58 protein-coding genes, 6 tRNA genes and 1 pseudogene (1 of these 65 running past the window's edge) are annotated in these 57,671 nt (G+C 38.1%); 33 read left to right on the forward strand and 32 right to left on the reverse strand.

What is annotated here, in order from left to right; genetic code table 11:
* The first annotated feature begins 110 nt into the window (after positions 1–110).
* Both HN459_06995 and HN459_07000 read left to right on the forward strand, forming a co-directional pair.
* Positions 111–800, forward strand: a complete 690-nt coding sequence (locus HN459_06995) for a hypothetical protein (GenBank protein MBT3479197.1) — start codon at positions 111–113, stop codon at positions 798–800.
* 37 nt (positions 801–837) lie between these two features.
* Positions 838–2,520, forward strand: coding sequence for a M28 family peptidase (locus HN459_07000; GenBank protein MBT3479198.1), 1,683 nt, complete (start codon positions 838–840; stop codon positions 2,518–2,520).
* 49 nt (positions 2,521–2,569) lie between these two features.
* On the opposite strand, the gene HN459_07005 is transcribed toward HN459_07000, so the two are convergent.
* Together HN459_07005 and HN459_07010 are read right to left on the reverse strand one after the other, a co-directional pair.
* Positions 2,570–3,409: an isopenicillin N synthase family oxygenase gene (locus HN459_07005; protein MBT3479199.1), complete on the reverse strand. Its 840-nt coding sequence runs from the start codon at positions 3,407–3,409 to the stop codon at positions 2,570–2,572.
* On the reverse strand, positions 3,399–3,677 hold the full coding sequence (locus HN459_07010; GenBank protein ID MBT3479200.1) for a BolA family transcriptional regulator: 279 nt from the start codon (positions 3,675–3,677) through the stop codon (positions 3,399–3,401). The genes HN459_07005 and HN459_07010 overlap by 11 nt, the downstream gene beginning before the upstream one ends.
* Before the next feature lie 39 nt (positions 3,678–3,716).
* On the opposite strand from HN459_07010, the gene HN459_07015 reads away from it, so the two are divergent.
* Positions 3,717–4,103: a hypothetical protein gene (locus tag HN459_07015; protein ID MBT3479201.1), complete on the forward strand. Its 387-nt coding sequence runs from the start codon at positions 3,717–3,719 to the stop codon at positions 4,101–4,103.
* A 5-nt stretch (positions 4,104–4,108) separates the two neighbouring features.
* Here HN459_07015 and HN459_07020 read toward each other — a convergent pair whose 3' ends face one another.
* Entirely contained in the window at positions 4,109–4,306 is a 198-nt protein-coding gene (locus HN459_07020; protein MBT3479202.1) for a hypothetical protein, read from the reverse strand.
* Positions 4,307–4,354: 48 nt separating this feature from the next.
* Entirely contained in the window at positions 4,355–4,735 is a 381-nt protein-coding gene (locus tag HN459_07025) for a hypothetical protein (GenBank protein ID MBT3479203.1), read from the reverse strand.
* 97 nt (positions 4,736–4,832) lie between these two features.
* Between HN459_07025 and HN459_07030 the strand changes: the two genes are divergently transcribed.
* The 26 genes from HN459_07030 to kynU all read left to right on the forward strand — a co-directional run bounded on the left by HN459_07030 (position 4,833) and on the right by kynU (position 31,206).
* Positions 4,833–6,566: a tetratricopeptide repeat protein gene (locus HN459_07030; protein ID MBT3479204.1), complete on the forward strand. Its 1,734-nt coding sequence runs from the start codon at positions 4,833–4,835 to the stop codon at positions 6,564–6,566.
* A complete protein-coding gene (locus HN459_07035; protein MBT3479205.1) occupies positions 6,556–7,347 on the forward strand; it encodes a dihydroorotate dehydrogenase electron transfer subunit in 792 nt (263 codons plus the stop codon). Before HN459_07030 ends, HN459_07035 begins: the two co-directional genes overlap by 11 nt.
* Positions 7,319–8,260 carry a dihydroorotate dehydrogenase gene (locus HN459_07040; protein MBT3479206.1) on the forward strand — a complete coding sequence of 314 codons (942 nt, stop codon included), beginning with the start codon at positions 7,319–7,321 and terminating at the stop codon, positions 8,258–8,260. The genes HN459_07035 and HN459_07040 overlap by 29 nt, the downstream gene beginning before the upstream one ends.
* A 3-nt stretch (positions 8,261–8,263) precedes the next feature.
* The gene (locus HN459_07045) at positions 8,264–8,740 is read left to right on the forward strand and encodes a septal ring lytic transglycosylase RlpA family protein (protein ID MBT3479207.1); all 477 of its coding nucleotides are present in this window, start codon (positions 8,264–8,266) and stop codon (positions 8,738–8,740) included.
* A 1-nt stretch (position 8,741) separates the two neighbouring features.
* Positions 8,742–9,629: a diacylglycerol kinase family lipid kinase gene (locus tag HN459_07050; protein ID MBT3479208.1), complete on the forward strand. Its 888-nt coding sequence runs from the start codon at positions 8,742–8,744 to the stop codon at positions 9,627–9,629.
* Between the two features lie 2 nt (positions 9,630–9,631).
* The gene (locus HN459_07055) at positions 9,632–10,447 is read left to right on the forward strand and encodes a phosphatidate cytidylyltransferase (protein ID MBT3479209.1); all 816 of its coding nucleotides are present in this window, start codon (positions 9,632–9,634) and stop codon (positions 10,445–10,447) included.
* 97 nt (positions 10,448–10,544) lie between these two features.
* Positions 10,545–11,876, forward strand: a complete 1,332-nt coding sequence (locus HN459_07060; GenBank protein MBT3479210.1) for an aminotransferase class III-fold pyridoxal phosphate-dependent enzyme — start codon at positions 10,545–10,547, stop codon at positions 11,874–11,876.
* A 12-nt stretch (positions 11,877–11,888) separates the two neighbouring features.
* Complete coding sequence (locus HN459_07065) at positions 11,889–13,415, forward strand: aldehyde dehydrogenase family protein (protein MBT3479211.1); 1,527 nt, start codon at positions 11,889–11,891, stop codon at positions 13,413–13,415.
* Between the two features lie 37 nt (positions 13,416–13,452).
* Complete coding sequence (locus tag HN459_07070; GenBank protein MBT3479212.1) at positions 13,453–14,772, forward strand: L-lysine 6-transaminase; 1,320 nt, start codon at positions 13,453–13,455, stop codon at positions 14,770–14,772.
* A 655-nt stretch (positions 14,773–15,427) separates the two neighbouring features.
* Complete coding sequence (locus HN459_07075) at positions 15,428–16,165, forward strand: YbhB/YbcL family Raf kinase inhibitor-like protein (GenBank protein ID MBT3479213.1); 738 nt, start codon at positions 15,428–15,430, stop codon at positions 16,163–16,165.
* 8 nt (positions 16,166–16,173) lie between these two features.
* A complete protein-coding gene (locus HN459_07080) occupies positions 16,174–16,953 on the forward strand; it encodes a prepilin peptidase (GenBank protein MBT3479214.1) in 780 nt (259 codons plus the stop codon).
* An 86-nt stretch (positions 16,954–17,039) separates the two neighbouring features.
* Positions 17,040–17,756, forward strand: coding sequence for a 16S rRNA (cytidine(1402)-2'-O)-methyltransferase (gene rsmI, locus HN459_07085; protein MBT3479215.1), 717 nt, complete (start codon positions 17,040–17,042; stop codon positions 17,754–17,756).
* Positions 17,743–18,375: a dTMP kinase gene (tmk, locus tag HN459_07090; protein ID MBT3479216.1), complete on the forward strand. Its 633-nt coding sequence runs from the start codon at positions 17,743–17,745 to the stop codon at positions 18,373–18,375. The genes rsmI and tmk overlap by 14 nt, the downstream gene beginning before the upstream one ends.
* Positions 18,372–20,024 (forward strand): S41 family peptidase, encoded by a 1,653-nt coding sequence (locus HN459_07095; protein ID MBT3479217.1) that lies wholly within the window; start codon positions 18,372–18,374, stop codon positions 20,022–20,024. Before tmk ends, HN459_07095 begins: the two co-directional genes overlap by 4 nt.
* A 60-nt stretch (positions 20,025–20,084) precedes the next feature.
* Positions 20,085–20,158 (forward strand) — tRNA-Val (locus HN459_07100).
* Positions 20,159–20,373: 215 nt separating this feature from the next.
* Positions 20,374–22,326 carry a threonine--tRNA ligase gene (gene thrS / locus HN459_07105; GenBank protein MBT3479218.1) on the forward strand — a complete coding sequence of 651 codons (1,953 nt, stop codon included), beginning with the start codon at positions 20,374–20,376 and terminating at the stop codon, positions 22,324–22,326.
* Complete coding sequence (locus HN459_07110) at positions 22,313–22,825, forward strand: translation initiation factor IF-3 (protein MBT3479219.1); 513 nt, start codon at positions 22,313–22,315, stop codon at positions 22,823–22,825. Before thrS ends, HN459_07110 begins: the two co-directional genes overlap by 14 nt.
* Positions 22,826–22,835: 10 nt before the next feature.
* Positions 22,836–23,030 carry a 50S ribosomal protein L35 gene (gene rpmI, locus HN459_07115; GenBank protein MBT3479220.1) on the forward strand — a complete coding sequence of 65 codons (195 nt, stop codon included), beginning with the start codon at positions 22,836–22,838 and terminating at the stop codon, positions 23,028–23,030.
* Between the two features lie 9 nt (positions 23,031–23,039).
* Complete coding sequence (gene rplT, locus HN459_07120; protein ID MBT3479221.1) at positions 23,040–23,387, forward strand: 50S ribosomal protein L20; 348 nt, start codon at positions 23,040–23,042, stop codon at positions 23,385–23,387.
* Entirely contained in the window at positions 23,387–24,376 is a 990-nt protein-coding gene (gene pheS, locus HN459_07125) for a phenylalanine--tRNA ligase subunit alpha (protein ID MBT3479222.1), read from the forward strand. Before rplT ends, pheS begins: the two co-directional genes overlap by 1 nt.
* The gene (locus tag HN459_07130) at positions 24,376–26,763 is read left to right on the forward strand and encodes a phenylalanine--tRNA ligase subunit beta (GenBank protein ID MBT3479223.1); all 2,388 of its coding nucleotides are present in this window, start codon (positions 24,376–24,378) and stop codon (positions 26,761–26,763) included. Before pheS ends, HN459_07130 begins: the two co-directional genes overlap by 1 nt.
* Before the next feature lie 6 nt (positions 26,764–26,769).
* Positions 26,770–27,078 carry a cell division protein ZapA gene (locus HN459_07135; protein ID MBT3479224.1) on the forward strand — a complete coding sequence of 103 codons (309 nt, stop codon included), beginning with the start codon at positions 26,770–26,772 and terminating at the stop codon, positions 27,076–27,078.
* An 18-nt stretch (positions 27,079–27,096) separates the two neighbouring features.
* Entirely contained in the window at positions 27,097–27,975 is an 879-nt protein-coding gene (locus HN459_07140) for a bifunctional 5,10-methylenetetrahydrofolate dehydrogenase/5,10-methenyltetrahydrofolate cyclohydrolase (protein MBT3479225.1), read from the forward strand.
* Between the two features lie 101 nt (positions 27,976–28,076).
* Entirely contained in the window at positions 28,077–29,183 is a 1,107-nt protein-coding gene (locus tag HN459_07145; GenBank protein MBT3479226.1) for a tryptophan 2,3-dioxygenase, read from the forward strand.
* Positions 29,183–29,962, forward strand: coding sequence for an SDR family oxidoreductase (locus tag HN459_07150; protein ID MBT3479227.1), 780 nt, complete (start codon positions 29,183–29,185; stop codon positions 29,960–29,962). Before HN459_07145 ends, HN459_07150 begins: the two co-directional genes overlap by 1 nt.
* Positions 29,962–31,206, forward strand: a complete 1,245-nt coding sequence (gene kynU / locus HN459_07155; GenBank protein MBT3479228.1) for a kynureninase — start codon at positions 29,962–29,964, stop codon at positions 31,204–31,206. The genes HN459_07150 and kynU overlap by 1 nt, the downstream gene beginning before the upstream one ends.
* An 11-nt stretch (positions 31,207–31,217) precedes the next feature.
* On the opposite strand, the gene HN459_07160 is transcribed toward kynU, so the two are convergent.
* Positions 31,218–31,291, reverse strand: a tRNA-Arg gene (locus HN459_07160).
* 95 nt (positions 31,292–31,386) lie between these two features.
* Here HN459_07160 and HN459_07165 point away from each other — a divergent pair.
* Together HN459_07165 and HN459_07170 are read left to right on the forward strand one after the other, a co-directional pair.
* Complete coding sequence (locus HN459_07165; protein ID MBT3479229.1) at positions 31,387–31,716, forward strand: divalent-cation tolerance protein CutA; 330 nt, start codon at positions 31,387–31,389, stop codon at positions 31,714–31,716.
* Positions 31,709–32,713 carry a potassium channel protein gene (locus HN459_07170; GenBank protein ID MBT3479230.1) on the forward strand — a complete coding sequence of 335 codons (1,005 nt, stop codon included), beginning with the start codon at positions 31,709–31,711 and terminating at the stop codon, positions 32,711–32,713. The genes HN459_07165 and HN459_07170 overlap by 8 nt, the downstream gene beginning before the upstream one ends.
* Positions 32,714–32,753: 40 nt before the next feature.
* On the opposite strand, the gene HN459_07175 is transcribed toward HN459_07170, so the two are convergent.
* The 4 genes from HN459_07175 to HN459_07190 form a co-directional block, all read right to left on the reverse strand.
* Positions 32,754–35,171: a leucine--tRNA ligase gene (locus tag HN459_07175; GenBank protein ID MBT3479231.1), complete on the reverse strand. Its 2,418-nt coding sequence runs from the start codon at positions 35,169–35,171 to the stop codon at positions 32,754–32,756.
* A 54-nt stretch (positions 35,172–35,225) separates the two neighbouring features.
* Positions 35,226–35,300: transfer RNA gene (locus HN459_07180), tRNA-Pro, on the reverse strand.
* Between the two features lie 66 nt (positions 35,301–35,366).
* A complete protein-coding gene (locus tag HN459_07185) occupies positions 35,367–35,981 on the reverse strand; it encodes a DedA family protein (GenBank protein ID MBT3479232.1) in 615 nt (204 codons plus the stop codon).
* Positions 35,982–35,986: 5 nt separating this feature from the next.
* Positions 35,987–36,694 carry a DUF2914 domain-containing protein gene (locus HN459_07190; protein MBT3479233.1) on the reverse strand — a complete coding sequence of 236 codons (708 nt, stop codon included), beginning with the start codon at positions 36,692–36,694 and terminating at the stop codon, positions 35,987–35,989.
* A 168-nt stretch (positions 36,695–36,862) separates the two neighbouring features.
* Between HN459_07190 and HN459_07195 the strand changes: the two genes are divergently transcribed.
* Positions 36,863–37,573 (forward strand): FKBP-type peptidyl-prolyl cis-trans isomerase, encoded by a 711-nt coding sequence (locus HN459_07195; GenBank protein MBT3479234.1) that lies wholly within the window; start codon positions 36,863–36,865, stop codon positions 37,571–37,573.
* An 86-nt stretch (positions 37,574–37,659) separates the two neighbouring features.
* Here HN459_07195 and HN459_07200 read toward each other — a convergent pair.
* From HN459_07200 to HN459_07270, 15 genes are all read right to left on the reverse strand, one after another.
* Positions 37,660–37,733 (reverse strand) — tRNA-Pro (locus HN459_07200).
* 2 nt (positions 37,734–37,735) lie between these two features.
* Complete coding sequence (locus tag HN459_07205) at positions 37,736–38,098, reverse strand: MerR family transcriptional regulator (GenBank protein MBT3479235.1); 363 nt, start codon at positions 38,096–38,098, stop codon at positions 37,736–37,738.
* A gap of 81 nt (positions 38,099–38,179) precedes the next feature.
* Complete coding sequence (gene ald / locus HN459_07210; protein ID MBT3479236.1) at positions 38,180–39,295, reverse strand: alanine dehydrogenase; 1,116 nt, start codon at positions 39,293–39,295, stop codon at positions 38,180–38,182.
* 24 nt (positions 39,296–39,319) lie between these two features.
* Complete coding sequence (pnp, locus tag HN459_07215; GenBank protein ID MBT3479237.1) at positions 39,320–41,476, reverse strand: polyribonucleotide nucleotidyltransferase; 2,157 nt, start codon at positions 41,474–41,476, stop codon at positions 39,320–39,322.
* Between the two features lie 21 nt (positions 41,477–41,497).
* Positions 41,498–41,770: a 30S ribosomal protein S15 gene (rpsO, locus tag HN459_07220; protein ID MBT3479238.1), complete on the reverse strand. Its 273-nt coding sequence runs from the start codon at positions 41,768–41,770 to the stop codon at positions 41,498–41,500.
* Positions 41,771–41,778: 8 nt separating this feature from the next.
* Positions 41,779–42,714 carry a bifunctional riboflavin kinase/FAD synthetase gene (locus HN459_07225; protein MBT3479239.1) on the reverse strand — a complete coding sequence of 312 codons (936 nt, stop codon included), beginning with the start codon at positions 42,712–42,714 and terminating at the stop codon, positions 41,779–41,781.
* Positions 42,693–43,346 carry a tRNA pseudouridine(55) synthase TruB gene (truB, locus tag HN459_07230; protein ID MBT3479240.1) on the reverse strand — a complete coding sequence of 218 codons (654 nt, stop codon included), beginning with the start codon at positions 43,344–43,346 and terminating at the stop codon, positions 42,693–42,695. The genes HN459_07225 and truB overlap by 22 nt, the downstream gene beginning before the upstream one ends.
* 5 nt (positions 43,347–43,351) lie before the next feature.
* Positions 43,352–43,711 (reverse strand): 30S ribosome-binding factor RbfA, encoded by a 360-nt coding sequence (gene rbfA, locus HN459_07235; GenBank protein ID MBT3479241.1) that lies wholly within the window; start codon positions 43,709–43,711, stop codon positions 43,352–43,354.
* Positions 43,708–46,179 carry a translation initiation factor IF-2 gene (infB, locus tag HN459_07240; GenBank protein MBT3479242.1) on the reverse strand — a complete coding sequence of 824 codons (2,472 nt, stop codon included), beginning with the start codon at positions 46,177–46,179 and terminating at the stop codon, positions 43,708–43,710. Before infB ends, rbfA begins: the two co-directional genes overlap by 4 nt.
* Before the next feature lie 3 nt (positions 46,180–46,182).
* Positions 46,183–47,607, reverse strand: coding sequence for a transcription termination factor NusA (gene nusA, locus HN459_07245; GenBank protein ID MBT3479243.1), 1,425 nt, complete (start codon positions 47,605–47,607; stop codon positions 46,183–46,185).
* Positions 47,591–48,010, reverse strand: coding sequence for a hypothetical protein (locus HN459_07250; protein MBT3479244.1), 420 nt, complete (start codon positions 48,008–48,010; stop codon positions 47,591–47,593). Before HN459_07250 ends, nusA begins: the two co-directional genes overlap by 17 nt.
* A 93-nt stretch (positions 48,011–48,103) precedes the next feature.
* Positions 48,104–48,790, reverse strand: a complete 687-nt coding sequence (locus HN459_07255) for a hypothetical protein (protein ID MBT3479245.1) — start codon at positions 48,788–48,790, stop codon at positions 48,104–48,106.
* Between the two features lie 85 nt (positions 48,791–48,875).
* Positions 48,876–48,947, reverse strand: a tRNA-Arg gene (locus HN459_07260).
* 56 nt (positions 48,948–49,003) lie between these two features.
* Complete coding sequence (locus HN459_07265) at positions 49,004–50,008, reverse strand: NAD(P)-dependent glycerol-3-phosphate dehydrogenase (protein MBT3479246.1); 1,005 nt, start codon at positions 50,006–50,008, stop codon at positions 49,004–49,006.
* 2 nt (positions 50,009–50,010) lie between these two features.
* Positions 50,011–51,786, reverse strand: coding sequence for an AMP-binding protein (locus HN459_07270; protein MBT3479247.1), 1,776 nt, complete (start codon positions 51,784–51,786; stop codon positions 50,011–50,013).
* Positions 51,787–51,946: 160 nt separating this feature from the next.
* Between HN459_07270 and HN459_07275 the strand changes: the two genes are divergently transcribed.
* Positions 51,947–52,028: transfer RNA gene (locus HN459_07275), tRNA-Leu, on the forward strand.
* A 127-nt stretch (positions 52,029–52,155) separates the two neighbouring features.
* Here the strand turns inward: HN459_07275 and HN459_07280 are convergent.
* The 8 genes and pseudogenes from HN459_07280 to HN459_07315 form a co-directional block, all read right to left on the reverse strand.
* Entirely contained in the window at positions 52,156–52,548 is a 393-nt protein-coding gene (locus HN459_07280) for a DUF309 domain-containing protein (GenBank protein MBT3479248.1), read from the reverse strand.
* A 68-nt stretch (positions 52,549–52,616) separates the two neighbouring features.
* On the reverse strand, positions 52,617–53,123 hold the full coding sequence (locus HN459_07285; protein MBT3479249.1) for a hypothetical protein: 507 nt from the start codon (positions 53,121–53,123) through the stop codon (positions 52,617–52,619).
* 18 nt (positions 53,124–53,141) lie between these two features.
* Positions 53,142–53,480, reverse strand: a complete 339-nt coding sequence (locus HN459_07290; GenBank protein MBT3479250.1) for a hypothetical protein — start codon at positions 53,478–53,480, stop codon at positions 53,142–53,144.
* A gap of 103 nt (positions 53,481–53,583) precedes the next feature.
* On the reverse strand, positions 53,584–53,829 hold the full coding sequence (locus HN459_07295) for a hypothetical protein (protein MBT3479251.1): 246 nt from the start codon (positions 53,827–53,829) through the stop codon (positions 53,584–53,586).
* A gap of 191 nt (positions 53,830–54,020) precedes the next feature.
* Positions 54,021–54,707: a hypothetical protein gene (locus tag HN459_07300; protein ID MBT3479252.1), complete on the reverse strand. Its 687-nt coding sequence runs from the start codon at positions 54,705–54,707 to the stop codon at positions 54,021–54,023.
* A gap of 62 nt (positions 54,708–54,769) precedes the next feature.
* On the reverse strand, positions 54,770–55,387 hold the full coding sequence (lepB, locus tag HN459_07305) for a signal peptidase I (GenBank protein ID MBT3479253.1): 618 nt from the start codon (positions 55,385–55,387) through the stop codon (positions 54,770–54,772).
* A gap of 784 nt (positions 55,388–56,171) precedes the next feature.
* A pseudogene (locus HN459_07310) lies at positions 56,172–56,786 on the reverse strand (ribonuclease HII).
* Positions 56,696–57,671, reverse strand: the final stretch of a protein-coding gene (locus tag HN459_07315) for a DNA internalization-related competence protein ComEC/Rec2 (protein ID MBT3479254.1). It continues 1,355 nt past the right edge of the window; 976 of the gene's 2,331 nt are visible here — the last part of the coding sequence; the start codon falls outside the window, past its right edge — the gene reads right to left on this strand; it ends in the stop codon at positions 56,696–56,698. The pseudogene HN459_07310 and the gene HN459_07315 overlap by 91 nt, the downstream one beginning before the upstream one ends.

Consider the following 57,671-nt stretch of genomic DNA (forward strand, 5'->3'; position numbering starts at 1 on the left):
ATGTGGACTATTCACGATTTGAAACATAAAGAACAAATGACTTTTACCTGCAAAATTCACCAATTATTATTCTTTATAATTTGACCTTTGTCTTATTAATTTAGGAAAGCATGAAAAACCTGAATTTTCAAAAACATTTCCTTGTAACCATACCGCGTTACAGTTTGATATTATTTACCATCTTAATGGCTTTCTCCATGATGACCTACGTTGGCGGCACAATGAATGATCCGGAAGCAGTGGGTTATTCTTTTTCCAGGAATTTTTTTAGTGACTTAGGGAAAATCACTCCGGGGAATTTATTTTCCATGGCGCTGTTCACAGTTGCATTATCTATTTGTGGAATTTCATTCGTGGCGTTCTTCTACTATACAATGAGATTATTCAAAGACAAGGGTGCTCTTAACACCTTAGCAAAGATAGGAGCGGGAGCCGGTATTCTAGGCGGTTTATGCTTCGTTGGTGTCGGATTTACACCGCATAATATTTTACTCGATCCACACATATTTTTTGTAAAGCTTGCTTTTAGATCCTACCTCTTAACGTCAATTATTTTTTCAATCGTAATGTATAAAGACAGTCGCTTTGAGAATCGTTATGCGATTGGATATTTAACTTTTGCTTTTTCCAATTTCATTTATGTCCTTATCTTAGATTTTGCCCCAAGCCCAAAGATTTCAGACTTTTCTCTTATTTTTAATGTTATTTCACAAAAAATCATTGCTCTCATTTTTATTTTATCCGTCTTTTATCAGTCTACAGGGAATTCGAAATTCCTTTCCCAAAATCCAGATAATTAATTCATTTTTATTAAATACAACAATTGGAGAGTAAAGTATGTTAAATAAATCCAGATTAACCCTACTTGCATTAATAATATTTGGTTGTGAAAAGCCTTTAGAGGGATGGAACAGATATGTCCATGCCGACGATGCACTTAAAGCTCAAAATGCCATTACAAGCGACTTGTTACGAGAACATATATCCACCTTGGCATCAGATAAGTTTGAAGGACGATTCCCAGGAACGATTGGGGAGGAACTCACTATAAAATATCTCTCAAATACTTATAAAGAATTGGGACTTAAGCCGGGTAACCCAAACGGCACGTATATTCAAAAAGCGACTATGACGGGCATTGTGTCCGAAATTAAAGCGCAGTTCATAACTGAGGACGAGCGTTGGGTGATGAAATTGGGTGATGAAATTGTTGGCAATTCTTTCCAAACAAAAAAATCAATAAATATTAAAAATGCGGATGTTGTTTTTTGTGGATATGGTGTGAATGCACCAGAATATGGTTGGAATGACTTTGAAGGCGTCGACGTAAAAGGAAAAGTGATTATTGTCCTTGTGAACGACCCTCCTGTTATGAAGGACGGGAAATTAGACGATGCGATTTTTGGCGGGAAAGCAATGACTTATTACGGTCGTTGGTCTTATAAATTTGAAGAAGGGTTACGCCAAGGTGCAGCAGGGGTTCTTGTGGTTCATGAAACTGAATCAGCCGGCTATCCCTTTGGCGTGTTGCAGGGTGGTTACGATGGCGAGCAACTTACCATTGATGATCCCACAAAAACGCCATTGTCCTTTCAAGGTTGGATTCCTTTAGCAACGGCAGAACGATTATTCAAAATGAATGGATTGGATTATCATGAAAAAAAATCTGCCGCATTGAGTGACGACTTTAAAGCAGTCAAATTAGAAGCAAAATTCACCAGTAGAATGAGTAATTATGTACGCCGTTTTGATTCTAATAATATTGTGGCAAAATATGAGGGAAACGATCCTGTTCTAAAAGATGAATATATAATATACACATCACACTGGGATCACCTTGGAAAAAATATAAAACTTGAGGGTGACCAAATTTATAATGGTGCCAATGATAATGCATCCGGAACTGGGACGATCATGGCAGTGGCTGAATCTTTCGCAAATCTAACCCAAGGATCGAAGCGGAGTATTTTATTCTTGGCGGTTACAGCCGAAGAGCAAGGACTCCTTGGGGCAAAATATTATAGCATTAACCCGCTATATCCGCTGGAGAAAACGGTGGCCGTCATTAATATTGATGCAATGGGGAATACATATGGGCGGACAAAAGATTTGATTGTTGTGGGTAAGGGGAATTCTGAATTAGATCAAGTTCTGGAATTTGCAGCATCTCAGGATGATAAATATCTCATTCCCGATGCAGAACCAGAAAAGGGATTTTACTATCGCTCGGACCATTTTGCTTTTGCCAAGCAGGGCGTTCCAGCTCTTTATGTTGATGCAGGTTTAGATGTTGTTGGTAAAGGAAAAGATTATGGCCATCAAATGAAAAATGATTATACCAACAATCATTACCATGGTGTGTCGGATGAGGTTAAAGATGATTGGGATTTCTCTGGGATGGTAGAAGACGCCCGAATTTTATTTAGAGTCGGTTATGCTTTAAGCCAAAATGATGCATGGCCAAAGTGGAGTGACGGAACAGAATTCAAGGCAAAAAGGGAAGCAATGTTGGCCAAATAACAAAAATGATTAATAGTTAATAAAAATGCCCTTTCGCGGGCGTTTTGTTTTATTTTAGGCCAATTTCTTCTAATCGTTCTTTTAAAAAGGATCCAGCTGTTTGCTCATCGCTCAATATAACTTCATCTCTGGGATGTAGAAAAAGAGGCATGGAATATCGGCTTACATTAGCCGTAGCTGAAGGATTAATCACTTGGTGGGTTGTGGAGGGGTAATAACCATTTGAAGCCATTTTTAGCATATCTCCCGAATTGACTACGATGGTTCCTTTGTCGCATGACACATCATGCCATTTTCCATCCATATCCTTCACTTGTAATCCAGGCTGGCTTCCTGCAACCAATACAGTCAGTAAATTTATATCTTCATGAGCGGCAGCACGAATGGCATTCTTTTCTTCTTCACCGGAGATTGGAGGATAATGAATTACCCGAAATAAATTAATAAGACTGCCTTTAATCATTTCTTGGAGTGGGATTGAAAATAAGTTTCTCACTTTACTTGGTGTAGAATTCTGAATCCAACCCAATAAAGTAGATGCAACATTTGTCAGAGCTTCGTATAGTTCTAAAGAAGAAGGCCCAATTATTTCAGGTATTCTTCCCCAAGGATATACATGGTAAAATTCCTTTAAATCTTTGGTGTCATACCCTTTAGCATTCTCTGTGAGATAAGGGAAATAGCCATCCTGTTTTTCTTCATGGTATAAGTAATTATTTTTATCATCATTTGAAAAAAATGTTTCCCAATCAGTATAAACTGTTTCAATAAGAAAAGGGGGAATAGGATGATCTTTGATAACTGCAAATCCGGAGTTTTTTAGGGAATATTCAAAAAGTTCTGGTGCATTCGGATCGGTGTAAGAAATGGTTAATACTTCAAGAGACATTGGCTGCCCACTCTTCCGTTGTATAGGTTTTCATGCTAAATGCATGAATCTCATTTTTAATTAAACTTCCCAAAGCACTGTAAACTAGCTGATGCCGTTCTAATAAAGATTTGGTTTTAAAATCATCCGATACAATTATTGCGGATAAATGAAGTCCGCCATCAAAATTCTTATGATGTATATGCTTCCCTGTCGTATCGCGCAGATCCAAATGGACGAGAAGTATATGTTCGGATAATTTATCTTTAATTATTTCTTCTGCATTCATAATGATTTTATTTCTATAATTCGGTCTAAATTACTATTGATGAATCTTAAAGACCAACTGCAACTCACTGAAGAAGACAAAGCGAAATATGAAAGACGAATCGCCGAAATTGACTTAAAAGATATACCCATGGTATTACAAAAAATCCCCCAAAAGATAAAACGTCTCGTGTCTCACCCGACCTTGCTTGATTACCAAATTATTCTCGTAACAGACATATCTAAATTATATGGTATCTTGCAAGATTTGCCCGAATTGAATGAAGAACTTCAAAAAAGAATCGTTTTTGCGTTAGAATATTTTCTGGAAGAATATGATGAAATTCCAGACAGTTCTCCCAAAATTGGTCTTCTGGATGACTACGTTTTAGTACGATGGGTTGTGGATAATATAATGATGGACTATTCGGAAGTATTTGAAGCTTAAACGAATTACCCGTTTAAATCTTCTTCAGAATATTGCCATTGGCAAGAGTGGCACCACCACGGCTTGCCGTAGTAATCTCGATCGTCTACTTGAAGCTGCATTAGTTTATCGCATTTAGGGCAATCCCTTTTTGAACCATCTACGGGCCATTTATATTCGGGGCGAAACTTTACTGAATTATCTAAATTTTGATTGTTACTCATAATAGAATCTAGGGATGATTGTTACCATGACAATAATTCTTTAAACCATTAATTTGCTAAAACCCATAATTGCCACAGGACCAATAAACTTACACCAATACCAATATAATTAGTAAAATAGTGTTCTTTCTTAGCTTGGGAAATTCGATTTGCCAGCAAATGGGTATTAAGGATAACTGTCACGGTATCACCACTTAATACAAATATCTGCTTAACACCATTGGTTTTGGTGTATTGCAGGAATGGATCAGAAATGGAAGGTGGGTGGTGTGTGATATGATGAATCCCTTGGTAAACAGGAATAGGATTCTCCAATGGTGTGTGCCCCACCAAAGAACCATTAACATAAATCGGTACGGTTGTTGTATCGGCAAGAACTTTAATAAAACCTGGTTCCGAATCAAAAACAGTACCTTGAGCCATAGTCATTCTCGCAAGCAAACAAAGTGAGATAAAAGAATTAAATCGCATAGAATAAATTATTTTCAAATGATCGTTTAAATGAAGGAACTTCTTTCAACAAAAAATGGCTAAAAATTCTATTTATACCCGGTTCCGAATTTTAATTACTCTAGCAGTTTTTATTATTATATCCTGTGCTAATTTCAAAGCATACTTCAATACGTACTATAATGCGGAGGCGTATTTTGAGAAAGCAGAAAAAATAAGACTTCAAACTCGTGGTGATAAACTGCCACAAACAGCGGTAAAGAATTATGATTTGGTTATTAAAAAGTCCCGTGCGGTTCTTGATGAATATCCAGATTTTAAATTAAAAAAGTCAGCACTGTCTCTCATATCACAATCACACTTTCACCGCGGTGAACTTCGTGCGGCTAATGGCACTTTAGGTGAAATGAAAAATGAATTCGGCAATGATGTTTTTGTTGAAGTGGAATTTTGGACGTCTCTTATCAAATGGAAGCAAGGTAAGCCACAGCCGGCAATTAATGGACTGAACGAACTTTTAAACCATAGCCTTCAAGAAGATATGGAAGCAAAAGTTTATCTGGCTATTGCAGAAATTTTACTTGAACAGGATATGCAGACCGAGGCTATGGACAATCTTGAAAAAGCGGCTGAAAATATTCGTGATCCAAACGAAAAAGGGCAAATATATTATCGAATCGCTGAGCTCTCTTTTAACGATAAGGATTACGACCGGGCGCTTTCAGGTTATAATCAAGTAATAAAAAATTCTCAATCTAAAAAACAAATTCAGGAAGGGCATCTCAAAACAGTTCAGATATATCGGTTAAATGGCGATTTGGACCTCGCAACCAATTCAATCAAGAATATGCTTTTAGATGAATCCTATAAATCTATTTTTCCCAGTCTTGAGTTAGAACTTGTTAAGTTGTTCGAACAGCAAAATTTGACAACTCAAGCGCGGAATCGACTGGAAACCATCATCCAGGAATATCCCAAAACTATTGTATCAGCAGAAGCGTTTTACATTCTTGGGAATTATTCAATATTTAGCGATTGGAACCTCGAGGAAGCATTGAAACAATTTGGATCAGTAGGAAAAGAAAATAATAAATCACCTTATGTGGAACCGGCAAAATTAAAAATAAAAGAAATTGGTGCTTATCAAAAATCAAAATTGGATTTTGAACCATGGTTTGTGAAAATAACAGAATTGGATACAATCCCGAATTTCAAATTACCTGTAAATGAACAAGATGAAATTGCAAAAATATTATATAACATTACTGAACTGGAAGCTTTTCATTTTTCACGCAGTGATACTGCGCTCATTTATTTAGATTTATTGATTCAATATGCGGAACAATCTCAACTTTTGCCCAAAGCATTATATGCAAAATCAATGATCCTTGAAGAAAAAGCTGATTCTTCTATTTCAATTGCTTTAAGGAATCGTATAATTTCTGAATTTCCTAAAACTGATTATGCTCTTGCTATTATTATGAAAGACGATTTTTATAAACCAATGGTTTCAACTTCTGATCAAAAATTACTGAATGCAGAAGATAAGTGGCTGAATGACCCCGCTCTAGCTATTGATGGATATAGAGAAATATTAGTTGGCGATACAGTATCTGAATCGAGTGCAAAAGCTGCATATTTCTTGGCATTCCAGTATGATTACACATTCATCCAAGCGGACAGTGCTATAAAATATTATGATTGGATATTGAAGTATCACGGCAATTCTGAACAAGCTAAACCATCTCAATCTAGAATAACAATTTTAAACGCCATCCTTTCAGACACCTCAACGACAAATGAAAATTGAACGCGCTCTAATAATTTCAAACAAGGAAGTGGCATACAATATTTGGGAAATGCACTTTGAAGCACCTCAAATAGCCGATGCTTATTCCGGCTCTGGCCAGTTTATTAATATCCTAGCCATGGACAATTGGAACCACCCTTTACGTCGACCCATGAGTATTGCTTCTGCTACGGATGGTGCAGTTTCAATCATTTATAAAATTTTTGGTGATGTGACTAAAATTCTTTCGGAAAAGAAGACCGGCGATACGGTGGAATTAATGGGACCGTTGGGAAATACATTCACGAATTGGAAGAATGGATCATGCCCTATTTTAGTCGGGGGCGGCGTAGGTTTAGCACCAATCCTAAATTTGAAACATGAGTGCGATTCCAATAAAGTTGATCATACCATTATTATTGGTGCCCGAACTGGGAATGAGCATTTTATGACACATGAACCTGATAATGACATTTATCTCACCTCTGATGATGGAAAGAATGGTGAAAAAGGCAATGTAATGGGTCCTTTGGAGCGAATTATCCATGAAAAAAATAATCCATATATTTATGCTTGTGGCCCTGAACCAATGCTGGAAGCGGTTGGTAAATTTGCCATGAGTAACAACGTACCGGCACAATTATCGGTTGAGAGTTATATGGGGTGTGGAATCGGCCTTTGTCAAGGCTGTGTTGTGTCGCGCCAAAATGGTGAGGTCAAGGACCACAGCTACCACCAGAAATATTCATTGGTCTGTCTCGATGGCCCCGTCTATGAAGCAAAGGATATCCACATTGGCTGAATTAAAAATTAAGATTGGAAATGAAACATTTGAAAATCCTATTTGGGTTGCTTCAGGAACATTTGGTTATGGAACAGAAGCGCCGGAGCTTGTAGATGTGAATCGACTAGGCGCTATTGTAACGAAATCAATTACGCGCCAGCCGAGGGAAGGGAATCCACCACCTCGTATCGTTGAAACGCCATCTGGAATGATTAACTCGATTGGGCTTGCAAACATTGGCGTAGAAAAATATATCCAAGATATGCTACCTATTTACGAGCGTCTCTCAACAAAAATTATTATGAATATTGCCGGAACAGATATTCAAGAATATGTAGAAATCATGGAAATGGTTGAATCGGTTTCTTCGGCGATTGTGGGATATGAGATCAATATTTCTTGTCCAAATGTGAAAAAGGGCGGAATGGAGTTCGGCGTAGATTGTGATATGACAGCTAAATTAACAGAAGAATTACGCAAACTTACCGATCGCCTTATCATTATGAAATTAAGCCCCAATGTATCGGATGTTGTATCAATTGGCATGAGCGCCCAAAATGCCGGCGCAGATGCAGTTTCTGCCATTAACACAGTTGTGGGTATGAGCATTAACTCGAATACGGGAATGAGCAATATCTATACAACTTATGGCGGTCTATCGGGACCTGCCATTAAACCTGTTGGATTGGCAATGGTGCATAAGTTATATCAAAAGTTATCAATCCCGATCGTCGGTATGGGTGGCATAGTAAATGGAAAAGATGCTGTGGAATATATGATGGCCGGTTCTACCGCTGTGCAAGTGGGTACTGCTAACTTTAGAAATCCAGGAATTGGTGAAAACATTCTTGATTCCTTTGATTCATTTTTAGATAAAACAAATCGAGATTCTGCCTTCGAATTAATTGGTTCTGTCAAAACCCATTCATAATTCATGAAAAAATTATGTTTAATAATATTTGTTTTATCATTGGTGAATGGGTGCTCAAACTCACCAAGGTATCGCACTGGACCGGTTAAATTAAGTTCGTCTAAAACAAAGAAGAATCCGCCCGCACTCAAGACGAAATCAACAGTAAAACATAGAAAAGTAATGACGGGTGTTAGCTCTTTTTATGCAGAAGATTTTCACGGTAAACTCACGGCCAATGGTGAGGTTTATGATATGTATGGTGTAACCGCCGCTCATAAAACTCTTCCTTTGAATACCATTGCCCGCGTGACGAACTTAGAGAACAATAAATCGCTTATTTTACGTATCAATGATCGCGGGCCCTATGTAAAAGGACGTATATTGGATTGTTCTTATGGTGCCGCAAAAAAACTGGACTTTGTAAATAACGGTACAGCAAAAGTAAAGATTGAAGTGATTGAGTGGGGCGATAATAAATACATGAAACACAGAAATTAATTTGGCAAAATACTACATTACCGTTAATCCCCATGGCGGGACAAAAAAAGGACCACGTATCCTTGAGATGGTGATGCCGATTTTTGAATCTGCCAATGCTGAGGTTACGGTAATTGAAACAGAATATGCTGGACATACTCGAGATTTAGCACGTGAATTGGATATAACTGGTTATGACGGATTTTGTTGCATTGGAGGTGACGGAACCATGCATGAAGCGATCAATGGTGTAATGACCCGCAAGGATGGATTGCGAATTCCTATCGGCCTTATTACTGGCGGTACAGGAAATGCCTTTATGCACGATATGGATTGTCTTGATCCAATTAACGCTGCGAAACGGATTATAACGGGCAGACGTCGCTCGATTGATATTTTTAAATGTGATGCTGATGGTATTATTTATTACGGCTTCAACATTGTCGGTTGGGGCATCCCAACTGACGCCAATAATTTGGCGGAAAAAATGAGATGGATGGGGACACAACGCTATAACGTGGCTTCTATTATTGAGGTAATTCGCCATCGCAAACGATTTGCCCGAGTTGAAATAGATGGTAATGTAATTGGTGCTGATTTTAGCTTTATTATCGGGTGCAATACAATCCATACGGGTAAGGGGATGCAAATGGCACCGCTGGCGCGATTGGATGATGGTTTGATTGACCTTATTATTGCCCGAAAAGTTGGACGAATAAAACTGCTAAGATTATTTCCGAAAGTATTTAGCGGAAAACACATTGGCGACCCTGCCGTGGATTATCGACAAGTCAGTGAATTCACTATTAAACCTGAAGATCGAAATACGTTAAATATCGACGGTGAAATGCTGGGCAGTACACCCATTCACGTAAAAGTTTTACAAAAAGAATTGGAAGTTTTAGTATAAATATGAAAAGTTCATTTTGGAATCGATTGCCCATTACAATTTTGGGCATTCCTGCAATTATCTATTTATTGAATGAAGGTGGAATGGTATTTGCCGGGTTTGTTACTATAGTTATTTTTCTCAGTTTAATTGAATTCTATTCTCTTAAAAAGAAAAGTGATATTTATCCAAATAAATTTGTGGGCATATTCATGGCCTTTTCTGTTTGTTTCATCTACATTGAGTATCCACATGCACACCCGACAAATATTCTCACAAGCATTATACTGCTAATTGTGATTGGTCTTTTTATGGAAATGTTTAGTGGCCGAAAAAAGCCAATTGAAAATATTTCTGTTACACTCGGAGGTGTTGTATATATCGCGGGACTTCTTGGCGCAATGATCGCATTGAGAAATTGGGATACAATGAATGGATCTCGATTTACCATGGTAATGATATTTTCTGTCTGGATTTGTGATTCCTGTGCTTATACATTTGGAATTCTATGGGGGAAGAAAAAACTAATAGAACGAATCAGTCCAAATAAAACTATTGTGGGATTTGTTGGTGGTATCGTTGGGTCTTTTGCCTCGTTCTACTTCATGAATACCTATGGCTTTATTCAGTATGAGCTATCTTTGATTCATATTCTAGTTCTCACCTTTATTGTAGGAGTATGTGGACAGTTGGGTGATTTTGTTGAGTCCATGTTTAAGCGCGATGCTGGCGTAAAAGATTCAGGGAAATTGCTTTTGGGACACGGAGGAGTTCTTGACCGATTTGATTCTTTAATTTTTACCAGCCCCCTTATTTTCATTTTCGTATCTTTCTTATAGAAAATCACTAACAACCCTTTTAAAAACTGCTTGTGAAAATGTAAATTCGCCGGCTGATTTACTGAATTTATTACCAACATATGTCGAGAGAATATTTATGGCTAATGTAACAATCACAGGATATGGTGACGATTTAACCATTAATGGCGTTCGCTTGGGCGATTTGACGCCGTCCCAACATGAAAAAATTGAAAGAGAAAATGGCGGTAATAATTATAGCCCCCTAGAAGATGTCGTTGTTTCTCATGTAAAAGATTCTTCAACCTTAATTGTGCGAAAACCTGACCCTAAAGATATTTCATCATACATTGAAGAAGAATTGATTGATGGTCTTTGTTGCTATTCTGCTGTTAACCAAGGTCAGTTAAACCAGACCATAGTGGATGCGGTTGTTAAACATTTGACGGAAGAAAAGTTGCCCACAGTCCCACGCTCTATCAGACATAAATATATGGCAGGATTTTTGATGGCAGCTACCGGTGTAACTGGCATGGATCGCGTGGTCCCCAAAGTTGCCGGAGTTGAAGCACCCGAATTGATGTTTAAACTTTCCAGAAGATGGGGTTATCGGATAAAAGGAATTCCTAAAAATGAAGCCATTGTTGTAGCGGCTAAAGGGAATTTCCATGGAAGATCAATGACGGCAATCTCCTTATCTGACGATCCAGATGCTTATGAAGATTTCGGTCCAAAATTGTCCGGTATTGAATTGGTAGAATACAACAATATTGACGCTCTTAAATCTTTGTTTGAAGAAAAGGGAGATCGAATTGCCTCTTACATGGTTGAGCCGATTCAAGGAGAAGCAGGTGTTATTGTCCCCGATAAAGATTACTGGCCCCAAGTTGCAGCATTATGTAAAGAGTATAATATTTTATTAGCAATGGATGAAGTCCAAACAGGATTCGCAAGAACAGGCGCAAATTTCGCCCATCAATTATTTGGTGTTAAACCAGATCTCATGGGTTGTGGTAAAGCAGCAGGTGGTGGCATTCTACCCGTTTCATTTGTGGCGGGGAGCGATGAAGTGATAGGTGTATTAACACCGGGTTCCGAAGGCTCAACCTTTGGAGGATATCCTCTGGGTGCAGTTGTTGCTACTTTTGCCATAAAAGTGATGGAAGATGAAAATCTTGCGCAAAAGGCAGAAGAAAGAGGCGAACAATTGATATCGCGGTTTAAAGCAATGCAAGACAAGTTCCCAGATAAGGTGAAAGAAGTCCGTGGCGAAGGGTTATTGACTGCTTTTGAAATGCATGATGAACCGAACCTTGATGGACATACCGTATCAGTTGAGCTTCTCAAACAAGGTGTTTATGCAAAAGAAACGCACCATTCCACCGTCCGGGTCGCGCCGGCATTAACCATTTCTGCAGATCAAATCGACCGCATTGCTGATGCGATTGATAATGTAGTAGCATCACTTTAAAGGAAATTATAAATGTATTCAATTTTAAAAGAACTCGGTATTCAAAAAGTAAATTACGGCGCTTGTTCGGGTGCGGGTAAATGGTCAACCTCTCAAGAGGGGGGACTCTTAGATTCGATTAACCCTGCAACTGGGGAGGTAATTGGGAGCGTTTATCAATCCACAGAGTCAGACTACGAACTGATTATTCAAGAAGCTGAAGCTGCCTTCATAGATTTTCGAAAAGTACCGGCACCGATTCGCGGTCAATTAGTACGTGAAATGGGTGATGCTCTTCGTGAGAAGAAAGACGCATTGGGCAGCCTAGTATCCATGGAAATGGGAAAGATAAAACAGGAAGGAGATGGTGAAGTCCAAGAAATGATTGATATTGCTGATTTCGCTGTTGGACAATCCCGTATGCTCTATGGTAAAACGATGCATTCTGAGCGTCCCGATCATCGTATGTACGAACAATGGCATCCTTTGGGAGCCATTGGAGTGATCTCCGCCTTTAACTTTCCTGTGGCAGTGTGGGCATGGAATGCCTTTATCGCAGCCATTTGTGGCGATACAACTATTTGGAAGCCATCATCCAGCACACCGCTCTGTGCTATTGCAATTCAAAATATTTGTAATGAAGTAATGGAAAGAAATGGTTATACGGGGATTTTTTCTTCTGTAATTGGTCGCGGTTCTATCGTGGGAGAAAAAATGTTAAATGACAATCGACTTCCAATGATCTCATTCACTGGTTCAACAGAAATGGGTCGTCATGTAAGTACCACTGTATCGAAAAGATTTGGAAAAACAATCCTTGAATTGGGTGGAAACAATGCCATCATTATTGATGAAACTGCCAACCTGGATTTGGCCATTCCAGCCGTAGCGTTTGGCGCTGTCGGTACTGCCGGCCAGCGCTGTACTTCCACGAGAAGAATATTTATTCACGAAAGTATTCAGGATACATTTATCGAAAGACTGTTGGGCGCCTATAAACAAGTGAACATTGGCAATCCTATGGAAGCTGATACTTTAATGGGACCTTTGGTTAATGAAAATGCTGTGAGTGATTATTTGAATGCTATTGTAGCTGTAAAGGATGCCGGTGGTGAAGTTTTATGTGGAGGTGAGAAGGTTGATAGAGAAGGAAATTTTGTAACACCAGCAATTGTTAAGGCGAAAAATGAATGGGATATTGTTCAGTCCGAAACTTTCGCGCCAATTTTGTATGTGATTCCTTTTAGCACGCTCGATGAAGCTGTCAATCTTCACAACGATGTACCTCAAGGATTGTCTTCAGCAATGTTTACAAGTAATGTTAGCAATGCAGAATATTTTTTGTCCCACCGGGGCAGCGATTGCGGTATTGCCAATATTAACATTGGCACTTCCGGGGCAGAAATTGGTGGCGCATTTGGCGGAGAAAAGGAGACAGGCGGAGGGAGAGAGTCTGGATCTGATGCCTGGAAACAATACATGAGAAGACAAACGAACACCCTCAATTGGAGTGCAGAACTCCCTTTGGCGCAAGGCATTAAGTTTGATTTAAGTGAATAGAATAAGTATAATAATAATAATTGATAGAGCGTAATATATGACAACAGTTGCAGCAGGGAATGTGCGGAACACCATTGGGAAATATATGCTAGCGGATGGCATGGATCTTGTTATTGACCTAGAAAAAAGCCACGGTTCATGGCTGGTCGATGGCCGTGACAATAAAGAATTCCTAGATCTTTTTTCAATGTTTGCCTCTATGTCCGTAGGGTACAACCATCCTTATGTTTTGGAGAATAAGAATAGGCTCACAGTTGCTGCGCTGAATAAACCAACTAATTCAGATGTGTACTCCACTCAAATGGCACAATTTGTGGAAACAATAGGTCGATTGGCACAGCCGGAATATTTACCTTATGCCTTTTATGTTGAGGGTGGCGCCCTTGCGGTAGAAAACGCATTGAAAGCTGCCTTCGATTGGAAAGTGCGTAAAAACAGGGCTGCTGGGAAGCAGAATGGTGGTTCGAAAATTATCCATTTTAAAGAATGCTTTCACGGCCGATCCGGATATACATTGTCTCTTACGGATTCTCCCGATAAAAGAAAAACAGAGTTTTTCCCTAAATTTGATTGGCCACGGATTGATAATCCTAAACTCAGTTTTCCTGAAACCGATGACGTGATTGAAAATGTAAAAAGGGAAGAGTTGAAAGCGATTGCCCAAATCACCGCCGCATTAGATGCGAATCCTGGCGAAATTGCGGGACTCATTATTGAGCCAATACAAGGTGAGGGTGGAGACAATCATTTCCGTGAAGCGTTTTTCCGTAATTTAAGAAAACTAGCTGATGATAATGATTTTCTCTTAATCTATGACGAAGTTCAAACCGGCGCAGGAATTTCTGGAAAAATGTGGGCACATCAACATTATAGCGAAGACTGTAGACCTGATATTATCTGTTTTGGAAAAAAGACTCAGGTTTGCGGTATTTTTGCAGGCAAGCGCTTGGATGAAGTAGAAGGCCACGTTTTTAAGGAATCCAGCCGAATCAACTCAACTTGGGGTGGAAATTTAGTAGATATGGTACGATTTACTATCTATCTTGAGATAATTGAGAATGAAAAGCTCGTAGAACAAGCGGCTGAGAATGGTGCATATTTAAAACAATCCTTAGAATCGCTTCAGAAGAAACATCCGGAAGTTCTTTTCAATATCCGAAACAGAGGGTTGTTTGGTGCATTTGACTTGAAGAGCACTGAACAACGAGATAAAGCATTAACTCTAATTGCAGAGGAAGGCGCCTTAATGCTCGGTTGTGGATATACATCCATACGATTTAGACCGCATTTAAATATATCTCAGAATGAAATTGATCAAGGCATTCATATGATTGATCGGGCATTGTCAAAACTTTAGAAGCGTTTCTTAGAAGTATCCGATTAGGTCTATTGGGTAATTCCCTTATATTCTCTTATATTCGATGGTTTCTTAAAACCTAAATAGCATTAACTCTTGCCTAAATTTGCACATAAATTATCTGACCCAAGGGATCCAGGATATCCTTTTTCCAATACGTTCGTTTGTTCAAATTGCAATGAACGGATATATATCAATGACTTAACCTGCCAAACCTGCGATTGTGAATTTATTGTTTATGACAAATCTTCTATAAAAGATTCTCACGTAGACGAATCAAAGGACAACCAAAAAGCGGTTAAACCTATACCTGCAAGAATAAAAAAGAAATCGACAGCTCCCCGGTTCAAACTTATTATTATATTATTGACGATAATAGTTCTTCCGTAAAATTATGTCAGGCGAATTGTGGTAATGCTTCTAATTTTAAGACTATCATAAAGGGTGTTCTATCTACATCGCAATTCAGATATTACGATTCTAGCATCAATGAATTAGCCAACTCGCCTGAGAAGCCGTGGGTTAGCACCAACTCAAGTCATTACGGAAAACTTAATGGTATTGTTTATGTAGAGCTGAAACTGGATCTTGTCTTTTTAGATGGTGACGCACCCTATTCCTCTTTTGTTCATCCTGAAAACAAGGTTACGCTTCAGTGAAACGAAAGTCAAGTTGCGGATGGATAGGTACTGGATTTGCTATTTTGATGTTTCTCATACTATCTGTACTCATAACATCTATGGGTGGAAAAATAATTCTTAATTCTAACCGCAGTGGTGATGCTGCCCGTCAGAAACAGGCTTATTGGAATTCCAGAGTGGGTTATGCTATCTCAAATCAAGCATCCATAAAGGGGCACGGTAGTGTCTCTTTCAGTGGAGGGAAAGTTATTTTTGACGATATTTGTGTGGTTGGTCAATCGTCGGATGTTGTTTCTGGTGGCGCCCTGATTACATTGCAATCCAACGATTTTAATAATAATGCCACTCTATCGAGTATCCATATCAAGGACAGTGGCGGGTGTACGGGCAGCAATCAATCTCCTCAATTAAACTGGAGCGGCGTACCGGTAGATGCACAAAAACTGGTGATTATTGTTTCTGATGCGGATGCAAGTAATTACACCCATTGGGCTGTGTATAATATTGCCCCAACCACCACGACCATAAACAGAAATACGACCGTTTTATCTGGTGCTACTTTTCTTAAAAGCTATGAAGGTCCTTGCCCGACAGCGAGCGATGGTATCAACCATCGATATATATTTAAAATTTATGCCATAAATGGTACTATTTCTCTCAATACAGGTGATGGATTGGCTGAATTAAAAGCAGCCATGCAGGGTAAAGTGCTCGCCTGTGGTCAATTATTAGGTAGGTTTCAAAGGTCCTAATGATAACAATGAATCCTATCTTTTTGAATTTAATATTGCCATTTTTTTTCGGGACTGTAATTGGAAGCTTTCTCAACGTTTGTATATACAGAATCCCCAAGGAGTTGAGTGTGATTTATCCCGGCTCGAAATGTCCGCAATGCGATACAAAGATAGGATGGGCAGATAACATACCGATCATTGGTTTTCTATTGCTAAAAGGAAAGTGCAGAGCATGTAACAATATTATCTCTTTGCGTTATCTTAGCGTAGAAGTGTTAACTGGGATTGTGTCTGTTGTAACGATGCTTACATTTGGATTCTCTATTGAAATGACAGTTTATTTGATTTTATTTTATATTTTATTGGTTATCTCCGTCATTGATATTGAACATTTCTATATCCCCAACTGTCTAATATATGGGATATTAATCCTTTGGTTAATGTATTGGTTTAATAATTTTTCATTATCATTCTCAATAGAATCATTTGTGGCCTCAGGAATTTTTGGTGGATTTCTATGGGCAACTCGGGTTGCAGGACAATTGGTTTTTAAAAAGGAAGCTCTTGGGATAGGTGATGTGTGGTTGGGGTTTACTTTAGGACTTTTTCTCCATTGGGGCGATGCAATAATTGCATTATATATTGCATTTATAACAGCCGCTATTTATGGTATTGGCGGTATGTTATCTAATCGATTATTCTTCGGACAAAAGATACCATTCGGTCCTTTCTTAGCGGTGGGGGTATTCATAGAAATTATCTTAGAAACTGAAATCTATCATTTTATTGAATTATATATATTTTAATAGAATAATCTTGATTTTCTATTCTCCTGAATACTATTTGTTATCGTAGTTTATTTCGTCTCATTCCTTGGATAAATATTACTAAAATGACTAAATTACCTGATAATTCCCCTGCTGATCACGGCATTCTTTATATTGTATCCACGCCTATAGGAAACCTTGAGGATATTACCTTTCGAGCCTTGAGAATTCTTAAAGAATCCTCACTGATAGCAGCAGAAGATACTCGACACACCAAAAGATTATTAAACCATTACGATATTTCTACACCGACCATAAGCTATTTTGAACACAATCGCTTCTCTCGCATTCCTCAGATTATGAATCATTTAAAAACAGGTAAGGATATTGCCGTCGTTACGGATGCAGGTACTCCAGGAATTAGCGATCCTGCTTATAGATTAATTCGCGCTGCTATCGAAGAAGAAAATAGAGTTGAGGCTATCCCTGGAGCTTCAGCATCAATCACTGCACTTGTTGCGTCTGGATTACCAACAGATCGTTTTATTTTTGAAGGCTTTTTACCGCATAAAAAGGGCAGAAAATCAAAACTTGAACGGCTGATTGCTATTGATGCAACCATCATTTTTTATGAAAGTCCAAAACGAATCCAACGAACTTTGAAAGACATTTTAGAATATATTGGCGATCGACCGGCAGTTATTGGTCGTGAACTTACAAAAATGCACGAAGAATTAGTTCGAGGAAAAGTTTCAGAATTATTAACGTATTTTAATGAGCACAAACCCCGAGGTGAATTTGTACTTATGATTGGCAAGGACGATCCAAATGTCTACTTCTAGAAGAGGTGACTTTATTACATTTGAAGGAATTGACGGTTGCGGAAAAAGCACTCAAGTCAAATTGCTTGTGGAAAAGATGAATCAATCTGGAAACAAAACAATTTTAGTTCGCGAACCAGGAGGCACAACAATCTCCGAAGAGATACGGGATATTTTACTCCATCGCCATTTAGAAGATATCTGCGATAGAACTGAAGCATTACTTATGACGGGCAGTCGCGCCCAATTAACTTATGAGATAATTCACCCTAATTTAAGAGCCGGGATCAACGTAATCGCTGACAGATATACAGATTCAACTTTAGCTTACCAGGGTGGTGGAAGAAAACTGGATATAGATTGGCTTATTAAATTAAACCAGTTCGCTACTTATGATTTGGAACCTCAAGTCACTTTTTTCGTAGATGTTTTACCGGAGGAAGCATCCCGTAGAAAAAGTAAAGAAAAAGATCGAATTGAACGTGCCGGCATTGAATTGCAAACTAATGTGCGTAATGCTTATCTAGACCTCGCCAATCGATTCCAAGAAAGATTTGTTGTAATTGACGGGCATGATTCAGTTCAGAATATTAATGGATCTATTTTATCAGAATTAAAAAGGAGACAACTAATCTCATGAAAAGACATTTAAATAAAATTGTTATTCCCTTAGTGATATTAACGGCTGTCATTTCGTTGGCCGTTACTCAATCCAGCTTTTATCGCAAGATTGGAGATTCCCAACGTTTGTTTAATCAAGTGTACAATCAGATATTTTCAACGTATGTGGATGAACTAGATCCGGATGCATTTACCAAAGCCAGTATCCAGGGAATTACTCAAAATTTGGATCCTTATACAGCATATATGGTAGAAGATGAGCAACATGTTGTAAATCTTCTCAGCAAGGGAAATTATGGAGGCGTTGGGATTCAATTGGGTTATAGAAATAAAACCATGTCCGTTGTGGCGCCGATGGATGGTGGACCGGCTAAAAAAGCTGGTATCATGAGTGGTGATGTGATTTTGTCTGTTGACGATGAAGAAGTCAGGAAATTATCTTTTAACGATGCAGCTTCAAAAATTCGGGGAGAAAAAGGGTCGAAAGTTAAATTGACAATAAAACGCTTTGGCGATGATGAGCCTATTATTTTTGATCTCATTCGGTCCATTATAAAAGTAAAAGATGTTACATACTCAGGTATGCTTTCACCCACGACAGGCTATGTAAGGTTAAATCGTTTTTCAAGAAATACTCCCACCCAAATGCATACAGCATTCGTATCGCTATTGGATCAAAATGCATCAGAATTGATCATTGACTTAAGGGATAACCCGGGTGGCTTACTTTCTGCATCAGTAGCTATTCTTGATATGATTGTAAAAAAGGACAAGCCACTCGTTTCTACCAAGGGAAGAACGAAGGATTCTAATAGGACATTTTACTCTCGCAGAAAACCAGTGATACCTGCAGATATTAAAATTGCAGTTCTTATTAATCAAGGCAGCGCCTCGGCTAGTGAGATTGTTGCAGGTGCAATTCAAGATTTGGACCGCGGTATTGTTATAGGGCAAAAATCTTATGGTAAAGGTCTCGTTCAAACACAATTCCCTATTGATGCAAAACGCAGTATTAAAATAACAACTGCACGATATTATGTCCCCAGTGGCCGTTTTATACAAAAGCGGGATTATATTGATGAAAAATATATCCTGAATAAAACTGAAGAAGATTCTATTTTTACTACATTGGGAGGGCGAAAGGTGCTTGGTAATGGCGGCATTACGCCGGACTCAACAATCGCACCGGAACTCATGCAATCATTGTCCAGCCAATATTGGCGGCGAGGATATTTCTATTCTTTTGCCCAAAGAAGTAAACATTTGTATAAAACATTTACTGATGTGGAAAGTGACAATACAATTATGGATAAATTCCATAAGTATATCGATGAGCAGGCTGATGACATTCTTCTTCCTGGGGAGAAAGAATTGGAAACAGTAACAAAGAAGATTGCAGAATTGGATAGTACAAACGCAGGCATTAACGATGCGTTATCACTTATTTCCGATTTTTATGATGATCAAGAAGTTAAAAGAGGAATGTTAGAATCGGATGACATCCGTCAAGTAATTCTATTGGAGTTCGCAGGCTTATTAAATGGTCCCGAAGGAAGACTTAAACAGGCTCTTAAGAATGATAAAATTGTTCAATCTGCGTTGGATATTTTATCTGATAAATTGGCTTATGAAACTTCTTTGATTCCATCTGAAGTTACAGAAAATTAAACTGCAATTATTCTTTCCATCCTATTCAGGAAAAATAGTAAATTCCCAGGCTTTTTTTGAGGGCGATTAGCTCAGTTGGTTAGAGCGCTTGCTCGACACGCAAGAGGTCGGGGGTTCGAATCCCTCATCGCCCACGGTAAATATATCAGCAATCTCCTGTCAGTCCGGGATAATTGCAGATAGAAGAAAAGATTCTTTTCATCAGTCCTGAAATGATCATTTTCTTCATTTAGTCAAAACATAAATAATGATACAATTATCATATTCAAGACCTTCCAAAGTGAAGCCTATTTTGCTTACGGCAAATTGTGGCCATTTTGTATTATAAATTGATTTTGACATTTAATCCATGAGCGAGATCACAATTACATTACCTGATAATTCCACCCGCGTCTACGAAGCAGGTGTAACACCCCTCGAAGTAGCTGAAAGCATTGGTCCACGATTAGCCAAAGATACAGTTGCCGCGTCAATTAACGGTGATTTAACTGATGCAAATGTGCCCATTATGGCAGATTCAAGTTTAAGTCTTTATACAGGGGGAACAGAAGAAGGTCATGAAGTACTTCTTCACAGTACTGCTCATTTGATGGCTCAAGCTGTTAAGCTATTATGGCCTAAAAGCCAGGTTACCATCGGTCCGGCGATTGAAAATCGTTTTTACTATGACTTTGATATCGATGGCACATTTTCTGAAAGCGACCTTGAGAAGATAGAAGATAAAATGCGGGAAATTGCCAAAGAGAATCTGACTGTTACCCGACAGGAAATAAGTCGCAATAAGGCAATTGAACTTTTTAAGGAAATGGGTGAAACTTATAAAGTTGAAATTATTGGCCAAATTGATGAATCCGACAATATTTCTGCTTACAGCCAAGGTGATTTTATTGACCTTTGCCGTGGTCCTCACGTGCCATCCACAGGGAAAATAAGCTATTTCAAACTGCTTAGCTCTTCCGGTGCGTATTGGCGTGGTGATGAAAACAACAAAATGCTTCAACGGATTTACGGTACTGTATTTTCCACCAAGGAAGCGCTTAAAGATTATTTAAATTTCCTTGAAGAAGCTAAAAAACGTGACCACCGCAAATTAGGCAAAGAATTAGAAATCTATACTTTTGATGATGAAGTGGGGCCCGGATTGCCCTTGTGGCTACCCAACGGAGGCATCATCATTGATGAATTGGAATCACTGGCGAAAGAAGTTGAAACACGCCACGGATACCTACGTGTGCGAACACCTCATTTAACCAAAGGCGATTTATATAAAAAATCCGGACATTTAGATTTGTATAAAGATGCCATGTATCCAGCTATGGATATTGATGGAATTGAATATTACGTTAAACCTATGAATTGTCCCCATCATCATAAAATCTATGATGCATCACCAAAAAGTTATCGTGATTTGCCTTATCGTATATCTGAATATGGAACATGCTATCGTTACGAAAAGTCAGGGCAATTATTTGGACTCATGCGCGTTCGCAGTATGCAAATGAATGATGCACATATTTATTGCTCAAAAGCTGATTTTGATACCGAGTTTATGGATGTGATTAGCATGTATTTGGAATACTTTAAGATATTTGGTATTGAGAAATATGAAATGCGATTAAGTCTCCATGATCCGGCAGATCTAGGAAAAAAATATATCAATGAACCAGAACTTTGGATTGAGACAGAAGAAACGGTTAGAAATGCATTAAAATCCGGTGGTATCAATTATGTAGAAATCCCTGGTGAAGCTGCTTTTTATGGCCCAAAAGTAGACGTCCAAGTGTGGAGCGCTATTGGAAAAGAATTTACTTTGGCTACAAACCAGGTTGATTTTGCCATTCCAAAACGATTTGGTCTAACATACACCGATGAAAATGACGAAGACCAAACGCCCTTATGTATTCATAGGGCACCATTAAGTACCCATGAAAGGTTTATCGGGTTTTTAATTGAACATTATGGAGGCGACTTTCCTTTATGGTTGGCGCCAACGCAAATGATCATCTTACCGGTTTCGGATAAAACACATGAATATGCAAAATCCATAGAAACAAAATTTAAAGCAGCCGGCATTCGTGTCAAATTGGATGATCGGCCAGAAAAAATAGGCGCCAAAATTCGCCAAGCAGAATTAAATAAAATTCCTGTTATGGCAATTGTTGGTGAAAAGGAAGCAACTGAGAATTCTGTATCCATACGCCGTAGATTAATAGGTGACCAAGGAGCAGAAAATACAGACAAGCTATTAGAAAGCCTATATTCCGAAATAAAACAAAGGAGTCAACCCCATCTCGAAAGTTAATAAAATCAGGGTTAACGAAAAAATTCGTTCAGACGAAGTTCGTTTAATCTCAGAAAGTGGTGAACAGTTAGGCGTCATGTCTCTTGAAGATGCGATAGCCCGTGCGCAAGATGTCGGTCAGGATTTGATCGAAGTTGCGCCGAACGCCAAACCGCCCGTGGCTAAAATTCTCAATTACGGAAAATTGAAATATGAAGAAAAGAAAAAAGCCCAGGCCAGCAAGAAGAAGCAACATGTTGTTAAAATTAAAGAAATGCGCGTTCGCCCAAGAATCGATGATCATGATTTATTAACAAAAGTTAACCGAGGTAGAAAATTTCTTTCCGATGGGTGTAAACTTAAAGTTACCCTCATGTATCGCGGTCGTGAATTGTCTCGCCTAGATTTAGGGCTGGATGTACTCAATCGTGTAATTGATATGCTTTCTGACATAGCTGTCGTAGAAAAGCATGGTAACTTGGAAGGTCGTCGACAGACGATCGTTTTGACTGGTAAATAGGAGATAGTCAATGCCAAAGCAGAAAACAAGACGCAGTGCCGCCAAACGATTTCGTTTGACAGGTACTGGTAAAATAAGACGAAACAAAGCAAACCATAGCCATATGCTAATTCGACGGAGTAACAGCGCAAAACGGAAGATGCGTCAACCAGATTTGGTTGATAAAACTGAAGAAAAACGCGTCCGGCGAATGATCATAAAATAGGAGACTATAATGCCTAGAGCAAATAGTTCTGTGCCTCGGCACAGACGACATCGCAAAATAGTGAAGCAGGCCAAGGGCTACTATGGTGCCCGGAGCCGCAACTTCAAAGCTGCTAAAGATGCAGTTGAGAAGGCAGGATTGTATGCATATCGAGATAGGAGACAGAAAAAACGTCATTTCAGACGTCTGTGGATTATCCGGATTAATGCGGCTGCGCGGCAACATGGCTTGTCCTATTCACAGTTCATCAATGGACTGAAAGTAAAAGGAATTGATCTCGACCGAAAGGTCTTAGCCGATATGGCTATGAATGAGCCCAATACTTTTGCTGAATTGGCGAAAGCCGTTAATAGTTGATGAAACTGAAGGAATCAATCGAATCGGTCCGAAATTTATTTCGGGCCGATTCTGATCCCTTTCCCAAAAATAGCGAGTCAACTGAAGAATTACGTGTAAAATATATGGGTCGTAAAGGCCTTGTCGCAGACTTGTTTTCGTCTATGAAGGATGTTTCATCCGATGAAAGGCCACTTGCCGGTAAATTACTAAATGAATTGAAGCAGGAAATCGCTTCTGTCTTCGACTCACACAAAGATTCACCTGATGACCCCATGAAAATCATTAATGGTGAATCAGATTATACGCTCCCTGGATTAAAATTTCCCACTGGAAACGTTCATCCCCTTCAACAGACAATGGAGGATATAAAATCAATTTTTATGAATATCGGTTTTTCCGTCACTTATGGACCGGAAATAGACGATGATTTTCATAATTTCAGCGCACTAAACTTTCCCCCAGAGCATCCTGCAAGAGATATGCAGGACACATTTTTTATAGATCCTGAAACAGTTTTACGCACCCACACATCAAATGTCCAAATTCATTTAATGGAAGAACAGGATCCACCATTGCGGTTCATTGTTCCCGGACGAGTTTATCGCAATGAAGCCATAAGTTATAAAAGTTATTGCCTTTTCCATCAAGTGGAAGGCCTTTACGTTGATAAACATGTTTCCTTTGCTGATCAAAAAGGAATCCTTGAATATTTTGTTAAAAGAATGTTTGGATCAGATGCGAAAATGAGATTTCGTCCCAGTTTTTTCCCGTTCACAGAACCAAGCGCCGAAGTAGATATCTGGAGTGAAAAAAGAGGTCAATGGCTCGAAATTCTTGGTTGTGGTATGGTAGATCCAGAAGTTTTCAAATCGGTGAATATTGACTCCGATGTATGGCATGGTTTTGCATTTGGAATGGGCGTCGAACGAATTTGTATGTTAAAATATGATATTGATGATATTAGACTTCTTTACCAAGGTGATATGCGATTTTTGGAGCAATTTTAATGCGCATTTCTATTAACTGGCTCAAAGAATTTGTAGATACGCCTGGAAACACTCAGGAAATTGCAGATACTTTAACCATGCTCGGATTGGAAGCAGAGGAGGGGCTGGACACATCAAAATTAAAAGATATTATTATTGGCGAAGTAAAAGAATGCATTAAGCATCCAAACGCTGATAAACTCAAATTATGTCAGGTGTATGACGGTAACAAAACATTACCAGTTGTGTGTGGTGCGCCTAATGTGGCTTCAGGGCAGAAAATTGCGTTTGCTCCTGTAGGATCAATTCTTCCTGGTGATTTTAAAATTGGAAAAGCAAAAATTCGAGGTGAAGTGAGCCAAGGAATGATTTGCTCTGAAAGTGAAATGGGTATTTCTGACGAGCATGATGGCATTATGATTCTGGACACTACGGCCAAGAATGGTTCTGCATTAGTGGATTATTTAAATGAACATTCAGCATCGATCGAGTTGGATATAACCCCTAATCGTCCAGATTGTTTTTCACATTTGGGTGTGGCTCGTGACTTAGCTGTAAAAATAAAATCTCATTTAAAAACGCCTGAGTATAAAAAACGAGAATTTATAACGAATAAAGCTGAAGATTTTGTTTCTGTAGTATTCGAAAATGCCGATGATTGCCCGCGGTATGTAGCAGGAATCGTAAAAAATGTAAAAGTAAGACCATCGCCTGAATGGCTGAAAAATCGATTAGAATCCATTGGCCAAAGACCAATAAATAATATTGTTGATATATCAAATTACGTAATGATGGAAATGGGTCATCCCACTCATATTTTTGATTATGATAAATTAGGGTCAAAAGAAATCTTAATTCGCCGTGGTAAAAAAGGCGAAAAAATAACTACACTGGATGAAGTGGAGAGAAAATTATCTCCGAATGAATTGTTGATCACTAATGGGGAATCTCCCATAGCTATTGCCGGAATTATGGGGGGACTTGAAAGTGCCGTAACTGAGGCAACAGAAAACATTCTTATTGAAAGTGCATATTTTGATGCACCCACCATAAGGAAAGGCGCCAAAGCATTGGGTATGAGCACTGATGCATCTAAACGATTTGAACGTGGTGCTGACCCGAATGGTGCAGAAAGCGCATTCTGGCGCGTTATTTGCCTTGTAGAGGATGTTACAGGAGGGGAGTGGGTTCCTGGCATTGTAGACCCATATCCAAAAAAGACTGTGCAACCTTCAGTCCTTCTGACACGTGCAAAACTGGATTTATTGTCTGGCTGTGAAATTGAAGATACTTTTATTGTTAATACGCTTTCAGATTTAGGATTCAACGTTAATGGAAAGTCCATAGAATGGAAATGCACTCCACCGTCATGGCGTCCTGACCTTGAGCGGGAAGTTGACTTAATAGAAGAAGTTATTCGCATATTTGGTTATGATAATGTGCCATCAAAATATCATTATAGCGGCATTATGGAATCTCATGAGCCCGATCCCCATAAGGGGATTTCCACAATTATGTCCATTCTATCAGGGTTGGGATTTACACAAGTTTTTAATAATTCACTCCAATCCAGACGAAAAGTATCCATTTTAAATATATTGCCAGTTAAGGTAATGAATCCTCTTTCGGATACTATGAGTCATCTGCGCACAAGTTTAATCCAGGGTTTATTGTCAACTACAGACTATAATTTTAAAAATGGGTGGCCTGAGTTAAGATTGGTAGAGTGGGGCAATGTGTTTGAGCAAAAAAGTCCAGGTTTTAAAGGAATTGTAGAAAAGTTCCAATTGTCAGGGATTATTCACGGAAATATAACAAAAAATTCTGTTCACAGTAAAAAATCTCGACCCGCATCCTTTTTGGCACTTAAGGGCATGGTTGACGCACTGTTACTTCGTTTAAATATTCATAATTTTGAATTTAAATCGGAAGCAGATACAACTTTAGGATTTACCAATGCATTTTCAATCAAACACAATGGGGAAACAATTGGTATAATTGGAGATATCTCATCTAAATTTGGCTCTACAATGAATCTGGATCTTGGTTCAACTTTTGGTTTCCAATTTGATCTTAACAAAGTGATGGCTTTAGCTAATGAAAAAGTTACATATCAATCTATCGCAACCTATCCAATGGTTGAACGTGATTTGAATTTTGTTGTAAATGAAGAAATGTTAGTTGGGGAAATAAATAGAACAATTATAAATAATGGCAGGTCCATATTAAAAAAGGTTGAAGCGGTGAATGTATTTAGGCATGAATCCGTTGGAAAGGGAAAAAAGGCAGTCGCCTTTAATCTTGTATTTCAAAGCAGTTCCAAAACACTTGAAGACAAGGACGTAAATCCAGTGATAGATGAAATTATCAGAGTGGTTTCTAAAAAATACAGTGCTAACTTACGGTAGAATAAAATGAGTGATATAATGGACGGAAGTGAAAATTATGTAAAGGTGACTATTTATGGTCAGGAATACACCATCAAGGCACCTGCAGATGCTACCTATATCAAGAATATTGCTGAGTATGTTGATATGAAAATGCGGGAAGTTCAAGACGAATTGGCCACGCCTCAAGTGCCGGCAAAGGTTGCAATTCTTGCAGCTATGAATATATCCGACGATCTATTCTCCGCCAATCAGCAAAATGAAAAGATCAAAAATGATGTTGAAACTAAAATATCTTCTTTGATTGAAATTGTTGACGAAGCAATTCAGCATTAAATCATATTCGTACTGACCTTGGATACAAAAATATTATCCGGCAAAGAGGTCAGTAAATCCGTTTACGATTCACTTTTAGATCGTATATCGGTACTCAAATCAAAAAACATTACACCTGGACTTGCTGTTATTCTCGTTGGTGAAGATCCAGCCTCCCAAGTTTACGTTCGAAATAAAACACGTAAATTCCATAAACTTGGTCTCCATTCAGAAACAATGCAATATCCTGCCGATGCTTCCCAGAATCAATTAATATCTAAAATTAATGAATTAAATAATGATAATCAGTATCATGGCATTTTGATTCAATTGCCATTACCTAAGCATATTGACAGTGACGCTGTATTAAATACTGTTAATCCAAAAAAAGATGTGGATGGATTTCATCCATACAATTTAGGTTGTCTCGCGGCAGGTAAGCCGACTTTTATTCCTTGTACACCCAAAGGTATAATGCGCATTCTTGAACATTATAAAATTAATCTTTCCGGAAAGCACGTTGTTGTTGTGGGTCGTAGCAATATCGTTGGTAGGCCTATTTCAATCCTCACCAGTTTGAAACAGCATAATTCAAATGCAACAACAACAATATGTCATTCAGGCACTCAAAATTTAATCGACTACACGAAACAGGCGGATATCCTAATTTTGGCCTTGGGTTCGCCCGAGTTTTTGAAGGGGGACAATATTAAGGAAGGTGCAGTAATTATTGACGTAGGTATTAACCGCGTAGACAATGATTCTTCCAAAGGATATAAATTAGTCGGCGATGGGGAACAGATCTCCTTGTCGGGAAAATCATCAGCACTGACACCAGTTCCTGGCGGTGTTGGCCCCATGACAATTGCTATGCTGGTTGAAAACACAGTGGAAGCGGCTGAGCAATTACACCATTGATTTTTCATAGTAATTAATTTCACCTCAACAAGATTCGCTTTCTTTTGATGAATTTTGATACAGTATTTCGCATTCAACATTTTACAACTTGAGATAAACTTATGAATAAAGAAAAACCATACCCCCCGCAATATTATCAAGACTATTTAGAGCTTGAAAAAATTCTCCAGAGCCAAAACTTAAAAAGTGATGAATATGGACAGCCAGCCCATGATGAAATGTTATTTATAATTATACATCAAGTATATGAATTGTGGTTCAAGCAAATTCTCTTTGAATTGGATTCTGTTTTGAAGATTTTTGCTAAAGAAGAAATAAACGAATCGCATGTTGGAATTGTTGTGTCTCGCCTCGACCGAATTATAGAAATTCAGAAAATCCTCATCGATCAAGTACATGTTTTGGAAACGATGACACCCATGGATTTTCTTGATTTCAGGGATTTTCTTATACCTGCTTCTGGGTTCCAAAGTGTACAATTCAGAAAGATTGAAAATAAACTAGGACTAAAAACAGAAGATCGTTACAGTTATGGTGGCGCGAATTACTGCACATATCTCCATGAATCGGATAGAGATAAAGTAAAGAAAACTGAGAATGAAAAGTCACTATTTGAATTAATCGAATCCTGGCTTGAAAGAACGCCATTTTTAAATTGGGGTGAAACTTCATTCTGGGATGAGTATGAACAAGCCGTTTCAAATATGTTGAGCGATGATCGTCGTTTGATTGAAACGAATGAAAAGCTTTCAGATGAGGAGAAAGAAAAACATTTATCAGAATATGGTAAAACTGAGGCCTCTTTCGGTGTTGTTTTAAACGAAGAACAGCATAATAAAATGGTAGATGATGGGAACTGGCGATTATCTCTGCAAGCAACACAAGCGGCATTATTGATTCAATTGTACAGAGATCAGCCGATTTTACTCAATCCATATAAAATATTAACAAAATTAGCGGATGTTGATGAATTATTTACCACTTGGCGATATCGACATGCATTGATGGTATCCAGAATGATTGGACGAAAAATTGGGACAGGAGGTTCCACCGGTTCTGAATACTTAACCAAGACAGCAGAAAAACACCGAATATTTAGTGATATAAGCGAATTGACCACTTTCTTGATACCAAGATCGGCTTTGCCAAAACTTCCCCGTGAGGTGGAGAAAAACTTGGGTTTCCACTTCCATGTAAAAGATAAATAATGGATCTATCGCTAAGGGGAAAAAGAGCATTAGTCTGTGGCAGCACTGATGGCATTGGAAAAGCAACTGCGCTACTTTTAGCTGATCGTGGCGCTGAAATTATATTGATGGCACGGAATAAACAGAAACTCGCCAAGACTTGCGCCCAGCTTTCGACGGAATTTGGCCAGAAACATTCTATGGTTTGCGCTGATTTCAATACTTCTACTGAAGTGAAAAATGCAATATCTACGCGATTAAATGAAAATATTCACATATTAGTCAATAATTCTGGCGGTCCTCACGGGGGCGAATTATTAAACGCAGATGAAAATGAATTCCGTATAGCTTTTGAAAGGCTGGTAATTGCTAACCAAATTATCACCCAAGCTATTGCGTCAAAAATGAAAAAGAATGGCTATGGACGCATCATCAATATTATTTCAATATCCGTTAACCAAGTAATTAAAGGGCTAGGCGTATCCAATACCATTCGAGGGGCTGTGGCCCAATGGGCAAAAACACTGGCCCTAGAATTAGGTCCATTCGGCATTACAGTCAATAATATTTTACCTGGATATACATCTACAGAAAGATTGAAAGAACTTTCAACTTCAAAAGCCAAAGAATTAGATGTTACTCCGAAAGAGATTGAATCTGGATGGGCTAACAATACTTCTTTGAAACGATTGGGAAAACCGGAAGAAATAGGAAGTGCTGTTGCATTCTTAGCCTCAAGTTCCGCCAGTTATATAAATGGATATAATATGGCAGTAGACGGCGGTCGTATTGGTACATGATGGGTGAACTCTTTTCCAAAGATTATGCCAATCAATTGGACGAGAACAATCCGTTAAAATATATTCGAGACCGGTTTCATCTTCCAAAGAAAGATGGCAAGCCAGTTCTGTATTTTTCTGGAAATTCATTGGGTTTACAACCGAAGGGAGTATCGAATTCCCTCCTTGAGGAAGCGAATAATTGGGCCAAAAAAGGCGCTGATGGATATTTTTCTGATTGGATAAATTTTCACGAGCGCTTCTTAGGACATTTTGAACCGATTATTGGGGGGCAATCCCATGAATTTATGGTCATGAATGCCCTCACTGTAAATCTTCATTTATTGATGGTTTCTTTTTATCGACCAACTAAAATGAAATATAAGATTATAATAGAAGGAGGCGCATTTCCTTCAGATCAATATGCGGTAAAATCTCAAATTGAATTCCATGGATTAGATCCTAATGATACTCTCATTGAGTTAAAACCCAAGGAAGGGGAATATTGTCTAAGTACAGACGATATTCTTAAGACAATTGAATTAAATGGCGAATCCACCGCTTTAATTATGTTGGGTGGTGTGAATTATTATACAGGCCAAAAATACGATATGGAAATAATCGCTGAAGCCGGGAAAAAGGTAGGTGCTTTTGTTGGGTATGATCTTGCTCATGCAGCGGGAAATGTCTCACTTAATATGCATGATTGGAATGTGGATTTTGCTGCGTGGTGTAATTACAAGTATTTGAATTGTGGACCTGGAGCACCCTCAGGAATTTTTGTCCATGAAAAGCATCATAAATGGGAGGGCGCACGATTCGCAGGGTGGTGGAGCAATAAAATTGATACGCGCTTTAAAATGGATCCAAATTTAGATCCCATTCAAAATGCTGCCGGATGGGGTATTAGTAATTCACCCATATTTAGCATGGCGCCCTTAAAAAATGGACTGGAAATATATAGGGAAGTTGGGATGAGTCGATTTGTAGAAGTTAGTCATCAATTGACCGGTTATTTAGAATCTATCATTAGGAGTGAATTGCCCCAAATGTCGATTATAACGCCAAACAATCCGAGTGAGCGAGGCTGTCAAATATCCATGATGGTAGAAAATGGAAAATCTGTTTATGAAGCGTTGGTAAATAAAAATATAGTTTGTGACTGGAGGGAACCTAATGTACTTCGTATTGCGCCTACTCCTTTATACAATACCTATTCTGAAGCGTTTAAATTTGTCCAGATTTTAAAAAATATTTTGAATTAGATTAATTACTGTACGCCCGACAGGATTCGAACCTGTGACCTCTTGCTCCGGAGGCAAGCACTCTATCCAGCTGAGCTACGGGCGCATATCAGGACAGAAATTATCACTTTTTTCACATTCACACGAACAACTCAATTGGTTTCTTTTGCTGTAAATCATCCTCAACCGTAACTTCATAGCATGAAACCGGTTATAATTTATTCAACCACAAGCAGCAGGGAAGAGGCGCAAAAGATTGGAAGTTATTTGGTAGGAAATAAATTAGCTGCATGTGTTAATATTATTCCAAATATTGAGTCAATTTACGAGTGGGAAAACAAGATATGCCGAGAATCGGAATTTCTTCTCATGATTAAAACTGATGCCAAATTTAAAGATGATATTGAAAAAGTAATTGACGAACTTCACTCCTACGATATTCCAGAAATGATTATTGTTAGTATTGAGGATGGAAGTTCAAAATATATGAATTGGATGAATCAAAACTTGCGAAAAAATATTAATGAATAAATTGTTCAGCGGAAAACGATTGAAGTATATGATTTATTTTGGTGCTTTGGTTACCATCGGTTCAGCTGGATTCTATTCAATAGGTGGAGCAGAATGGACTATTGTAGACAGCATTTATATGACGATCATTACACTTTCAACTGTGGGCTATGGGGAAGTTCATCAATTAACCGATTTGGGAAAAATATGGACCGTTTTAGTTATAGTATTCGGTGTCAGCGGATTTGCAGTCATTATATATGAACTGGGCGCCGAATTAATTCAAATTAATACTTCAAGGAGCCGAAGCATGTTAAAGAAAATTTCAAAATTGAAAAACCACTATATCATTTGCGGTTACGGTAGAATGGGCGCCGTTATTGCAGGAGAGTTTCATAAAAAGAAAATTCCTTTTGTTGTCGTAGAATTAAACGAAACTAAAGTTACCACAATTAATGAATTGGGATATACTTACATCCATGGTGATGCCACTTTTGATGATACACTTATAGATGCGGGTATTGAGGGATCCAAAGGTGTTGTTGTTGTTTTAGATAACGACCAAGACAATTTGTTCGTAACTATGTCTGCTCGAAACCTCAACCAGGAAGCATATTTAATCAGCCGATGTTCCATAAACGATACTGGAAAAAAGCTAAAGCGAGCTGGGGCCAATAAAGTTGTTAATCCATATATAACAGGTGGTCACAGAATGGCAGAATTATTAATCACCCCTTATATGGAAGATACGGTTTCTCTTGAAACTCAAGATGATATGGCTATAGATTTTTCAATTGAAGAATTTTCGATTGAACATTTAAATACATTGAATGGAAAGTCAATTGGAGAATCAAAATTAAGAGAGAATTACGAATTATTAATTGTGGGTATCATCGATGAAAAAGGCAATTCTACATTAAATCCTGGATCGGAGACTATATTGTCGTCAGAAAAGAAAATTATGATAATTGGATCCAGTGAAAATTTAACGCGCTTCAAAGACAATCTCCACAATTGATGTATAATATATATTATGTATAATTCCATATAGAGATAGATTATCTCACAACTAAATTAACCAACCTCCCTTTTACGTATATTTCTTTGACTAATTCTTTTCCACTAATAAAATTAAGTACCTTTTCAGATTTTTTGGCAATTTTTAAAATTGTTAATTCATCTGCATCTAATGCCACCTCAATTTCATCGCGGCGTTTCCCATTAATTTGAACAGCTAATTTTATAGTGTCAGATTGTATTAGTGCTGAATCATATACAGGCCATTCTTCAAAAGTTAATTCACGATCTTTTCCAATTAACACCCACAGTTCCGAAGATATATGCGGCATAAACGGATTTAAGATTTTTATAAAGGTTTTTAATACATTTTGATTAATAGTATCCAATTTTTGTAAATGATTAGTAAAAATCATGAATTCAGAAACACAAGTATTAAACTGAAGTTTGTCAAGGTTTTCTGAGACGCGCTTAATCATGCTATTTAGTAATCGTAAAGTGTCCTTTGATGGCGCCTCGTCAGTAATATTATGGGACAGCGATCCTTCATCAGTTACTAAGATATTCCAAAGTTTGTTGATAAAACGAAAGCACCCTTGCAATCCTGTTGTGCTCCATGGTTTTGCTTTATCTAACGGACCCATAAACATTTCATATATACGCATTGAATCGGCGCCAAATTTTTCAACAGTTTCATCGGGATTTACAACATTTCCTCGTGATTTGCTCATTTTTGACCCATCCTGACCGAGGATCATGCCTTGGTTAAACAATTTTTTGAATGGCTCTTTGGTGGATACGAACCCTAAATCATATAAAACGTGATGCCAAAAACGGGAATATAACAAATGAAGAACAGCGTGCTCAGCGCCACCAATGTATAAATCAACTGGCATCCAATATTTTTCCTTCTCAGAAGCCCACGCATTGTCATTATTATGTGGATCTATATACCTTAAAAAGTACCAACAAGAGCCCGCCCATTGGGGCATGGTATTGGTCTCTCTTAGTCCTATGATATTGCCAGATTCGTCCTTTACCTCGACCCAATCTGTAACATTCGCCAGTGGAGATTCGCCAGTGCCAGCAGGTTCATACTTTTCTACTTCAGGAAGTTCTAAGGGCAATTCAGATTCATCCAGTGGAACTATTTGTCCATTTTGGTGAATGATTGGAATTGGTTCTCCCCAATACCGTTGACGAGAAAACAGCCAATCCCGAAGCTTGAATTGAATCGCTTTTTCCCCGAGATCCCCCTCCCCTAACCAATCAATCATTTTTGATTTTGCATCATCAATATTTAATCCGTTTAAAAAATCGCTATTAATAGCAATCCCTTCGCCCGTATAAGCTTCGCCAACAAAGTCATCCGGTGTTTCTACTGTGCGAATGATCGGGAGATCAAATTCTTTTGCAAAGTCCCAATCGCGCTGATCCTGTCCTGGGACCGCCATAATTGCACCGGTACCATAGCTCATTATCACATAATCAGAAATCCAAATCTGAATCTCTTCACCATTGACAGGATTGATCGCATTCGCACCTAAATAGACTCCAGTTTTTTCTTTGTTGAGTTCTGTGCGATCTAAATCAGATTTTTTGGCAGCTTCTTCAATATATTTCTGTACATCAGATTTCTGATCTTTTGAAACGAGTTGAGTAACCAGAGGATGCTCAGGTGCCATAACCATGTATGTAGCACCAAATAAAGTGTCAGGTCTGGTAGTAAAAACAGTCAGTTTTTCTTTAATAGATGGAATGAGGAAATGGACATTCGCTCCTTCTGAGCGACCTATCCAATTACGCTGAAGCTCTTTTACGCTATGAGGCCAATCAAGATCATCCAGACCGGATAGTAACGATTCTGCATATTCCGTAATCTTGAACATCCATTGGCGCATAGGGACACGAATTACAGGATGGCCTCCAATTTCTGATTTTCCATCGATAACTTCTTCGTTTGCTAATACTGCCTTTAATTCGGGGCACCAGTTAACCGGAACCTTTGCTTCGTACGCTAAGCCCTTTTTGAAAAGTTGAAGGAATATCCATTGGGTCCATTTAACATAACCAGTATCTGTGGTATTGATTTCTCTTTCCCAATCATAAGAGAATCCTAACATTTTGATTTGGCGTCGAAAGTTCTGAATATTTGTTTTTGTGGTAATTGATGGGTGAGTTCCCGTTTTTATGGCATATTGTTCTGCAGGCAATCCAAATGCATCCCACCCCATAGGATGAAGCACATTAAATCCCTTATGGCGTTTATATCGCGCGATAATATCTGTTGCGATATAGCCCAATGGATGTCCCACGTGAAGTCCCGCTCCAGAAGGATATGGAAACATATCCAATATATAGTATTTGGGCTTCTCAGAAATATCTTCTGCACGAAAGGTTTGATTTTCCTCCCAATATTTCTGCCATTTATTTTCTATCTTTTTATGATCGTATGCCATATTCTTTGATTTAAAAATTGGTAATAGTTTTTTCCATAGCAATTTAAATAAAAGTCGGGGTGGGGAGATTTGAACTCCCGACCTCGTCGTTCCGAACGACGCGCGCTAACCGGGCTACGCTACACCCCGAAATCGGACGCGAATTTATGATGCTCTCCCCTCGCGAAACAACTTATCTGAAAACCTCATTGCAGATTAAACCAAGTATTTGATTAATAAGAAGCCACCAATCAAAAATATCGTAAATAATATTGCTAATTTATTGAAATATTTATCAATAAATCCGCTAATGGGTTCGCCAAATCTCCATATTAATCCACTCACAATCAAAAAGCGCGCAGTGCGACTAATTGTGGATGCAATTATAAACAATGGAAAATTAATATTAAACGCCCCTGCAGATATGGTAAATACTTTAAATGGTATGGGGGTAAAACCAGCTGTAAAAATGACCCAAAAATTCCATATATCGAACTTATTTTGAATTGAATAAAAAATATCATGAGTGAATCCCGGGATTGCATTAAAAAAGAATTGGGCCAAAAATGAGAATTGGCCAGCATTTTCCCACCATAAATAATGCCCAATTCCGAAACCAAGCATTGCACCAAAAACAGATCCAACCGAACAAATAATACCAAATTTAAGCGCTTTAGACCTAGAACCTAACGCCAATGCAATTAATAGGACATCTGGTGGAATTGGGAAAAATGATGCTTCAGCGAAAGCCATAACAAAAAGAGCGGCTGCTCCATATTTAGATTCAGACCATTTTAGCACCCAATCATATAAATTACGAACCAAATTCATAAAAATTAATTATTAAGATCATTTAAAATATTAAAGGACAGGGAATCATACCTAGTGCCCAAAGAATCTTCAACAACAACCTTCCAATTTCCGTATCTATTAGGACTTACGGATATGTAACTCCAAGTACGCCAGCTATATGACCAGCCGATCTCCATTTTAACTTTTGATCGAAGAATATCCCCATGATACCACTTGTGATAAACTATTTTTGAATCATTCATATTTTCAATTTTTGTCATAAAATAAACACGCTCATCTTCTACAGAAAACACTGAATCAATGTCGACTAATTCGCGATTGACTAGATTTCTACCCAATTGAAACGAAATGACCTTTATAGTATTTTCTAAATTTGAGATTGGGGTAGATCCTCCTTTTTTTGGATTTTCCTCAATAAGGTCTATTTCTATTTCATTAAATACTATTAGATCACTGTTTTTCTTCGGAATTAAAACTTTCTCTTCTTCTGGAGTAATTGGTTCTGGTTCATTGTTTTCTAATACTTCAGTTAATGCATCTTTGACGAAACCTATCGTATCAAAGTCTTCTTGAAATTCTCCCAACTCTTTTTGAATGTTTTCACTTTTAATTTCATTGGATGAATCTGATGCCCAAACTATAAAAAATAAATATATAATATAAATACCGCCGATTGCTGCAGCTGCCTGCTTTAGTTTTTGCCAAAGGGCCACAACAATCAAAACAATCATAATGATCGTGATTTCAAAAATGCCGGGATTATTTAATATTGATTCAAACATTGATTGGGAATTTATGCTCACTTTCCCGTCTAATGGAATAGCCGAAGCTAGTTTTAAAATATATTGTATGGAATTTTAAAATTGGAGATATTCAGCCCCTAATTTTAAAGGAAAATCATGAAACACATTCTTGCAATTTTTGCAATTGGACTTATTTTTATTTCTTGTACATCAGAAAAATCTATAGAGCAGAAAATAAACCAGAGGCTGGAGAGTCATCTTGATTCTGTCAGTTATGCCATAGGTCTGGATGTTGCTATGCGCTTAGAACAACAATTTATGGATATTGACTATAAAATGTTATCTCTTGGAATTACTGATCATTATGGAAAGAATGAGCTGTTTTTGACAGATAAAGAACGTATATCGGTTATAAAAAAATATAATGATATAACTTTACCAAAATATCGAATGGATCTTGAAAAGCTTAACACGCTCGAAGGCGGAAAATTTATGGACGCCAATGCTAAGAAAGATGGTGTTCTTGATCATAAAAGCGGTATTCAATATAAAATACTCACCCCAGCTGATGGTCCCAAACCAAATCCGTCCAATTACGTAAAAATTCATTACGTAGGTAAATTAATTGATGGAACTACATTTGATAGTTCTTATGATCGCGGTGAGCCTGCGGTCTTTCCCGTAGATCGCGTAGTACCTGGGTTTTCTCAGGGATTACAACTCATGAGCCCTGGTGCTAAATATCAGATCTTTATCCCTGGCCACCTTGGCTATGGTCAAAATGATGGACCTGGTGGCCCGATGGCATTTATGATTTTTCAGGTTGAAATGCTTGAGATTTTAGAACCACCAGTAGATCAAAAATAAAATTAATTGATACTTTCAGGTATATAATAAAAAAGGGATGAAACTCCATCCCTTCCAGACAATAAACTTACTTTGTCGTCAATATGTCGGGGCGACAGGATTTGAACCTGCGACCACTTGACCCCCAGCCAAGTGCGCTACCGGACTGCGCCACGCCCCGAATTATTTATGCAAATCTTCTATTATTGATTTTAATTCACTTCGAATTTTAATCATCAAATCTATATCAATCGTATTAGAAGAATCTTCAACTAAAGACGCATCTTCAAGGCTGCCCTCTTTATTGAGCATGTTTCGTGCACCTTCGATGGTAAATTTTTTAATATAAAGCAAATCTTTAATTCTCAAAATCAGGTCGATATCTTTTTGCCGATACGTCCTATTTCCCGCCTTGTTTTTAGATGGGCTTAATTGTTTGAATTCGGTTTCCCAGTAACGTAGAACGTATTGCTTTAACTCCGCAACTTTACTTACTTCCCCAATGGAATAATATAATTTTTTTATAGATTGTGTTTGTTGGTCCATCATAAATCCTGTTAAACTAATACTTTATATTAAGCCAACAACCTGTCTTAAAACAAGTATTATGGATGGAAATAAATAGACTTAAGCTATTGCTTCATCCGGAGATATAAAATCCATTTCAAATGCATCTGCAACACCACGATGTGTTATTTTTCCTTCGTATACATTCAAGCCCTTAAGCAATGCCGGGTCTGATTTTAACGCATTTAAAATTCCTTTGTTCGCCAGTGTTTGCACATATGGGTTCGTTGCATTGGTTAATGCAGTGGTTGAAGTAAAAGGAACGGCACCTGGCATATTTGCTACGCAATAATGGATAATTCCGTCCACTTCATAAATGGGATCCTCATGGGTTGTCGGTTTACAAGTTTCAATGCATCCACCTTGATCTACAGCTACATCTACCAAAACTGTTCCAGGAATCATAATTTTCAACATTTCTCTTGTTACCAAATTTGGCGCCTTAGCTCCGGGAATAAGAACTGCCCCAATCAGTAGATCTGTCCAAGGCAGTAACTCTTGCAAATTATATTGGTTACTGTAAATAGTACGGACGTTTTTAGGCATTATTTCATCCAGATAGCGCAATCTATTTAGATTAACATCCAGAATATTCACATTGGCGCCGAGACCAGATGCAATATGCGCTGCATTGGTACCCACTATTCCACCACCCAAAATGGTTACAGTCCCAGGCTCTACCCCTGGCACGCCTCCTAATAACTTTCCTTTGCCACCATGAAATTTTTCCAGATATTTCGCACCTTCCTGTACAGACATGCGACCGGCTACTTCACTCATGGGAATAAGTAACGGCAAAGAGCCATCTGGTAGCATAATTGTTTCATATGCTATGGCAGTGGCACCCGAATCAAGAAATCCTTTAGTCAAAGGTTCGTCGGCCGCAAAATGAAAATATGTAAACAGTGTCGTATCGGAATGACACATGGCTACTTCTTCAGGTTGCGGCTCCTTAACCTTAACTACCATTTCAGCGTTTTGGAATATTTCTTTGGCTGAATCTACAATTTTACAGCCAATCGATTCATAATCATCATCAGAAAAACCTGAGGAGAACCCTGCACTTTTCTCTATCAAAACTTCATGTCCAGATATAGATAGCTCCAAGGCCACGTGGGGAGTTAATGCCACCCTATTCTCGTGGGATTTTATCTCTTTAGGTGTTCCTATAATCATTATCGCAATTCCAAATAAGCAGTATTAATTTCTTCTGAAAGGACGTCTTCCGCCGCCACCTCTGTTGCTATCGCTTCTCTCCCTTGGAGGACGTTCAACGTAACCTTCAGGTTTTTCCAACAAAGCTTTTCTGCTGAAATCCAATCTGCCCTGATCGTCAACTTTAATAAGTTTAACTCGAACAGGATCGCCAGGTTTAACAACATCTTCCACTTTTTCTACACGATGCCATTCCATTTCAGAAATATGAATCAGACCTTCGCGTCCTGGAGCAAATTCAACAAAGGCACCAAAGCTCATGAGTCTGGTAATAGTTCCATCGAATTCCATTCCTGCTTCAGGTTCGAGCGTAATTGCGCGAACAATTTCAATGGCTTCTTGACATCGTTTTAAATCGAGACTAGCAACAGTAACAATACCGTCGTCATCTACATTTACGTCGCATTCAGTATCAGCAATGATCCTTTTAATCGTCTTACCGCCGGGACCAATTAAACCACCAATTTTTTCAGGGTTAATCTGAAGTGATAATATTTTTGGTGCATATGTTGACATTTCCTGTGGTTCTGGAACTGCTTCATACATAAGGTCCAAAATATGATTACGCCCTGCTTTTGCTTGCGCTAATGCTTCTTCCATCAAATCAAAAGTGATACCTTCAATTTTCAAGTCAAGTTGAATCGCTGAGATACCATCTCTGGTACCGGCCACTTTGAAATCCATATCTCCCAAATGATCTTCAGCGCCGAGAATATCACTCAATACAGCGTAACGATCTCCGTCTTTAATCAATCCCATGGCAATACCAGCAACGTGACCTTTAGAAGGTGCACCTGCATTCATTAAGGCCAAAGAACCGCCACAAACGGATGCCATCGAAGATGAGCCATTTGATTCGGTGATTTCAGAAACAATCCGTATAGTATAAGGAAAATCCTCATATTCGGGTAAAATTTCTTTAATTGCTCTTTCCGCTAAATTCCCATGTCCTATTTCTCGTCGACTTGTAAAGCCTACCCGGCCAGTTTCACCAACACAGTAAGGCGGGAAGTTGTAATGGAGAAAGAATTTCTTCTTAATATCCAAGTCCATGCTATCAATTATCTGTTCATACCTAGGCGTTCCCATGGTAAGAACAACAATAGCCTGGGTTTCTCCCCGGGTAAATAAGGCCGATCCGTGTGTACGAGGCAGAATGCCTGTCTCAATAGTAATCGGACGAATATCCGTTGTTTTACGACCGTCAGAACGAACTGCATCAGAAAGGATCTGTTCGCGGAAAGCTGTTTTTAGTTGGTCACCAATAAAGCCACTAATCATTTTTTCTGATTCAGGGTGCGATTCTACAAAAGCTTCCTGCGCTTCTTCTTTTAAAGCGGAAATCATGTTTTCACGACTGTGTTTATCACCAGTTTTAATTGCAGCATCAATTTTTGCTGTTACGAGGTCGGAAACTGCTTTTTCTAATTCTTTATCAGTTTTGACTTCTGGGATTTCGCGTTTAACAACATCGATTTCACTGATTAATGCATTTTGCAAGGCGATAAGTTCTTTTATCGGTCCATGGGAAAATTTCATAGCATCAATGAATTCTTCCTCGGTAATCAACTTTGCTGACCCTTCAACCATCACAATAGTTTCGTCATTTCCGGAAACAATAATTTCCATATCCGAATCTTCCATTTGGGTTCGAGTTGGGTTAACAACAAAATCACCATTAATGCGGCCTACGCGAACTGTGGCGATTGGACCATTAAATGGGATATCTGAAATCATCAATGCAGCAGAAGCACCAATACCAGCCAAGGTATCAGCCATGTTTTCTCCATCACTAGATAAAACTGTTATAATTACCTGCGTTTCACATTTGAATGATTTTGGGAATAACGGTCGAATAGGTCTATCCGTAAGTCTACTTGTTAATATTTCATGTTCAGAAGGACGTGCTTCCCTTTTGAAAAATCCACCTGGAATTTTACCGCCGGCATAATGGCGTTCACGATATTCAACTTGCAATGGGAAGAAGTTTATATCTTCACGTGCTTCTTTGGCTGCATTTACCGCTACCAAAATTGTTGTTTCACCATGGGATACGATAACGGATCCGGATGATTGGCGGGCAACTTGTCCGGTCTCAATAGAGAGTGTATTCCCATTGAGCATCATTTCTTGTCTTTTCATTTTGTTCTCTTTTTTCCTGTATTAATTTCTGCGAATGGACAATTCTTGTGTCACATTCAAATATCCATCCGGATTTATCCGGCGGAGGTATTTTAAAAGTTTTTTACGCTGTGATACCAGCATGACCAATCCACGTCGGGAGTGATTATCTTTTTTGTTTTCTTTAGCATGCTCAGTCAGGTATCTGATCCGAGCTGTCAATAAAGCAACTTGTACTTCTGTTGATCCGGTATCTTTTTCATCTTTACCGAATTGTTTGACAATCTCTTGTCTTTGTTCATTTGTTAAGGACATTTTGTCTCCTAGTTATATTTCTGCATCAATCTCATGCAGAATTGTTTATCTTTTTTTAACTGTTTAATTAAATCTTGAGGGTTAGAGAATTTTTGTTCATCTCTTATCCGTTCTAAAAATTCTACAGTAATTTTCTTTCCGTAGAGATCATCCAGCTCCTGATCAATAAAGTGAACTTCCATCACAAAATCAGTCTCACCAAAGGTAGGACGAACTCCCAAATTACACATTCCATAGAGATAGTTTCCATCAATCCTTCCGCGGATACAATAGACACCGCTGGCAGGAATTAATTGATTTTTCTCTTCAGGAATAAAGTTAGCCGTAGGGAATCCTAGACCTTTGCCTCGACCTGCCCCATGGATAACATTCGCCTCAAATCCAAATACCCAACCCAATTCAAATGATGCCCTTCGAACATATCCATTTTGAACTAATTTTCGGATATTAGTACTGGAAATAGTGACTTTATTATCTGAAATGGGTTCAACTATATCCACGCTTACCCCATTGTTTTTTCCAAAATCTTTTAAAAACTGAGGTGATCCTTCTCGTTCAAACCCAAAATGATGATCATAACCGATCACGATGTAAGATGGATTAAAATTTTTCACTACAATTTTGTTAATAAAATCATCCGCCGTCAGATGAGAAAATTCTATGGTGAATGGGATAACTACAACGATATCCACATGACATGAATCCAGAATTTCCATTTTTTTATCTGTGTGTAACAGAAGGGGCAATTTTTCACCCGATTCTAAAACATGTCTCGGATGAGGATCAAATGTAATCAAAACAGATTTAGTTCCATGTGATTCTGCTACAGATATCATTTTTTTAATAATTTCCTGGTGCCCGCGATGGCAGCCGTCAAATGTTCCAATAGTGACAACACTATCAGAAAGTTTGGGAATGTTTTCTAGTTGGCGGTAGACATCCATTCCGTTTCAAATTCCTTTAATTCAACAGACTCTTTTATATCATATTCCCCTACTGAAGTACGCTTCAATTCAATCAAATGACCCACGGTATTCAATGCTTGGGCTATATCTTCGCCCAAAACGCGAACATAAGTCCCTTTGGAGCATGACACAGAAAAATCAATGTGATTACCATCAATAAGATTAAGCGATAAATCATAAATCTTAACAACAACGGGTTGCCGTACTACCGTTTGATTTTTCCGAGCTAATTTGTAAAGACGAACACCATTTACCTTTTTAGCAGAATACATAGGCGGAACATGTTCGTAATCGCCAATAAAACTATTTAGGATACTTTCTACCATTGCCTTTTCTATAGTGGGAACAGCTTTGGTTTCAATAATTGTCCCGTCAAGGTCTAAAGTATCTGTTGCTTCACCCAATTTTAAAACTGCGCGATAAGACTTAATACTTCCGGAAAACTCAGATAACCTTTTGGTGTCTTTGTTGGTACCTACTATCAACACACCTTCAGCAAAAGGATCAAGTGTTCCGCCGTGCCCCACCTTCTTTTCTCTTGTAATACCCCTGACCTTTTTCACAACATCAAAGCTGGTCCAACCTACCGGTTTATTAATATTATAAATCATAGATTTTAATCGTCAGAACTTATATCGTGGAAAATTGAATCGATCTTTTGGGTATAGTCCAATGTATCATCATAAAAGAATTTTAACTTGGGTGTATATTTGATTCGCAGTTCTTGACCTAAGAATTTACGGAATGCTTTGGCACGGTTATTCATTTCGATCTGAAGGTTTTTAACAGATTTTTTCTTTTGAACAACACTGAAAAATATTTTTGCATTTTTTAAGTCAGGAGATATTGAAACGCGAGAAAAAGTGACAAATCCTAAATCGGATAAATCGATAATTTGTGTCTGAATTTTTCCAAGTATTTGCTGGATTTCATTGGCGACCCGATCTGTACGCTTGAAGGGTCGTTCTGATCTCAAGTGAGTACTAACGTCCTTTTAACGGACTTTATTTCATAGCATACAATAATGTCTCCCTCTTTGAATTTGGAGAAATTATCAATACCAATACCGCACTCAAAACCATCACGAATTTCTTTGACATCATCTTTTAAATGCCTTAGGGATGTTATTTCGCCGGATGCAATTTCTTCCTCTTCTCTAATAACTCGTGCTTTTCCATTGCGCACAATTTTACCTTCGGAAACTCTTGAGCCGGCAATAACACCGATTTTTGGAATTTTAAATGCTTCCTGCACAACGGCACGACCAAGTATTTCTTCAACTTTTTCTGGTTCAAGCATTCCTTCAAGGGCTAAAGTAATTTCTTCCACAGCATTATAAATTACCTTATATGTTCGAATATCAACACCTTCTTGCTGTGCTTGAAGTTTAGCATTGGATGAAACTTGAACGTGAAATCCTATAATAATAGCATTTGAAGCAGATGCCAAAAGAACATCAGATTCAGAAATCATTCCAACAGCTTTATGGATCACTTGAACGCCAACTTCATCGTTGGCAATTTTACTCAATTGTTCCGATATTGCTTCGATTGAGCCATCCACATCACCTTTTATAATGATGGGTAGGTTTTTAATGGCACCTTCTTTTATAAGCGCAGACATTGCGTCTAGAGACTGAGCAGAAATTTTCTTATGATCAATTTCCCGCTTGAGACGTTGACGCTCTGAGGCAATACGTTTTATTTCACGTTCATTTTCAACCACAGCAAATATATCGGCTGATTGCGGGACTTGATCAAAGCCTAAGATTTGGACTGGCACTGACGGACCTGCTTCTTTAATTCTTTGGCCTCGCTCATTCATCATAGCGCGAACTTTACCATAAACATTATTACAAATAAATGGATTCCCCACTTTAAGGGTACCCTTTTGAATTAGTACGGTCGCAATTGGTCCATGGCCTTTATCTAACTTGGAATCAATTACCGTACCTCGAGCTAAGGTATCAACGTTGGCTTTTAATTCTAACATTTCTGCTTCTATATGCATGGATGCCAATAAGTCATCTACACCCATTCCAGTTTTAGCGGAGATTGGAATAGCCTGAATCTTCCCACCCCAATCTTCAACCAATACATTACGTTCAGATAATTCTCGTTTTACCTTTTCAGGGTCGATATCTGGAAGATCCATTTTATTGATGGCAATAATCAATGGTACTCCGGCTGCCTTAGCATGATCAATCGCTTCAATTGTTTGAGGCATAACGCCATCATTTGCAGCTACAACCAATACGACCATATCCGTCACTTGAGCTCCTCTTGCACGCATAGCTGTGAAAGCCTCATGCCCGGGAGTATCTAAAAATGTTACCGATTTACCGTCCTTAAGCTCAACGCGATGTGCGCCGATATGCTGCGTTATACCACCGGATTCTCCACTTACAACGTTGGAATTGCGAATATAATCCAAGAGAGAAGTTTTTCCATGATCAACATGGCCCATCACGGTAACAACAGGAGACCTGTCTATAGCTTTTTTAATATCTTCTTCAGTGTCCTCGATTGTAAATAATTCTTCACCAATGTCTTCTAACTTTTCTGGTGCATAGCCATATTCTTCAGCTAATAATTCTATAACATCCCACTCTAATCTCTGGTTGATTGTGGCCAATATTCCCAAACCCATACACTTTTGAATTACATCATTTGATTTAGTACCAAATATTTTTGAAACTTCATCAACGCTTGAAAATTCTGCAACTTTAATCGGCTTCAAATCATCGCTTGAAACTTCATCGAATTGGGTCTCTTTTTCTCTTCTATATATTTTCTTTTTTGTTCTTGTATCAATTTTTGCTGTAATTTTTCTAACGGTATCAACAGCAGACCTTTGAGTCTTTTGATCTGGCTTCTTCCTATGGTCCGCCTTTCGATGAGTAGTACCCTTGCCTACTTGGGTTGCAATCTCTGATAAATTGATTTTGCGAAGTTTCTTTTTAGGTTTTGTAGCTTCTAACTTTTTCTTTTCTGCTTCCTCTTTTATTCTTTTTTCTTCTTTTTCTTTGCGCTCTTCTTCTGCTTTTTCTTTTTGATCTGCTACTATTTTAGAACGTTCTTCTTCTTTTGCGGCAATTAGTTGTTCTGCTTCCTCTTTTATTCTCTGATCTGCTTCAGCTTTTTTTCTTTCTTCAGCTTCAAGCTTCCGCTGATCTTCTAGAGAAAGAAGGTTTAATTTTTTATTTGCCTGTTGCCGTTCTTGAATTCTTGTATCATGAATTTCACGACGAACTTGTTCTTTTCTATATCGGTCAATGGATTCTTTATCTTTATGAAATTCACTTAATATGATATGATAGGTTTCTTCTCCAACAGGTGCCATATGACTACCTACTTCAATTCCCTTCACTTTTAAAAAGGAAAGGATTTCTGTATGGGATATGTTTAGCTCTTTAGCTATTTGAAATATGCGACGTTTTGCCATGGATTATGATTCTATTTTTTCGAGTTTTTCTTCTGGTGATTCTTCGATTTCCGTTATTGATTTTTCGGAAGATTCCGCTTGACTCTCTTCTTCTAAGGATCCAGCTAAATCAGGTTCAACTTCTTCTATTTTTTCTTCAGCCTGATTTGCTTCTACAAATGACTGGACTGCGTTATAAATTTTTTCCAGCGTTGTATCAGCGATACCTTTAATCTCTAGCAAATTATCTTCTTCTGTATTTAGTAATTCGGATACAGTTGATATTCCGTTTTCACTTAGAGGTTTAACAGCGCGAGCGGGCATATCAGGAATATTAGCCAAAAGCGCATCCTGCTCATTTTGTTTGCGATCGTATTCTTTTTTACCAAAAGCATCGATTCGATATTCGGTCACTTCTGCAGCAAGATTTACATTTACACCGCCTCTACCGATGGCAAATTCAAGATCATCATCATCAAAAATTGCAATACAATATTTTCGATCATCATCTATATAAAGGTCCAATGGCTTAGCTGGAGATAAGGCACGTGAAATTAAAATTTCAGATTGATCACTGTAATTAATAATATCAATCTTTTCATTATTCAATTCTCGAACGATTGCTTGGATTCTACTGCCACGCATACCAACACAGGCACCAACTGGATCAATACGACGGTCATGAGACTGGACAATAATCTTAGCTCTCTCACCGGGATGTCTTGAAATTGATCGAATATCAATAATATTATCTTCAATTTCAGGTACTTCCATTTCAAATAACTTATAAAGGAAATGATTGTCACTTCTTGACACAACAATATCCGGACCGCGAGAAGTAATTTCTACTGATTTGATAATGGCGCGGACAGAATCACCGCGACGATACCGTTCTGTTTTAATTTGTTCATTCCTCGGCATCCGTAATTCAGCATGCTCGATATTAACAAAGGTATTATCCCGCTGAACCTGGTGAACCGTACCAATAACAATTTCGCCAACGCGATTGGCGTAATCTTCGTAAATGTATTTTTTCTCCACATCCTGCAACCGTTGAGAAAAATATTGTTTGGCCATATTAATAAGACGACGGCCAAAAATCAATGGATTAATAATCTCTACATAAGAATCGCCAATTTCAAGATCCTCGGCCATTTCGGCATCTATTTTTGCGACTTCTTCTAATGTAATTTCAAAAACTGGATCATCTATATCATCTACAATTGTCTTTTCGACATAAATTTCAAATTCACCTTTATCAAGGTTAACAATAACACTGCAATTACTCGCATCGCCTCTTTCTCGTTCTACCATATGCAGGAATAACCCCTCAATGATTGAACCGAGTTCTGAACGCTCTACGTTTTTTTCGCGAGCAATTTCTGAAAAAACTTCAATTAATTCTCTATTAACCAAAATGCCTCCAAATGGACTAGAATTTGATCTCAACAATTGCCGATTCAATTTCACTGAATTGATACCGACTTTTTACCCCACTTGACGATAGCCCTTCAAAGCTACTATCGTCTACATGACAAATTTCAACTGAAGCTGCTTCCGATTCACCAATCGTGCGCACTTTGATATTTCTACCTAGATTCTTTTTGAATTGTACCGGATGCTTTAGTGGTGCATCTATTCCCGGAGTCGTTACCTCAAATTGGCATCCACCAGGATAGGACTCATCTAATAACCCAGAATTCCTGATAGATTTTGCAATCCGTGCCGTAGTCCCTAGGTCCACAGGTTTCCCGCCATCGATAATTATTTTAACTGATGACAGGCTATTGTTCTCGACAAAGTCAAGAAAAACCAAGTCTTCCGGAATTAATTCTGCAATCTTATTTTTCAAACTAATCATGTCTAATTAATAGAAAAGTGGGTCGGGCAACCCACTTTTCAGCCCGGAAAGATACATATTATTAAACCGCTATCAAAGACTAATTCAGTCTTCCTCCCCTGTATTAACTTTACCCATAATCTCATTAGCTTTTTGTTTTAAAGTTTGATTTTGATCAAAATTTTTCAATATTGTTTCAACCAACTTCATTGCGCCCCTACTATCATAATTGGCTATTAACAGATTTGCTAGTTTTAAAGACGCCCAAGCTTCTTCCTCTTGGGAATTGGCATTAACCAATGCCATCCTTTGGTATCGAATGGCATTGGTTAAATCATCATTTGATTGATAGATATTGACCAATGCTTCATAGGTAGATCCTGTCAGTAAAACATTTTCCCCCTTCTTTGCAAATCGCTCTAAATGGGGCAAAGCTAAATCGTACTCACCATTATCAAAATGAATTCGTCCTAAATAGAAACTGGCGTTCTTACCAGAATTGGTGCTACCGTATTCATCAACCAATTCCTGCAAATGGATCTTAGCATTGTCGTTATCACCTAAGTCTACAAACACCATAACCTTACTCATCACATTCTCGGCAACTTTACGGTTTGAAGAGTGATTGTTTGTATACAAATATCCCAACAGAACAATACCCACCAGGACGATAGCCCCACGAGTATAAATCTGTTTCTTCTCTACAAGGTGTTCACGCAAAGAGAAGATACTTTCAAGGAATGGGTCCCTCTGAATCTCTTTTCTTAATATTTTTCTTTTTGGTTTTAACATTGTTTCTCCGTATCTCGAATTCCCAACCCGTTTCTTTCACTAGGCTTTGAATCTAAGAAATTATATTTATTGTTGAATTATTTTGTACCCCCGACTGGAGTCGAACCAGTATCTAATCCTTAGGAGGGATCTATTCTATCCATTGAACTACAGGGGCAGACAGGGAAATTACTTCCTAGAGTGAATTGGGGAAAAGGAAGAAAAAGGGAAATTCTATGGTTTATTTCGTTCGTGGATCAAATCACGGGTCATAAGTTGAGTAACTATCTTTTTTGGATCTTTGCCATTAAATAAAATTTGATACACCCCTTCCGAGATGGGCATTTCAACATCAAATTTTTCCGAAAGATCGTGTACAGATTGGGTTGTTTTCACCCCTTCTGCAACCATATCCATTTCTTCTAAAATAGAACCCAAGGATTTACCCTCACCAATTTTCTCACCTACAAACCGATTTCTGCTATGACGACTCAAGCACGTGGCGATCAAATCGCCAATGCCGCTCAATCCCGAAAAAGTATCCGGGTTGGCGCCCATTTTAATTCCGAGTCGTGTAATCTCAGCAATGCCACGCGTAAGTAATGCCGCCTTGGTGTTATCCCCAAATCCGATACCATCACATATCCCAGCTGCAATCGCAATCACATTTTTTAATGAGCCGCCTAATTCAACGCCACGAATGTCATGATTAGTGTAAACTCTCAGAATTTGAGAAGAAAATATTGTTTGTATAAATTCAGCCGATCTATTTGAAATAGATGCAGATACTAGCGTTGTAGGATGACCGTCAATGACCTCTTCTGCATGGCTAGGTCCATATAGAGAAACTATATATTCCAATTTATGGCCCGATGCATCGCTGATTACTTCACTCATTGTCTCCAATGTGCCGTTTTCTACACCCTTGGCAACGTTTACTATTACTGCATCATCTGGAATATGGCCCCTTGCTTTCTCAATTATATCGCGAACTGCATGGGATGGAACTGCTACAACAACGCATTCAGCGCTGGTGAGGCATGATTTTAAATCTGCATCAAATTTAATATTTGGTTTGAATGTAAAGTCTTTAAGGCGGGGATGCTTTCTGGACAATGCCATTTTTGCAACAGCATCTCTTTTGTAATGCCATGCTTTTACTTCATGATTATTTTCAGCCAATCCTTGGGCTAACGCACTTCCCCAAGTGCCACATCCCAATAGCGATATTTTTGCCATATTCAATCCGTATACATAGTCTCGATTACACTAGACCAATTTTCCCTGATTTGAATACGGCGAATTTTAAGAGTAGGAGTTAATTCACCATCATCAATGGTGAAATCACGCGGTAGAATTGAGAACTTTTTAAGCTGCTCTGGGTTAGAGAATTGCCCGTTCAATTCATCCACTTGGGATTGTATTTCATCGAAAATATCTTCACTTTTAGTAAAATCAGACAAAGTATGCCCCCCCTCTTCTAAAAGTTTTATTTGCTCAATTGGATCTTTTGGTATTTTATGTGCCTCAATTCCAATTTTATCTCGAAGAATCACACCAATGTCAAGTGTAAATAAAGCTGAACAATACTTCCTACCGTCCCCAACTAAAAAGCATTGAGAAACCAATGGAATTGATTTCATTGTTTCTTCGATAACAAGGGGGGCAATATTTTTTCCACCTGAACTTACGTATATTTCTTTTTTCCGTCCCGTGATTTTAAGATATCCTTCTGAATCAATCTCACCAACATCGCCAGTATAAAGCCAGCCATCAATAATGGTTTCGTTAGTCGCTACTTCATTTTTATAATAGCCTTTCATGACGTGATCACCGCGCATTAAAACTTCACCATCTTCAGCCACGGCAATTTCTGTTCCAGGAATTGCTTTACCTACAGTGCCAATCTTGTTATGTTCACTCCAATTAATAGTGGATCCGGCAGAATTCTCCGTCATACCGTAACCTTCAAATAGTGGTATTCCTAGGGATTGGAAAAGAACTAAAATATTTGGATTTATAGGTGCTGCACCAGAGATTAAAAACCGTGTTTCTGTAAACCCAATCGCTTCCTTAAGTTTGCCTTTTAAGAGCTTAGAAAGTCCGGGAACCTTTAAACCATACTTAAGAATAGCTTTTCCATCGATTACTGATTTCAAGGTGGAATATATTTTTTCATAAATCCGTGGTACGCCAATGAATAAATGTGGCTTAACCTCTTTTGCATAGTCCACTACATAAAGTGGATTATCACAAATATAAAGATGAAGTCCGTTGTGTATCCAGTAATTGATATCAACAAATTGACCAAATACATGGGCCAGGGGTAACCAGGACAAGTACCTCTCCCCTTGATAGAACTTGAATGTTGAAACACTGGCTGCAATTTCAAATGTCCAATTTTTATGTGTTAATTCAACCCCTTTTGGATTCCCCGTTGTTCCGGATGTGTAAATCAAACAGGCGGTGTTATTTTCATCAACTTGACTGAGTCTTTCTTTCACATTATTTTCGGAGACACCCTTACCTTTAGCAATAAAATCATCCCAAGAAACAACTTTTTCATGACTTATCATTTCAATGCCATCCATCAATACGACCGTTTCAACTTTTTCGAGATTATCCAAAATTTTATGGATACGGTGGTTCGGCATTCTCTTCTTGTCATCATTATCCCCTGGATTATTCCCAACAAACACGATTTTAGAATCTGAATTGCCAACGATCCACTCTACCTCTTTTGATGAACAGGTATGATATACACCTACAGCAGCACCCCCAACCGCTTGGACCCCCAAATATGCGCCAAACCATTCTTTTCTATTATAACTATAAATACTGATTTTATCATTAGATTCAAGCCCAAGAGCCAAAAGAGATTTGGAAATATCCATAACATCTGCACTCAATTCGGACCAATTATTAGAGTACCAATTTCCATCAGAATCTCTGACGGAAATTGCCGGTTCTGTCGCAAAGTCTTTTGCATTTTGAAAAAGTATTTTTGGTGTTATCATTATTATTCCTTTGATTGTTAAAAAATCAAGTGTTCGCTAATTATTTATCTTAATTGTCTTTTGCGAATTTAATCTAAAAATATTCACATATCAATTCTATGACCTTGACTGGCAATTAAGAAACTTAATAAATTTTGGTATCCTATAATACCCTATTTATGCCGGGGTGGCGGAATTGGTAGACGCGCGCGACTCAAACTCGCGTATCGAAAGGTGTGGGGGTTCGAGTCCCCCCTCCGGCACATATTTCACGTTTTTTATTCCTATTTTATCCATATAAAATATAGCTTGCATTACATTGATTAAACTTTTACTTTAACCTATCAAGGTGCTGGCTTGGTACCTTTGGTATGTGGAAGGGGTAGAAGTTCACTCAGGTCCGAGGTCTTTGTGAACTCTACCCCATTTTCTTTTTAATACAAGTTCATCAAAAGCTTTAAGTGGTATATTTTTATTCTCATACTTCATTAGGAATGACTCAATAGAATCAACATCAACCCACTGATTAATAGATGTATTATTTTCTTCTAACCGTTGAGTGGCAACTCTTATCCCATAGCGCACCGCATCCAACTTTTTTAATCCAATGTTTTGATAAATTCCCGTAAGCTGCAAAAACACCTTCATGCATTGCCTCCTAGGTACATGACCAATATGTTTCCATAGAATTTCCCATTCTTTGTGGGCCTTTTTATATTGATTATCATTAAAATAATCAATGCCCTTATAAAATATTGTCATTTCTTTTTGGGATTTAAGCATAAAATAAAAAAGGGCCATCCCAACATTGGGACAACCCTTCTCCTTCAAATGTCATGGATAATTAGTAATTAACGCTTTTTACTTTTACCTTTTTCATCTTCTTTAGGTTTATGCCATTCTTTCACCTCGTTTTGCAACTGGGTTAAGTTTTGCTCTAAGTCAGAAAATTTACGTCTAGTTTGACGGCGTTGACTGTCAAATGAGTCCTGAATATCGAGGATATCGCTATTAATACGATCAATCTTATTATCTGTATTGCGACTAAATTCATCAAGATTGTATTGAACTTCATCGATTTTATCAGACAATTCAGCAGCCGTCGTGTGAATGAGATTTGTGTTTGCAATAATATCCTGCTGTGCTTTTCGAATATGCTTTCCACGTCCTTCGAAACGTAAGTTTAAATTTCGCAAATCTTCTCGGAATTCTTTATCGATCACATCCACATGTTCATTATCATTTTGATTCAGAACATCCATTCTTGATTTCATATCATCGGCCATCCATTGAAAATAACCGCCTGCGGCTACCAAAATAATAAGTAGCCCAAAAATAATTTTATCTTTAACGTTCATCGTGTCCTCTTTTAGTCGTTAACTAATACCCTCTAACCGCTTTTCCCATTCACTGAGTTCTCTTGGTTCCTCCACGTCATCTGAACTTTCTTGCTCAGTTGGCGCTTCTTCAGCTTTGGGCATTGCACCAGCTTTAATTTGCTGGATCAATTTCTCTTTTTCTGCTGAGCTCTTTTTAAGGGAGCCCATCAATTCATCCACTTCTTTATTGAAATCATCAACTGTCGCTTCTAGTCTGGACATCAACTCATCCAGTAGCGATTGACCATAGGATGCATTAATACCATCCAACAAATCATCCAGTTTTGATTGGAGATACCCTTCGCGGGCTTCCTTCTTTGCGAAATCTATACTCATAAAGTGAACTTCAAATTAACGACGGTTAGTAAAATTTTGAATACGAAATTAACACAGTTTTATTTTAATAAAATGGGATTTTATTAACTGATTTTTATTCGATTTATTTTTTCTGCTTTAAAGCGTTATGAATCGGGACGAATATCTTTTTTTGTAGACTATATGGCATGTTGGGTTCAGATTGAATCTCAATAAATCCACTTCCTCCGACACTTGACTCAGAACTCCGACTAAAAATGCTACGCTCTGCTGCTATATGAACTTCAACGCGATCGGTAATCTGAACATAGACAACGTAGTCATAGCGCATAAAGGCCCGTTTTAACTTTACAGGTTTAGTCACTAACATATGTGATTCCGGCCCATAGATATCTATTTCGTAATCGAGTTGGTTGAGAATTTTTCGACATTGTTCAAGCACGTCTGATTTTGGAGTTGAGTACTGGTATTCTCTGACCATCCTAGGTGGATGAGTACATTGGGTTAAAGTGAATAACAGAAATAAGTACACTGCCAGTCTAAATAAACTGGGGAACGGGATCAATAGATGTCGAAAATAGACGGAATGACTTCCGGGGCAGGTGATAGTTGGGATGAATGCATATAGTCTGGGTTATAATAAACCAACTTTAATTGGCTGAAATTCCCTGAAAAAATGGACAAATCTGATTTTGGCAACAAAACTGATGAATTCAATAGCAATTCGATGATCGCAGGTCTAACGGACCATGTTGATCTGTAAAATGCATTGGCAAATTTCTGCTCCAATATATTGGAATATGAACCAGAGGGTCCAGATTCTTTTTGATTCATTTTTTCCGGAGGACCGTATACTGCAGAAATGTTTTTCTCCAATCTTCTGAAATCAGACAATTGAGCTTCTATATTTTTCCTTTGAATTACAAAATCAATTTCCACTTTCCAAAATCCACTATCGGCAAAAAAGTAGGTTACTGTGACAGAATCGGGACCCAAGTGGCCCAAGAATGATTTGCTAACAGCTAAGCTGTCGCCATTAGCAATTTCTGCAAAAGTCGTGGGTATTTGAGACTCTTTCAGGTTTCCCCATGGAAATCCCTTATACCCTGAATCCAAACCCATTGGAATCGGTATGCTTGATGTATCTATCGCCGAAACTTCAGGATTAATTACTACAGTTGTATCCGCAACTTCTTCTTGCGCTACTGCAATAGAAAAAATTATGATGATTGAAATTATAGTTTTCATTTTGATTAACATGCTTCTTTTACCGATCCAAACTACATTACAGAATTTTTGCCAGTCAAGTCCTATTGAATAATAGTGCCAATTCGGTTAAACCGTGGAATCCACGATTTTAGATCGAGTGAAAAATAAGTAAATAGAGCTTCACCCAGAATATGGGACTTCGGCACAAACCCCCAATATCGTGAGTCTAGACTGTCATCTCGATTGTCACCCATAGCCCAATAGTAATCCTGCTCCACGGTATAATAATCAAGGTCACCTATAGGTTTCCCGTCAATAAGCAAATTGCCTTTTGGCATATTATTTGACCATGGCACAAGCAGATTTCCTTGAGGATAATATGGCGTATAAACTTCCACCTTCCCTTTTCGACGATATAACTCATCGGGACTCACCATAGTAAAGGGAAATTCCCTTCCACCGCTTATCAATTTTAATTCATGACCATCGAGAAGCATAAGATGCAGTAACAACTGTGCATTGTCAGGAGATATTGCAATCTTATCACCTTTTTGGGGCATCTTTAACGATTTAAAATTATCCTTATTCCCTTGCTGCCCGAGAAAAATATCTTGTTGAACGAACGAAGGGGACAGTGGGGACATAACAAATTTCCCATTTTCAGGGAGCGGATAGGGGTTGGAATCAATATGGATTAGCTTGTCTCTGACTTCCAGCATATCACCCGGTTCGGCGACACACCGTTTTACATATTTCTGTTTCACGTCACGTGGAAATTTAAAAATTATGACGTCGCCCCTTTTTGGTTCTCGGAAAGCTGGAAATTTCATGGAAGGCACTTCAAACCCAATGTCGGTATATGGTATCCCAATCCAATCGGGTGTACGCATTCCATATACAAAGCGGTTTCCCGCCAGAAAATCTCCGGTCATAATTGTATTTTCCATACTTCCAGTGGGAACGATATATAACTCAAAAATGGTCACTTTGAGCGTGAGGACAATAATAACCAGAATTATCAAGGACCTTATTTCGTGTATAATTTTAGATATTTTGGAATTCATAGGCGACGAAGTTAGGAACGCTCTCCCATTTCGAACGAAGAGATTATTAGTCTAAACTGATTCCTTCGTAATTTTTTATAATTACTTCTTTTTCCAGCATTACAGTAGCTACATCAAGTCGTATATCCTTTTCATCTTCAAGTTCTGATAGATAATATTGGATGGCAGATTCTAATTTTTCCAATTTTGATTGGTCCACTTTTAATATGGGTCCACCCATTTGATCTTTGGTAGCTGTTTTTACTTCAACAAAAACCAATTCTCCATTTTTTTCTGAAATAATATCCAATTCTCCGTAGTGACTGCAGGATTTATTCATTGCAATAATTTTATATCCTTTATTCAAATATTGGAGAGCCACCATTTGTTCACCCAATCTTCCAATTTTCCTAGATGATTTCAACCATTCCATCGTAGGGAGATTTGCTTTAACCGGCGCAAAAGATTTTCGATGGATTGGCGTTGCTTTGAATTCCTTTAATGCTTCCATATGCTGTTTCGTTCCATATCCTTTATGTTTTTCAAAATAAAATTCAGGAAAAATAGGTGCAACATCTTTCATGATTCTATCACGAGTGACTTTTGCGATGATAGATGCGGCACTAATAGATTCTACTTTATTATCCCCATCAATGATTCCTTCATTCTTAACAGATTGATCCGGAAGGGCAAAACCATCAATCAGTGCTTTATCGGGTTTCCGGACTAAACTTTCTAATGCTTGGCGCATAGCTTGGTATGTGCCCTGAAGAATATTAATTCGGTCAATTTTTTTATGGGAAACAATACCAACACCAACTTCAGCGACTGCTTTGATTTCGTCAAATAACTTTTCCCGTTTTTTAGGGGATATTTTTTTAGAATCCGCCAATCCAACAATGCCATGATTTTCAGGCAAAATAACGGCGGCAGCTACAACAGGACCAGCCAATGGACCTCGCCCTGCTTCATCTACACCGGCGGTTATTTCCAACTTACTTCCCAAATTTCTGAACCATTGGATCGTAACCACAATGCACCGGATTGATCTGTACGGTGGATTTTTTCTGCATATTGACTAATTCTTTCTAAAACATCATTTGATGGGTGACGAAATTTGTTCCGATACCCCACTGAGACAACTGCTATTTCCGGATTCACTAATTTTAAAAAACCATCAGAGGAACTCGTTTTTGAGCCGTGATGACCAACTTTGAGAACATTTGATCTAAGCATTTCTCCATATTGAGTTAATTCATATTCTCCTTCCAATTCGAGATCTCCCGTAAACAAGAAAGATGTTTCGCCATAAACCAGCTTCATAACGATACTGGAATTATTAATATTACTGGAATTATTAACAAATTCTGAATCTGGCGAAAAAAACTCAATGGCTAAATTATTATCCAAAAATCTGATTTCTCCTGGCGAAGGTTTATCAACAAGTGCATTTCTTTCAATTAATTTCGATTTAAGTGTTTTGTATGTCCAAGAATCATAATCAAGATATGTGTCAAAAACTGTATCAACGGGAAAAGATTTAGCTACAGTGATTAATCCGCCAATATGATCGCTGTGTGGATGCGTCATCACAAGCCAATTGATTCGATCAATTCCCATATATTGGAGTACAGGATTTACCACAAGTTCACCATAATCACGTTTCCCGAACTTTTGACCACCATCGATAAGCATTGTTTTATTATTGGGCATTCTTAGGAGAATAGCATCACCTTGCCCAACATCTAAATAGATTATATCCAAATATTTTAGTGATCCACCATAGTCCCAAGTGAGAATTGCAATTATGACTAATCCTGGGAATAAGGCGAATTTTTTAAATTTTGGAATTAAGAACAAGAATGGGATGCTAATGAAAATAAAGTAAATCAATATCCAAATGAGTGAGAAATGTGGCATTTCAATAAAAGCGAATGGAAAGTCTGAAAAAAATTCAGCA

It is taken from the genome of Candidatus Neomarinimicrobiota bacterium, from assembly GCA_018647265.1.
In the GTDB taxonomy this organism is placed as follows: Bacteria; Fidelibacterota; Marinisomatia; order Marinisomatales; family TCS55; genus TCS55.

Coding starts and splice junctions, on each gene's coding strand:
- infB (MBT3479242.1), bottom strand. CDS start 46,179: ATGGCAAAACGTCGCATATTTCAAATAGCTAAAGAGCTAAACATATCC.
- HN459_07300 (MBT3479252.1), bottom strand. CDS start 54,707: ATGAAAACTATAATTTCAATCATCATAATTTTTTCTATTGCAGTAGCG.
- HN459_07035 (MBT3479205.1), top strand. CDS start 6,556: ATGAAAATTGAACGCGCTCTAATAATTTCAAACAAGGAAGTGGCATAC.
- truB (MBT3479240.1), bottom strand. CDS start 43,346: ATGATTTATAATATTAATAAACCGGTAGGTTGGACCAGCTTTGATGTT.
- HN459_07045 (MBT3479207.1), top strand. CDS start 8,264: ATGAAAAAATTATGTTTAATAATATTTGTTTTATCATTGGTGAATGGG.
- HN459_07295 (MBT3479251.1), bottom strand. CDS start 53,829: ATGTTAGTGACTAAACCTGTAAAGTTAAAACGGGCCTTTATGCGCTAT.
- HN459_07040 (MBT3479206.1), top strand. CDS start 7,319: ATGAAGCAAAGGATATCCACATTGGCTGAATTAAAAATTAAGATTGGA.
- HN459_07000 (MBT3479198.1), top strand. CDS start 838: ATGTTAAATAAATCCAGATTAACCCTACTTGCATTAATAATATTTGGT.
- lepB (MBT3479253.1), bottom strand. CDS start 55,387: ATGCTGGAAGTCAGAGACAAGCTAATCCATATTGATTCCAACCCCTAT.
- HN459_06995 (MBT3479197.1), top strand. CDS start 111: ATGAAAAACCTGAATTTTCAAAAACATTTCCTTGTAACCATACCGCGT.
- HN459_07070 (MBT3479212.1), top strand. CDS start 13,453: ATGACAACAGTTGCAGCAGGGAATGTGCGGAACACCATTGGGAAATAT.
- pnp (MBT3479237.1), bottom strand. CDS start 41,476: ATGAAAAGACAAGAAATGATGCTCAATGGGAATACACTCTCTATTGAG.
- HN459_07030 (MBT3479204.1), top strand. CDS start 4,833: ATGGCTAAAAATTCTATTTATACCCGGTTCCGAATTTTAATTACTCTA.
- HN459_07010 (MBT3479200.1), bottom strand. CDS start 3,677: ATGAATGCAGAAGAAATAATTAAAGATAAATTATCCGAACATATACTT.
- HN459_07005 (MBT3479199.1), bottom strand. CDS start 3,409: ATGTCTCTTGAAGTATTAACCATTTCTTACACCGATCCGAATGCACCA.
- HN459_07170 (MBT3479230.1), top strand. CDS start 31,709: ATGAATAAATTGTTCAGCGGAAAACGATTGAAGTATATGATTTATTTT.
- HN459_07175 (MBT3479231.1), bottom strand. CDS start 35,171: ATGGCATACGATCATAAAAAGATAGAAAATAAATGGCAGAAATATTGG.
- rpsO (MBT3479238.1), bottom strand. CDS start 41,770: ATGTCCTTAACAAATGAACAAAGACAAGAGATTGTCAAACAATTCGGT.
- HN459_07015 (MBT3479201.1), top strand. CDS start 3,717: ATGAATCTTAAAGACCAACTGCAACTCACTGAAGAAGACAAAGCGAAA.
- HN459_07285 (MBT3479249.1), bottom strand. CDS start 53,123: ATGAACGTTAAAGATAAAATTATTTTTGGGCTACTTATTATTTTGGTA.
- HN459_07095 (MBT3479217.1), top strand. CDS start 18,372: ATGAAAAGACATTTAAATAAAATTGTTATTCCCTTAGTGATATTAACG.
- pheS (MBT3479222.1), top strand. CDS start 23,387: ATGAAACTGAAGGAATCAATCGAATCGGTCCGAAATTTATTTCGGGCC.
- HN459_07290 (MBT3479250.1), bottom strand. CDS start 53,480: ATGAGTATAGATTTCGCAAAGAAGGAAGCCCGCGAAGGGTATCTCCAA.
- HN459_07195 (MBT3479234.1), top strand. CDS start 36,863: ATGAAACACATTCTTGCAATTTTTGCAATTGGACTTATTTTTATTTCT.
- ald (MBT3479236.1), bottom strand. CDS start 39,295: ATGATTATAGGAACACCTAAAGAGATAAAATCCCACGAGAATAGGGTG.
- HN459_07055 (MBT3479209.1), top strand. CDS start 9,632: ATGAAAAGTTCATTTTGGAATCGATTGCCCATTACAATTTTGGGCATT.
- HN459_07255 (MBT3479245.1), bottom strand. CDS start 48,790: ATGTTAAAACCAAAAAGAAAAATATTAAGAAAAGAGATTCAGAGGGAC.
- HN459_07150 (MBT3479227.1), top strand. CDS start 29,183: ATGGATCTATCGCTAAGGGGAAAAAGAGCATTAGTCTGTGGCAGCACT.
- HN459_07165 (MBT3479229.1), top strand. CDS start 31,387: ATGAAACCGGTTATAATTTATTCAACCACAAGCAGCAGGGAAGAGGCG.
- rplT (MBT3479221.1), top strand. CDS start 23,040: ATGCCTAGAGCAAATAGTTCTGTGCCTCGGCACAGACGACATCGCAAA.
- rpmI (MBT3479220.1), top strand. CDS start 22,836: ATGCCAAAGCAGAAAACAAGACGCAGTGCCGCCAAACGATTTCGTTTG.
- rsmI (MBT3479215.1), top strand. CDS start 17,040: ATGACTAAATTACCTGATAATTCCCCTGCTGATCACGGCATTCTTTAT.
- HN459_07060 (MBT3479210.1), top strand. CDS start 10,545: ATGGCTAATGTAACAATCACAGGATATGGTGACGATTTAACCATTAAT.
- HN459_07190 (MBT3479233.1), bottom strand. CDS start 36,694: ATGATTGTTTTGATTGTTGTGGCCCTTTGGCAAAAACTAAAGCAGGCA.
- HN459_07265 (MBT3479246.1), bottom strand. CDS start 50,008: ATGGCAAAAATATCGCTATTGGGATGTGGCACTTGGGGAAGTGCGTTA.
- HN459_07185 (MBT3479232.1), bottom strand. CDS start 35,981: ATGAATTTGGTTCGTAATTTATATGATTGGGTGCTAAAATGGTCTGAA.
- HN459_07205 (MBT3479235.1), bottom strand. CDS start 38,098: ATGGACCAACAAACACAATCTATAAAAAAATTATATTATTCCATTGGG.
- HN459_07025 (MBT3479203.1), bottom strand. CDS start 4,735: ATGACTATGGCTCAAGGTACTGTTTTTGATTCGGAACCAGGTTTTATT.
- HN459_07065 (MBT3479211.1), top strand. CDS start 11,889: ATGTATTCAATTTTAAAAGAACTCGGTATTCAAAAAGTAAATTACGGC.
- thrS (MBT3479218.1), top strand. CDS start 20,374: ATGAGCGAGATCACAATTACATTACCTGATAATTCCACCCGCGTCTAC.
- HN459_07280 (MBT3479248.1), bottom strand. CDS start 52,548: ATGCTTAAATCCCAAAAAGAAATGACAATATTTTATAAGGGCATTGAT.
- HN459_07225 (MBT3479239.1), bottom strand. CDS start 42,714: ATGGATGTCTACCGCCAACTAGAAAACATTCCCAAACTTTCTGATAGT.
- HN459_07145 (MBT3479226.1), top strand. CDS start 28,077: ATGAATAAAGAAAAACCATACCCCCCGCAATATTATCAAGACTATTTA.
- tmk (MBT3479216.1), top strand. CDS start 17,743: ATGTCTACTTCTAGAAGAGGTGACTTTATTACATTTGAAGGAATTGAC.
- HN459_07135 (MBT3479224.1), top strand. CDS start 26,770: ATGAGTGATATAATGGACGGAAGTGAAAATTATGTAAAGGTGACTATT.
- HN459_07130 (MBT3479223.1), top strand. CDS start 24,376: ATGCGCATTTCTATTAACTGGCTCAAAGAATTTGTAGATACGCCTGGA.
- HN459_07020 (MBT3479202.1), bottom strand. CDS start 4,306: ATGAGTAACAATCAAAATTTAGATAATTCAGTAAAGTTTCGCCCCGAA.
- kynU (MBT3479228.1), top strand. CDS start 29,962: ATGGGTGAACTCTTTTCCAAAGATTATGCCAATCAATTGGACGAGAAC.
- HN459_07270 (MBT3479247.1), bottom strand. CDS start 51,786: ATGATAACACCAAAAATACTTTTTCAAAATGCAAAAGACTTTGCGACA.
- HN459_07080 (MBT3479214.1), top strand. CDS start 16,174: ATGAATCCTATCTTTTTGAATTTAATATTGCCATTTTTTTTCGGGACT.